The 55,803-nt window shown below is 62.2% G+C and carries 53 protein-coding genes and 3 pseudogenes (1 of these 56 only partly in view); 38 read left to right on the top strand and 18 right to left on the bottom strand.

The window, feature by feature from the left end; all coding sequences use genetic code 11:
* Positions 1-154 carry the 5' portion of a SlyX family protein gene (locus ACX3P0_RS20095; protein ID WP_459091275.1) on the bottom strand. The gene continues 56 nt to the left of window position 1, outside the view, so the window shows 154 of its 210 coding nt (coding positions 1-154); the start codon lies at positions 152-154; the stop codon falls past the left edge of the window.
* Positions 155-342: 188 nt separating this feature from the next.
* Between ACX3P0_RS20095 and ACX3P0_RS20090 the strand changes: the two genes are divergently transcribed.
* Genes ACX3P0_RS20090 through deoA form a run of 6 tightly spaced genes read left to right on the top strand, consistent with a single transcriptional unit; the run spans position 343 to position 6,532 of the window.
* Positions 343-1,875: an ABC transporter ATP-binding protein gene (locus ACX3P0_RS20090; protein WP_459091273.1), complete on the top strand. Its 1,533-nt coding sequence runs from the start codon at positions 343-345 to the stop codon at positions 1,873-1,875.
* Positions 1,872-3,011 carry an ABC transporter permease gene (locus ACX3P0_RS20085; protein ID WP_459091271.1) on the top strand — a complete coding sequence of 380 codons (1,140 nt, stop codon included), beginning with the start codon at positions 1,872-1,874 and terminating at the stop codon, positions 3,009-3,011. The genes ACX3P0_RS20090 and ACX3P0_RS20085 overlap by 4 nt, the downstream gene beginning before the upstream one ends.
* Before the next feature lies 1 nt (position 3,012).
* Entirely contained in the window at positions 3,013-3,984 is a 972-nt protein-coding gene (locus tag ACX3P0_RS20080) for an ABC transporter permease (RefSeq protein ID WP_459091269.1), read from the top strand.
* Positions 3,985-3,986: 2 nt separating this feature from the next.
* The gene (gene cdd / locus ACX3P0_RS20075; RefSeq protein ID WP_459091267.1) at positions 3,987-4,385 is read left to right on the top strand and encodes a cytidine deaminase; all 399 of its coding nucleotides are present in this window, start codon (positions 3,987-3,989) and stop codon (positions 4,383-4,385) included.
* On the top strand, positions 4,382-5,188 hold the full coding sequence (locus ACX3P0_RS20070) for a purine-nucleoside phosphorylase (RefSeq protein ID WP_459091265.1): 807 nt from the start codon (positions 4,382-4,384) through the stop codon (positions 5,186-5,188). The genes cdd and ACX3P0_RS20070 overlap by 4 nt, the downstream gene beginning before the upstream one ends.
* A 27-nt stretch (positions 5,189-5,215) precedes the next feature.
* The gene (gene deoA / locus ACX3P0_RS20065) at positions 5,216-6,532 is read left to right on the top strand and encodes a thymidine phosphorylase (protein WP_459091263.1); all 1,317 of its coding nucleotides are present in this window, start codon (positions 5,216-5,218) and stop codon (positions 6,530-6,532) included.
* 1 nt (position 6,533) lies between these two features.
* Here the strand turns inward: deoA and ACX3P0_RS20060 are convergent, their stop codons facing one another.
* From ACX3P0_RS20060 to ACX3P0_RS20050, 3 genes are all read right to left on the bottom strand, one after another.
* Positions 6,534-7,094: a TIGR02281 family clan AA aspartic protease gene (locus ACX3P0_RS20060; RefSeq protein ID WP_459091261.1), complete on the bottom strand. Its 561-nt coding sequence runs from the start codon at positions 7,092-7,094 to the stop codon at positions 6,534-6,536.
* Between the two features lie 128 nt (positions 7,095-7,222).
* Positions 7,223-7,852 carry a uracil phosphoribosyltransferase gene (upp, locus tag ACX3P0_RS20055; protein ID WP_459081593.1) on the bottom strand — a complete coding sequence of 210 codons (630 nt, stop codon included), beginning with the start codon at positions 7,850-7,852 and terminating at the stop codon, positions 7,223-7,225.
* Positions 7,853-7,950: 98 nt separating this feature from the next.
* The gene (locus ACX3P0_RS20050) at positions 7,951-8,928 is read right to left on the bottom strand and encodes an adenosine deaminase (RefSeq protein WP_459091259.1); all 978 of its coding nucleotides are present in this window, start codon (positions 8,926-8,928) and stop codon (positions 7,951-7,953) included.
* A gap of 112 nt (positions 8,929-9,040) precedes the next feature.
* Here ACX3P0_RS20050 and ubiE point away from each other — a divergent pair, with 112 nt between their 5' ends.
* The 3 genes from ubiE (at position 9,041) to coaBC (ending at position 12,687) form a co-directional block, all read left to right on the top strand.
* Positions 9,041-9,817, top strand: coding sequence for a bifunctional demethylmenaquinone methyltransferase/2-methoxy-6-polyprenyl-1,4-benzoquinol methylase UbiE (ubiE, locus tag ACX3P0_RS20045; protein WP_459091257.1), 777 nt, complete (start codon positions 9,041-9,043; stop codon positions 9,815-9,817).
* Between the two features lie 13 nt (positions 9,818-9,830).
* The gene (gene ubiB / locus ACX3P0_RS20040; RefSeq protein WP_459091255.1) at positions 9,831-11,393 is read left to right on the top strand and encodes a 2-polyprenylphenol 6-hydroxylase; all 1,563 of its coding nucleotides are present in this window, start codon (positions 9,831-9,833) and stop codon (positions 11,391-11,393) included.
* 64 nt (positions 11,394-11,457) lie between these two features.
* Positions 11,458-12,687 carry a bifunctional phosphopantothenoylcysteine decarboxylase/phosphopantothenate--cysteine ligase CoaBC gene (gene coaBC, locus ACX3P0_RS20035; RefSeq protein ID WP_459091253.1) on the top strand — a complete coding sequence of 410 codons (1,230 nt, stop codon included), beginning with the start codon at positions 11,458-11,460 and terminating at the stop codon, positions 12,685-12,687.
* Positions 12,688-12,758: 71 nt separating this feature from the next.
* Here the strand turns inward: coaBC and ACX3P0_RS20030 are convergent, their stop codons facing one another.
* The 4 genes from ACX3P0_RS20030 to ACX3P0_RS20015 form a co-directional block, all read right to left on the bottom strand.
* Entirely contained in the window at positions 12,759-13,229 is a 471-nt protein-coding gene (locus ACX3P0_RS20030) for a DUF992 domain-containing protein (RefSeq protein ID WP_459091251.1), read from the bottom strand.
* A gap of 225 nt (positions 13,230-13,454) precedes the next feature.
* Positions 13,455-14,300, bottom strand: a complete 846-nt coding sequence (locus ACX3P0_RS20025; RefSeq protein WP_459081587.1) for a tetratricopeptide repeat protein — start codon at positions 14,298-14,300, stop codon at positions 13,455-13,457.
* Positions 14,301-14,545: 245 nt separating this feature from the next.
* Complete coding sequence (gene rpsU / locus ACX3P0_RS20020; RefSeq protein WP_459081586.1) at positions 14,546-14,815, bottom strand: 30S ribosomal protein S21; 270 nt, start codon at positions 14,813-14,815, stop codon at positions 14,546-14,548.
* A 153-nt stretch (positions 14,816-14,968) separates the two neighbouring features.
* Positions 14,969-16,477: a helicase HerA domain-containing protein gene (locus ACX3P0_RS20015; protein ID WP_459091249.1), complete on the bottom strand. Its 1,509-nt coding sequence runs from the start codon at positions 16,475-16,477 to the stop codon at positions 14,969-14,971.
* A 217-nt stretch (positions 16,478-16,694) separates the two neighbouring features.
* Between ACX3P0_RS20015 and ACX3P0_RS20010 the strand changes: the two genes are divergently transcribed.
* The 6 genes from ACX3P0_RS20010 to ACX3P0_RS19985 all read left to right on the top strand — a co-directional run bounded on the left by ACX3P0_RS20010 (position 16,695) and on the right by ACX3P0_RS19985 (position 22,533).
* Positions 16,695-17,948, top strand: coding sequence for a sarcosine oxidase subunit beta (locus ACX3P0_RS20010; protein ID WP_459091247.1), 1,254 nt, complete (start codon positions 16,695-16,697; stop codon positions 17,946-17,948).
* 40 nt (positions 17,949-17,988) lie between these two features.
* Entirely contained in the window at positions 17,989-18,318 is a 330-nt protein-coding gene (locus ACX3P0_RS20005) for a hypothetical protein (protein ID WP_459091245.1), read from the top strand.
* Positions 18,319-18,321: 3 nt separating this feature from the next.
* Positions 18,322-18,618 carry a sarcosine oxidase subunit delta gene (locus ACX3P0_RS20000; RefSeq protein WP_459091243.1) on the top strand — a complete coding sequence of 99 codons (297 nt, stop codon included), beginning with the start codon at positions 18,322-18,324 and terminating at the stop codon, positions 18,616-18,618.
* The gene (locus ACX3P0_RS19995) at positions 18,615-21,608 is read left to right on the top strand and encodes a sarcosine oxidase subunit alpha (RefSeq protein WP_459091241.1); all 2,994 of its coding nucleotides are present in this window, start codon (positions 18,615-18,617) and stop codon (positions 21,606-21,608) included. The genes ACX3P0_RS20000 and ACX3P0_RS19995 overlap by 4 nt, the downstream gene beginning before the upstream one ends.
* Positions 21,601-22,269: a sarcosine oxidase subunit gamma gene (locus tag ACX3P0_RS19990; protein ID WP_459091239.1), complete on the top strand. Its 669-nt coding sequence runs from the start codon at positions 21,601-21,603 to the stop codon at positions 22,267-22,269. The genes ACX3P0_RS19995 and ACX3P0_RS19990 overlap by 8 nt, the downstream gene beginning before the upstream one ends.
* A 63-nt stretch (positions 22,270-22,332) precedes the next feature.
* Positions 22,333-22,533 carry a hypothetical protein gene (locus ACX3P0_RS19985; RefSeq protein WP_459091237.1) on the top strand — a complete coding sequence of 67 codons (201 nt, stop codon included), beginning with the start codon at positions 22,333-22,335 and terminating at the stop codon, positions 22,531-22,533.
* Between the two features lie 55 nt (positions 22,534-22,588).
* On the opposite strand, the gene ACX3P0_RS19980 is transcribed toward ACX3P0_RS19985, so the two are convergent.
* A complete protein-coding gene (locus ACX3P0_RS19980) occupies positions 22,589-23,578 on the bottom strand; it encodes an ABC transporter permease (RefSeq protein WP_459091235.1) in 990 nt (329 codons plus the stop codon).
* Positions 23,579-23,599: 21 nt separating this feature from the next.
* Positions 23,600-24,271: pseudogene (locus ACX3P0_RS19975) on the bottom strand (ATP-binding cassette domain-containing protein); the annotation flags it as partial.
* 65 nt (positions 24,272-24,336) lie between these two features.
* Here ACX3P0_RS19975 and ACX3P0_RS19970 point away from each other — a divergent pair.
* Complete coding sequence (locus tag ACX3P0_RS19970) at positions 24,337-24,402, top strand: hypothetical protein (RefSeq protein ID WP_459081618.1); 66 nt, start codon at positions 24,337-24,339, stop codon at positions 24,400-24,402.
* Between the two features lie 202 nt (positions 24,403-24,604).
* On the opposite strand, the pseudogene ACX3P0_RS19965 reads toward ACX3P0_RS19970, so the two are convergent.
* A pseudogene (locus ACX3P0_RS19965) lies at positions 24,605-25,156 on the bottom strand (ATP-binding cassette domain-containing protein); the annotation flags it as partial.
* 138 nt (positions 25,157-25,294) lie between these two features.
* Positions 25,295-26,189: pseudogene (locus ACX3P0_RS19960) on the bottom strand (sugar-binding protein).
* 554 nt (positions 26,190-26,743) lie between these two features.
* Here ACX3P0_RS19960 and ACX3P0_RS19955 point away from each other — a divergent pair.
* The gene (locus ACX3P0_RS19955) at positions 26,744-27,865 is read left to right on the top strand and encodes a LacI family DNA-binding transcriptional regulator (protein ID WP_459091233.1); all 1,122 of its coding nucleotides are present in this window, start codon (positions 26,744-26,746) and stop codon (positions 27,863-27,865) included.
* A 9-nt stretch (positions 27,866-27,874) separates the two neighbouring features.
* Here the strand turns inward: ACX3P0_RS19955 and ACX3P0_RS19950 are convergent, their stop codons facing one another.
* From ACX3P0_RS19950 to ACX3P0_RS19935, 4 genes are all read right to left on the bottom strand, one after another.
* Positions 27,875-28,345 (bottom strand): MaoC family dehydratase, encoded by a 471-nt coding sequence (locus ACX3P0_RS19950; protein ID WP_459081577.1) that lies wholly within the window; start codon positions 28,343-28,345, stop codon positions 27,875-27,877.
* Positions 28,346-28,434: 89 nt separating this feature from the next.
* A complete protein-coding gene (locus tag ACX3P0_RS19945; RefSeq protein ID WP_459091231.1) occupies positions 28,435-31,566 on the bottom strand; it encodes an efflux RND transporter permease subunit in 3,132 nt (1,043 codons plus the stop codon).
* Positions 31,563-32,735, bottom strand: coding sequence for an efflux RND transporter periplasmic adaptor subunit (locus ACX3P0_RS19940; RefSeq protein ID WP_459081574.1), 1,173 nt, complete (start codon positions 32,733-32,735; stop codon positions 31,563-31,565). The genes ACX3P0_RS19945 and ACX3P0_RS19940 overlap by 4 nt, the downstream gene beginning before the upstream one ends.
* A 234-nt stretch (positions 32,736-32,969) precedes the next feature.
* Complete coding sequence (locus tag ACX3P0_RS19935; RefSeq protein ID WP_459081573.1) at positions 32,970-33,797, bottom strand: MurR/RpiR family transcriptional regulator; 828 nt, start codon at positions 33,795-33,797, stop codon at positions 32,970-32,972.
* Between the two features lie 153 nt (positions 33,798-33,950).
* Between ACX3P0_RS19935 and ACX3P0_RS19930 the strand changes: the two genes are divergently transcribed.
* The 15 genes from ACX3P0_RS19930 (at position 33,951) to ACX3P0_RS19860 (ending at position 49,125) form a co-directional block, all read left to right on the top strand.
* Complete coding sequence (locus tag ACX3P0_RS19930) at positions 33,951-34,787, top strand: N-formylglutamate amidohydrolase (RefSeq protein WP_459091229.1); 837 nt, start codon at positions 33,951-33,953, stop codon at positions 34,785-34,787.
* Between the two features lie 2 nt (positions 34,788-34,789).
* A complete protein-coding gene (locus ACX3P0_RS19925) occupies positions 34,790-35,293 on the top strand; it encodes a TRAP transporter small permease subunit (protein WP_459091227.1) in 504 nt (167 codons plus the stop codon).
* Positions 35,290-36,615, top strand: coding sequence for a TRAP transporter large permease (locus tag ACX3P0_RS19920; RefSeq protein ID WP_459091225.1), 1,326 nt, complete (start codon positions 35,290-35,292; stop codon positions 36,613-36,615). Before ACX3P0_RS19925 ends, ACX3P0_RS19920 begins: the two co-directional genes overlap by 4 nt.
* Positions 36,616-36,741: 126 nt before the next feature.
* Positions 36,742-37,806 (top strand): TRAP transporter substrate-binding protein, encoded by a 1,065-nt coding sequence (locus ACX3P0_RS19915; protein WP_459081569.1) that lies wholly within the window; start codon positions 36,742-36,744, stop codon positions 37,804-37,806.
* Between the two features lie 91 nt (positions 37,807-37,897).
* A complete protein-coding gene (locus ACX3P0_RS19910) occupies positions 37,898-39,268 on the top strand; it encodes a glutamine synthetase family protein (RefSeq protein WP_459091223.1) in 1,371 nt (456 codons plus the stop codon).
* A 34-nt stretch (positions 39,269-39,302) separates the two neighbouring features.
* Positions 39,303-40,688 carry an aldehyde dehydrogenase family protein gene (locus ACX3P0_RS19905; RefSeq protein WP_459091221.1) on the top strand — a complete coding sequence of 462 codons (1,386 nt, stop codon included), beginning with the start codon at positions 39,303-39,305 and terminating at the stop codon, positions 40,686-40,688.
* Between the two features lie 17 nt (positions 40,689-40,705).
* The gene (locus ACX3P0_RS19900) at positions 40,706-41,878 is read left to right on the top strand and encodes an iron-containing alcohol dehydrogenase (protein ID WP_459091219.1); all 1,173 of its coding nucleotides are present in this window, start codon (positions 40,706-40,708) and stop codon (positions 41,876-41,878) included.
* A 248-nt stretch (positions 41,879-42,126) separates the two neighbouring features.
* Positions 42,127-43,227, top strand: a complete 1,101-nt coding sequence (locus tag ACX3P0_RS19895) for an ABC transporter substrate-binding protein (RefSeq protein WP_459091217.1) — start codon at positions 42,127-42,129, stop codon at positions 43,225-43,227.
* Between the two features lie 162 nt (positions 43,228-43,389).
* The gene (locus tag ACX3P0_RS19890) at positions 43,390-44,205 is read left to right on the top strand and encodes an ABC transporter permease (protein ID WP_459081616.1); all 816 of its coding nucleotides are present in this window, start codon (positions 43,390-43,392) and stop codon (positions 44,203-44,205) included.
* Positions 44,202-44,993: an ABC transporter permease gene (locus ACX3P0_RS19885; RefSeq protein WP_459091215.1), complete on the top strand. Its 792-nt coding sequence runs from the start codon at positions 44,202-44,204 to the stop codon at positions 44,991-44,993. Before ACX3P0_RS19890 ends, ACX3P0_RS19885 begins: the two co-directional genes overlap by 4 nt.
* Positions 44,994-45,010: 17 nt before the next feature.
* On the top strand, positions 45,011-46,075 hold the full coding sequence (locus ACX3P0_RS19880; protein WP_459091213.1) for an ABC transporter ATP-binding protein: 1,065 nt from the start codon (positions 45,011-45,013) through the stop codon (positions 46,073-46,075).
* A 95-nt stretch (positions 46,076-46,170) separates the two neighbouring features.
* Positions 46,171-47,085, top strand: a complete 915-nt coding sequence (locus ACX3P0_RS19875) for an endonuclease/exonuclease/phosphatase family protein (RefSeq protein ID WP_459091211.1) — start codon at positions 46,171-46,173, stop codon at positions 47,083-47,085.
* A gap of 7 nt (positions 47,086-47,092) precedes the next feature.
* Positions 47,093-47,938: an EamA family transporter gene (locus tag ACX3P0_RS19870; RefSeq protein ID WP_459091209.1), complete on the top strand. Its 846-nt coding sequence runs from the start codon at positions 47,093-47,095 to the stop codon at positions 47,936-47,938.
* 81 nt (positions 47,939-48,019) lie between these two features.
* On the top strand, positions 48,020-48,493 hold the full coding sequence (locus tag ACX3P0_RS19865) for a YciE/YciF ferroxidase family protein (protein ID WP_459081560.1): 474 nt from the start codon (positions 48,020-48,022) through the stop codon (positions 48,491-48,493).
* A gap of 80 nt (positions 48,494-48,573) precedes the next feature.
* A complete protein-coding gene (locus ACX3P0_RS19860) occupies positions 48,574-49,125 on the top strand; it encodes a M10 family metallopeptidase C-terminal domain-containing protein (protein ID WP_459091208.1) in 552 nt (183 codons plus the stop codon).
* A 100-nt stretch (positions 49,126-49,225) separates the two neighbouring features.
* Here ACX3P0_RS19860 and ACX3P0_RS19855 read toward each other — a convergent pair whose 3' ends face one another.
* Positions 49,226-49,855: a class I SAM-dependent methyltransferase gene (locus ACX3P0_RS19855; RefSeq protein ID WP_459091206.1), complete on the bottom strand. Its 630-nt coding sequence runs from the start codon at positions 49,853-49,855 to the stop codon at positions 49,226-49,228.
* Between the two features lie 202 nt (positions 49,856-50,057).
* Between ACX3P0_RS19855 and ACX3P0_RS19850 the strand changes: the two genes are divergently transcribed.
* From ACX3P0_RS19850 to ACX3P0_RS19830, 5 genes are all read left to right on the top strand, one after another.
* Positions 50,058-50,567 (top strand): redoxin family protein, encoded by a 510-nt coding sequence (locus ACX3P0_RS19850; protein ID WP_459091204.1) that lies wholly within the window; start codon positions 50,058-50,060, stop codon positions 50,565-50,567.
* A gap of 40 nt (positions 50,568-50,607) precedes the next feature.
* Positions 50,608-50,742, top strand: a complete 135-nt coding sequence (locus ACX3P0_RS19845) for a hypothetical protein (RefSeq protein ID WP_459091202.1) — start codon at positions 50,608-50,610, stop codon at positions 50,740-50,742.
* Positions 50,743-51,022: 280 nt separating this feature from the next.
* Entirely contained in the window at positions 51,023-51,268 is a 246-nt protein-coding gene (locus ACX3P0_RS19840) for a DUF982 domain-containing protein (protein ID WP_459091200.1), read from the top strand.
* Positions 51,269-51,445: 177 nt separating this feature from the next.
* Positions 51,446-53,557, top strand: a complete 2,112-nt coding sequence (katE, locus tag ACX3P0_RS19835) for a catalase (protein ID WP_459091198.1) — start codon at positions 51,446-51,448, stop codon at positions 53,555-53,557.
* Positions 53,558-54,339: 782 nt separating this feature from the next.
* On the top strand, positions 54,340-54,753 hold the full coding sequence (locus tag ACX3P0_RS19830) for a dihydrofolate reductase (protein WP_459091196.1): 414 nt from the start codon (positions 54,340-54,342) through the stop codon (positions 54,751-54,753).
* A 187-nt stretch (positions 54,754-54,940) separates the two neighbouring features.
* Here ACX3P0_RS19830 and ACX3P0_RS19825 read toward each other — a convergent pair whose 3' ends face one another.
* The gene (locus ACX3P0_RS19825; RefSeq protein ID WP_459091194.1) at positions 54,941-55,267 is read right to left on the bottom strand and encodes a helix-turn-helix domain-containing protein; all 327 of its coding nucleotides are present in this window, start codon (positions 55,265-55,267) and stop codon (positions 54,941-54,943) included.
* Between the two features lie 343 nt (positions 55,268-55,610).
* On the opposite strand from ACX3P0_RS19825, the gene ACX3P0_RS19820 reads away from it, so the two are divergent.
* A partial coding sequence (locus ACX3P0_RS19820; protein WP_459091192.1) for a DUF4214 domain-containing protein occupies positions 55,611-55,803 on the top strand: 193 nt, incomplete at its 3' end.

Here is a 55,803-nt window from a genome sequence, read left to right as displayed (position 1 = left end):
CCAGAAAGCGTTCGGTCAGCGAACCCAGCTTGCGCTGCATGCGCTCGATTACCTTCCATTGCTCGGCGATCTGCCCCGAAAGTTCGTCGATGGTCTTTTCCTGCTCGGCGGTGCGGATTTCCAGCGTCGTCAAACGGTCGGGAGTGTCGGTCATCCGGGAGTTCCTTTGTGCCGCGGGGAGGGCCATTCTACGCCCTTGTGCAGCCATGCGTGAAGGCGGTGACTTTCGCCATGTTCGCATTTGACAAGACCGCCGCTGTTTGTCGAGAGTGGTTGATCGCCTGCTGATTGGCAGGGTGCGGGCACCATGCTAGGCAAGTGCAAACGAGTGGGAACCGCTGCATGGCGCAAGCCGCAATCGAACTGATCGGCATCAACAAGAGCTTCGGTGCGGTTCGGGCGAATCGCGACATCAATCTTGAGGTTGCGCGCGGCACCATCCATGGCATCGTCGGCGAAAACGGTGCCGGCAAATCGACGCTGATGTCGATCCTCTACGGCTTCTACCAGGCCGACAGCGGCGAAATACGGGTCAACGGCGAGCCGACAGCGATCCGGACCTCCAATGACGCCATCGCGGCCGGCATCGGCATGGTTCACCAGCATTTCATGCTGGTCGACAATTTTTCCGTCCTTGAAAACATCATTCTCGGCGCCGAGAGCGACGCGCTGCTGAAAAAGAGCATCGCCAAGGCGCGCTCGGAACTGGACCGGCTGGAGCGGGAATACGGGCTGGAGGTCGATCCGGACGCGATCGTCGAGGAATTGCCGGTCGGGCTGCAGCAACGGGTGGAAATCCTCAAGGCGCTCTATCGCGGTGCCGAAATCCTCATTCTGGACGAGCCGACGGGCGTGCTGACGCCGGCCGAGGCGGACCATCTGTTCCGCATTCTCAGTCAGTTGAAGCAGGAAGGAAAGACCGTGGTGCTGATCACGCACAAGCTGCGTGAAATCATGGCCATTACCGATACGGTGTCGGTGATGCGGCAGGGCACGATGGTGGCGACGCGCCGGACGAAAGACACAACCGTCGAGGAACTGGCCGAACTGATGGTCGGGCGGCGCGTGCTGCTGCGGGTCGAGAAGGACGATGCCAGGGTCGGCGTCGCCAAGCTTGCGGTCAAGAACCTGGTCGTCAAGGATGCGCGCGACGTCACCATGGTCGACGACGTCTCGTTTGACGTGCATGCGGGCGAGATCGTCGGCATCGCCGGCGTTGCCGGTAATGGCCAGTCGGAATTGCTGGAGGCGATTTCGGGCGTGCGCCGCGCGGTATCCGGCACGATCATGCTGGACGGCAAGCCGATAGACCTGACGGGTGCGGCCGACCCCGGCGAATTGCGCGATCGCGGCCTCGCCCATGTTCCGGAGGACCGCCACCATGTCGGCCTGGTGCTGGCCTTCGAGGAAAACGAGAACTCGATCCTCGGCTACCACGACGACCCACGCTATGCGAACGGCCCGTTCCTCGACATCGACGCCATCCGCAATGATGCGCGGGACAAGATCGAGAAATACGATATAAGGCCCTCCGACTGCCGGCTGAAGACGGCCAATTTCTCCGGCGGCAACCAGCAGAAGATCGTGCTGGCGCGCGAGATGGAACAGGATCCGGGCGTGCTGATCGTCGGCCAGCCGACGCGCGGCGTCGATGTCGGCGCCATCGAGTTCATCCACAAGCGGCTGATCGCGATGCGTGACGCCGGCAAGGCGGTGCTGATGGTCTCGGTCGAACTGGATGAGATACGCTCGCTCTCCGACCGCATCCTGGTGATGTTTGACGGGCGCATCGTCGGCGAGCGTGGACCGGACGCCAGCGAGGGCGAACTTGGCCTGCTGATGGCCGGCGTCGAGCAGCAAGAGGCCGCCGAATGAGCGCGCCTTACGGCAAGCTGCCCGCCTGGGCGGATTACGGGCTGATCCCGCTGCTCAACCTGCTTGTCGCCTTCGTCGTCGCCGGTTTCGTCGTGCTGCTGGTCGGGGAAAATCCGTTCCGCGCCGCAGTGATCCTGGTCGAAGGCGCGTTCGGGCGTGGGCAGGGCATAGCGTTCACGCTCTATTATGCAACGACCTTCATCTTCACCGGACTGTCGGTGGCGGTGGCGGTGCATTGCGGCCTGTTCAATATCGGCACCGAGGGCCAGGCCTATATGGGCGGTCTCGGCGTGGCCATTGTCTGCCTCTCCTTCGACAGCGTGCTGCCATGGTGGCTGACCTTTCCGCTGGCCATCCTGGCTTCGGCGGCGATAGGCGCGCTATGGGCGCTGATCCCGGCCTATCTGCAGGCGCGGCGCGGTTCGCACATCGTCATCACCACGATCATGTTCAACTTCATCGCCGCGTCGATCATGGTCTATCTGCTGGTCGGCGTGTTGAAACCAATGGGGTCGCAAGCGCCGCAGACCCGGCTTTTCCTCGAAGGCGGGCAGTTGCCGAAGCTCAATTGGGTGATCGAACTGTTCGGCGCGAAAATCCGCTCGGCGCCCCTCAATATTTCCTTTCTGCTGGCGCTGTTGATGGCGTTCGGGATGTGGGTGCTGATCTGGCGCACGAGGCTGGGCTACGAGATGCGGACCTACGGTTTTTCGCCCAAGGCGGCGCGCTATGCCGGTATTTCGGAAACCCGCATCATCGTCGTCACCATGATGATTTCCGGTGCGCTGGCCGGCATGATGGCGCTTAATCCGACCATGGGCGACCAGCACAATGTGGCCATCGACTTCGTTTCAGGCGCCGGCTTTGTCGGCATCGCGGTGGCCTTGATGGGCCGCTCGCATCCGGTCGGCATCGTGCTGGCGGCCATCCTGTTCGGCATGCTCTATCAGGGTGGGGCGGAGCTTGCCTTCGAAATGCCGGCGATCTCGCGCGACATGATCGTCATCATACAGGGGCTTGTCATCCTGTTTGCCGGCGCGCTGGAGCATATGTTCCGCCCTTCGATCCAGGCGCTGTTCGCCTCGTTCAGCCCGAAGGCGGTGGGCATGGCGGCTGCGAAAGGCGAGGGGGGCTGAGATGGATATCTTCAACGCCATCATCCAGACACTCGATTCGACGGTCCGGCTTTCGGTTCCGCTGCTGTTTGCCTGCCTTGCCGGCCTTTATTCGGAGCGCGCCGGCATTTTCGATATCGGGCTTGAAGGCAAGATGCTGGCAGGGGCCTTCGCAGGTGCTGCCGCGGCCGCGGTGTTTCATTCGGCGCTGATCGGGCTTGGCATGGCGATCCTCGTTTCGGTCGGCTTCGCGATGGTCCATGGCTTTGCCTCGATCACGCATCGGGGCAACCAGATCGTTTCAGGCGTCGCCATCAACTTCATCGCGGCCGGCTCGACGGTCATTCTGGGGCAGGCATGGTTCCATCAGGGCGGGCGGACGCCTGCTCTGGGCGCTGGCGAGCGGTTCTCGCCGATCACGCTACCGGGAGCCGATGCGGTGAAGGAAATGCCGATCATCGGCCCGCTCTATTCGGAACTGCTTTCGGGTCATTCCATCCTGGTCTATCTGGCCTTCGTCATGGTGCCGGTGACGTGGTGGGTGCTTTTTCGTACCCGGTTCGGGTTGCGACTGCGGGCTGTCGGCGAAAATCCGGCTGCGGTCGATACGGCGGGCATTTCCGTTGCCTGGCTACGCTACCGCGCGCTGATCTGCACCGGCGTCCTGACCGGCATTGCCGGTGCCTATCTGTCGATGGCGCAAAATGGCGGCTTCGTGAAGGACATGACCGCCGGCAAGGGCTATATCGCGCTCGCGGCGCTGATCTTTGCCAAGTGGAAGCCGGTCAACGCCATGTTCGCCTGCCTGCTGTTCGGGTTCCTCGACGCATTGTCGATCCGCCTGCAAGGCACGCCGCTGCCGCTCATTGGCAAGGTGCCGGTGCAGTTCATGCAGGCGCTGCCCTATGTGCTGACCGTCGTGCTGCTTGCCGGCTTCATCGGCAAGGCCATCCCGCCGCGCGCCGGCGGCGTGCCCTATGTGAAGGAGCGGTGAGCATGACGAGTTCGCATGACCTTTTCCTTGCCGCCAAAACCGCCATGGCCAAGGCCTATGCGCCCTATTCGAAGTTCCCGGTAGGAGCCGCCCTTCGCACCGACGATGGCCGGGTCTTTGCCGGCGCGAATATCGAGGTCGCGTCCTATCCCGAGGGCTGGTGCGCGGAAACGACGGCGCTCGGCCATTACATCATGGGGGGCGGCGGCAGGATCACGGAAATCGCGGTAACCGCCGAGCGGATGGCGTGCTGCACGCCCTGCGGTGGTTGCCGCCAGCGGTTGGCGGAATTTTGCGAACCATCGACAAAACTCTACCTTTGCGACGAGACCGGCGTGGTCGAAACCGTTACCATGGGCGATATGCTGCCCTACGGCTTTCAGGGCGACATGCTGAAATGAAGCAGGCCATCGATGTATTTGTCGAGCGGCTGGACGGGCTGGCACCCGCCACCGCACTGGTGCTGGGATCGGGCCTCGCCGGGCTGGTCGATCAGGTCGAGGATGCCGTGCGTATCCCCTATGCCGAATTGCCGGGCTTCCCGACAAGCAGCGTCAGTGGCCACGCCGGCGAAGTGGTGGGGGGCCGCTTTGGCGGCCAGCCGGTGCTGATGCTGGCCGGGCGGGCGCATTATTACGAGCATGGCAATGCCGCCGCCATGCGGCCCGTTCTGGAAGTGCTTGCCGGCATCGGCGTGAGCAAGTTGATCCTCACCAACGCGGCGGGTTCGCTCGATCCGCAAATGCTGCCCGGCTCGGTCATGCTGGTCACCGACCATATCAATTTTTCCGGGACCAACCCACTCATCGGCGAGGCGAGCGACCGCCGTTTCGTCGGGCTGACGGAAGCCTATGACGCGGCCATGCGCGAGGCGATCGAGCAGGCAGCGCGTGCTACCGGTACGATTCTGCACAAGGGCGTCTATATGTGGTTTTCCGGGCCGTCCTTCGAAACGCCCGCCGAAATCCGCATGGCGCGCGCGTTCGGGGCGGATGCGGTCGGCATGTCGACCGTGCCGGAAGTGATTATCGCCCGGTTCCTTGGCCTGCGGGTGGCGGCGTGCTCGGTCATCACCAACCTTGCGGCGGGCATGACCGGGGCGGAACTGTCGCATCAGGAAACCAAGGACATGGCCCCGGTCGGCGGCACGCGGCTGGCCACGATCTTGCGACATGTGTTCGCGGAGGGGCTGTTGGATGGGTAGGTCTCGACACGCCGGGGCGGCATAAAAATGCTCCCCCAGGAAATCATCCGCAAAAAGCGCGACGGCCAAAGACTGTCGCAGGACGAGATTGCCACCTTCATCACCGGACTGACCGCCGGCACGGTTTCCGACGGCCAGACGGCCGCCTTTGCGATGGCGGTTTATTTCAACGGCATGAGCCGCGACGAGGCGGTGGCGTTGACGCTGGCCATGCGCGATTCGGGCGCGGTGCTCGACTGGTCGCATCTGCCCGGCCCGGTCACCGACAAGCATTCGACCGGCGGCGTCGGCGATAATGTCTCGCTGATGCTGGCTCCCATTGTGGCAAGCTGCGGCGCTTATGTGCCGATGATTTCCGGGCGTGGGCTTGGCCATACCGGTGGCACGCTGGACAAGATGGACGCGATCCCCGGCTATGTCAGCCAGCCCGACCTAGCTCTTTTTCGCAAGACCGTGCAGGAGACGGGCTGCGCTATCATTGGCCAGACCGCCGATCTCGCGCCGGCGGACCGGCGGCTCTATGCGGTTCGCGACGTGACCGCCACGGTCGAATCGGTGCCGCTGATTACCGCTTCGATCCTGTCGAAGAAGCTGGCCGCCGGGCTGGATTCGCTGGTGCTGGACGTGAAACTCGGCAACGGCGCGTTCATGGAAAAGTCGCGCGATGCGACGGCTCTCGCCACCAGCCTCGTCGAGGTTGCCGTTGGCGCCGGCCTGAAAACCTCGGCGCTGGTGACGGCCATGGACGAGCCGCTGGCATCGGTTGCCGGTAACGCGCTCGAAGTGCTGAACGCGGTTGATTTCCTGACGGGCAGGTTTCGCGGCTCGCGTCTTGAGACGGTGACGCTGGCGCTGGCCGCCGAGATGCTGCATCAGGCCGGCCTTGCCGCGACCAACCAGGACGGCATGCGCCGCGCCGTCGAGGCGCTGGAGGGTGGCCGCGCCGCCGCCACGTTCGGCCGCATGGTCGCTGCCCTTGGCGGTCCCGCCGATTTCGTCGAGAATGCCGAAAGATATTTGCCGAAAGCCCCCGTGGAACTTGCCGTTCGCTCCGGTGCGGATGGCTTTGTCACCGGGATCGCAACGCGCGAAATCGGGCTGGCGGTGGTCGAACTTGGCGGCGGGCGCGGCCGCCCGGAAGACATGATCGACCATTCGGTCGGCATCAGCCGGCTGTTGCCGGTCGGTGCGCAGCTGTCGCGGGGCGACGCGCTGGCGCTGGTTCACGCCCGCACCCAGGCCGATGCGGAGAAAGCGGCCCTGGCCGTGCTTCGCGCCTATTCGGTCGGGCCGGGCAAGCCTGCCGCGAAAAAGTCGGTCATCCGGCGGATCGCGGCGTTCTAATTTACTGCACGAGAAGCAGGTTGCCGTCCTGCGCCTGGAATTTTTCCAGCCGGTTGAGGAAGCTCATGCCGATCAAATTGGTCTTCAAGGCCTTGTCGTCCAGCACGACCGCCTGCACGTCGTTGAGCGAAATCCGGCCGATCTGAAGACTGTCGACAGTGATGAGTGCCGCCTTGATGGTGCCGTTGGCGGTCGAAACCTCGTGGTTGAAGTCGGATGACGCAAGCGACACGCCGATCCTGCGGGCTGTCGAGGTGTTGATCGCAACGAGCGTGGCGCCGGTGTCGACCAGCGCGTCGATCTGGCGGCCGTTCAGCTTGAAGGTGCCCGCGAAATGACCGCGCCCGTCCGACTGGACGACGACCTTGCGGCCAAGCGGCTGCGGTGCTGCCGGGTTGATCGCGGTGGTGACCATTTTCAGATCTGGCGTGGCCGCCCGGTCGCCTTTCAGCGCGGCGGCCAGAAAGCGGTCCAGGACTGGCTTGTTCGACTGGTAGAGGATCGGGATCGATGCCGATACGCCGACGACGAACACGCCAAGGATGAGGAGCTTGCGCAGCATGAAAATTGCCTCTTCGAGAGAGGCAATTTGCGCTGGCAATGGTGTTTTTCGGGTTTAAATCGCGCGTTTTCGGCTGGTTTATGCGCAAAAAGCACTGGTTTTGCGTCAATAAACGGTAAATTTCGGCGCTATTTCGTGCCGTAGAGCCGGTCGCCGGCATCGCCGAGGCCGGGAAGAATGTAGCCTTTTTCGTTCAGCTGACGGTCGATGGAGGCGGTGTATACGGGGACATCGGGGTGCGCTTTGGTAAAGTGCTCGATGCCTTCGGGCGCGGCCAGCAGGCACAGGAAGCGGATGTTGGTCGCGCCGCGTTCCTTCAGCTTTTCCACGGCCGCGATTGCGGAATTGGCCGTCGCCAGCATCGGATCAACGACGATGATCAGCCGGTCGGCGAGGTCGCTCGGCGCCTTGAAGAAATATTCGACCGCCTCCAGCGTTTCATGGTCGCGGTACAGCCCGATATGGGCGACGCGGGCGGCCGGCACCAGGTCGAGCAACCCTTCAAGCAAACCGTTGCCGGCGCGCAGCACCGAGGCAAACACCAGCTTCTTGCCTTCGAGGATCGGCGCGTCCATGGTTTCCATGGGTGTCTCGATCTGCGTCGTCGTCAGTTCGAGGTTGCGGGTTACTTCATAACCGAGCAGCAGCGATATTTCGCGCAACAGCCGCCGGAAACCAGCCGTCGAAGTCTCCTTCTTGCGCATGATGCTGAGCTTGTGCTGCACCAGCGGATGGTCGATGACGGTGACGCCCTTCATGGTCTTCTCCTTGAATTTCCGGCTTTGGAGAAACCCTAGCGGGAATGAGCATGCCAAGGAACGGGCTTGGAGGCACGATCACAGCTTTTGCAGAAGATTCAGCGGATGGGCTTGCCCGCCAGCCGCGCCAGCAGGGCGGTCTTGGTCTTCGTGTCGATGAAAGCCGCTTCGATGGCCGTTCGCGTAATGGCTGCCAGCGCCTTCTCGTTCAGGCCGAAATGCCGGGCGGCATTGTCGTATTCCTGTTTGAGCGATGTGTGGAAAAAAGGCGGGTCGTCGGAATTCAGCGTCACTTTGCAGCCCGCCGCCATCAGCGCGGGAAAAGGATGCTCGGCAAAACCGGCATAGAGACCAAGCGCGATGTTGGAACCGGGGCAGCATTCCAGCACCACGCCTTCGTCGGCGATACGCTGGACCAGGCCGGGATTTTCAATGGCGCGCACCCCGTGGCCGATGCGGGAGGGGCGGATGTGGTCAAGCGCCGCAACCACGCTTTCCCAGCCCAGCAGTTCGCCGGCATGAATGGTGATGCCCAGCCCGGCCTCGCGCGCAATTTCGAAGGCGCGCACATAGTCTTCGATGTCGCCGATCCGTTCGTCGCCGGCGACGCCGAAACCTGTCACCAGTGGGTGTCCGCAACGGGCCGCGAAGCGTGCCGCCTTCTCGATGGATTCCACCCCGATATGGCGCACACCGGTAACGATCATGCGGCTTTCGATGCCGGTTCTGGCCCTGGCGCGGATCATCCCTTCGCCCAGCGCATCCGTATAGGCTTTCGGCGACAGGCCGGCCTTGGTGGCGTGATCGGGCGAGGTGAATATCTCGGAATAGATGGCGCCGTCGCGGGCAAGGCTGGTGAGATAGTGGTCGGCCAGCAGCGCATAGTCTTCTTCGCTACGGAAAAGGCTGGCAGCAAAATCGTAGGCCGCCAGAAAGGAGGTGAAGTCGTGCCAGACAAAGGAACCGTCGCGGATGAAGGCTGTATGATCGCTGCCGTATTTCTGCGCCTGGCGGATGACCAGGTCCGGCGATGCAGCGCCTTCGATGTGACAGTGAAGTTCCGCTTTCAACAGCATTCCGTCTTCCCGTTACGCCAGCGCGATGCGCGGCCGAACACCGCGTCTTAAACAATAGCGCCCCGTATCTCTATCGGCTATGGTCCCGCCGGTTTTAGGTCGGATCAAAAGAATGTCAGTTGAGAGAACCAGAGCGTCGGGCGGCATGGAAACGTCCTACGGTTTCCAGCAGGTGGAGGCGGGCGAAAAGCAGCCGCTGGTCAACGACGTCTTCCACAAGGTCGCCAAGCGCTACGATCTGATGAACGATTTGATGTCGGCCGGCCTGCATCGCATGTGGAAGGGCGCCATGGTTGCCTGGCTCAATCCGCCGAAGCGGCCGGGCTGGCGCGTGCTGGACGTTGCCGGCGGCACCGGCGATATCGCCTTCAAGATCGTGGAGGCCAGCCACCGCAATGCGCACGCGACCGTGCTCGACATCAACGGCTCGATGCTTTCGGTCGGGCGCGACCGCGCCGAGAAAAAGGGCCTTTCGGAAAACACCGATTTCGTCGAAGCGAACGCCGAGGAACTGCCGTTCGAGGACGGCACTTTCGACGCCTATACGATCGCTTTCGGCATCCGCAACGTGCCGCGAATCGATGTGGCGCTTTCCGAGGCGTTTCGCGTGCTGAAGCCCGGCGGCCGGTTCCTGTGCCTCGAATTTTCCGAAGTCGACATGCCAGTGCTCGACAAGGTGTATGAAACGTGGTCGTTCAACGCCATCCCGAAGATCGGCAAGGCGGTGACCGGCGACGGCGAGCCTTATTCCTATCTGGTCGAATCGATCCGAAAATTCCCCAACCAGGCCAATTTCGTCACAATGATTGGCCGCGCCGGCTTCGAGCGCGTCAGTTTCCGAAACTATTCCGGTGGTATCGCGGCCGCCCATTCCGGTTGGAAGCTTTGAGGCAGGTGCGGCGATGAGCAGCCTCAGTGCCGGCCTCCGGCTCGCCAGAGCCGGCTGGGTCCTGGTGCGCGAAGGCGTGGTCGCGGCGTTGCCGGGCGACCAGCTTTCGGGCATGCCGAAGTTTGGCTGGCGGATTGCCCGGCTGTTTACCCGCCGTCGCGCGCTCCGCTACCAGCGCAGCGACCGCTTGGCGAAAGCCGTGGCGCGGCTTGGGCCTTCCTATGTCAAGCTCGGCCAGTTCATGGCGACCCGGCCCGATGTGGTCGGCAACGATATCGCGCTCGATCTCGCCATGCTGCAGGACAAGATGCATACCTTCCCGAAGGGCGAGGCGATCGCGGCGATCGAGGGTTCTCTTGGCCGTCCGGTAGGGGAACTTTATACCGATTTCGGCGACGCGGTCGCCGCAGCCTCCATCGCCCAGGTGCATTCGGCGTCGGTTACGCACGAGGATGGCCAGCAGACCGTGGCGGTGAAGGTGATCCGCCCCGGCGTGCGTCGCCGCTTCGCGCACGACCTTGAAAGCTTCTTCCTCGCCGCGCGCCTGCAGGAAAAATACATCCCGTCCTCGCGCCGCCTGCAGCCTGTCGCCGTGACGCAAACGCTGGCGCAGACGACCAGGATCGAGATGGATTTGCGGCTGGAAGCGGCAGCGCTTTCGGAGCTTGGCGAAAACACCAGGGACGATCCGGGCTTTCGCGTGCCCTCGGTCGATTGGGAGCGCACCGGCCGCGACGTGCTGACCATGGAATGGATAGACGGCATCAAGATGAACGATGTCGCGGGCCTGGCTGCGGCCGGGCACGATCTGAAGGCCATCGCCGCCAATCTCGTCCAGTCGTTCCTGCGCCATACGCTGCGCGACGGCTTTTTCCATGCCGACATGCATCCGGGCAATCTGTTCGTCGACGAGGGCGGCACTATCGTCGCCGTCGATCTCGGCATTGCCGGCCGGCTCGGCAAGAAGGAGCGTCGGTTCCTGGCGGAAATCCTCTACGGCTTTATCACGCGCGATTATTTGCGGGTGGCGGAAGTTCATTTCGAAGCCGGTTATGTGCCGCGCCAGCACAATGTCGCGGCCTTCGCGCAGGCTATTCGCGCCATTGGCGAGCCGATCCATGGCCAACCGGCGGAAACCATCTCCATGGCCAAGCTTTTGACGTTGCTGTTCGAGGTGACGGAACTTTTCGACATGCAGACGCGCCCCGAACTGGTGCTGTTGCAAAAGACCATGGTGGTGGTGGAAGGCGTCGCCCGCACGCTCGATCCCGCTTTCAATATGTGGAAGACGGCCGAACCGGTGGTGGGCGACTGGATACGCGGCAATCTCGGCCCGCGCGGCCTGTTGAGCGATGCGCGCGAGGGCGTCGGCGCGCTGGTTTCGCTGGCGCGCCAGGCACCGGATTTTGCGCAGCGCACCGAACGCCTGTCGCGAGAAATCGACCGGATGGCCGAGAATGGCCTGCGTTTCGACGAGGCGACGGCAAAGGCCATCGGCAAGGCCGAGGCGCGAGCGACGCGCTCGGGCCGCGTGGCGCTATGGATTATCGCGCTGACGCTGCTGTGGCTGGCGTGACGAGGCGTCGTTGTGCGCTTCGTTCGCTTCCTCTAGTCTTCGCTCGCTGACAAAGGGCTTCTGCATGACACTTTCGCAAAAGCGCATTCTGCTCACCATCGGGGGCGGTATCGCGGCCTACAAGGCACTCGACCTTATCCGTCGGCTGCGCGAGCGCGGAGCATCCGTGCGCTGCGTCATGAGTGCGGCGGCGCAGGAGTTCGTCACGCCGCTGTCGGTGGGCGCGCTTTCGGCCGACCATGTTTTTACCGAATTGTTCGACCGGCAGGGCGAGCACGACATCGGCCATATCCGGCTTTCACGCGAGGCCGATCTCGTTGTGGTGGCACCGGCTACGGCTGATCTGATGGCCAAACTGGCCAACGGCCATGCCAACGATCTTGCGTCCACAGTCCTTTTGGCCACGGACAAGCCGGTGTTGATGGCGCCGGCGATGAACCCGCTTATGTGGGCGCACCCGGCGACGCGCCGCAACCGTGCCACGCTGGAAAAGGACGGCGTCAGTTTCGTCGGGCCGATGAGAGGCGAAATGGCGGAAAGCAACGAGGCGGGTGAGGGCCGGATGGCGGAGCCGCTGGCAATCGTGGAAGCCGTGGAAGCTTTGCTGGAGGGCGGGCAAAAGCCGCTTTCGGGCCGAAAAATAATCGTCACGTCCGGCCCGACGCATGAGCCGATCGATCCGGTGCGCTACATCGCCAACCGTTCGTCGGGCAAGCAGGGCCATGCCATTGCTGCGGCCCTGGCGAAACTGGGCGCGAATGTGCATCTTGTTTCCGGCCCGGTTGCGATTGCCGATCCGGCGGGCGTTACGACCGTCCATGTCGAGCGCGCGCAGGAAATGCGCGACGCGGTGGAAAAGCTGCTGCCGGCCGACGCGGCCGTCTTCGTGGCGGCGGTTGCCGATTGGCGCACCGCCGATTCGTCTGGCGAAAAGATCAAGAAGGTCGCGGGAGAGGGGCCGCCGGCCCTGCACATGGTCGAAAATCCCGACATTCTCGCGGGCGTCGGGCATCACCAGTTGCGGCCCGCGCTGGTTGTCGGCTTCGCTGCCGAAACGCGAGACCTTGTGGCAAACGCCGAGGCGAAGCTGAAGAAGAAGGGGGCCGATTTCATCGTCGCCAACGACGTTTCGCATGATAGCGGCATCGGCAATGGCGGCGTGATGGGCGGCGACCGCAACCGGGTGCGCATCGTGAGCGCTACCGGCGTCGAGGAATGGCCTGAAATGGGCAAGGAAGAAGTGGCGGCGCGGCTGGCTAGCCTGATCGCCGAAAAGCTCAAGACTGCCCGTTAAAAAGCGTTCCCGACACACCGTGCGCCCAACCGGATGCACGGTGTTTCGGGATTGCTCAAAGCCGAGAGCCGCTATTTGAAGGAGCGGATCAGCTCCATCGAAGTCACCGCTACGGCGAGGTTCAGGCCGGTCTGGGCCTGTACGCTCAACGGTTGCAAGGTGATCGAGTCGCGAAAGCCGCCGACGAGGAGATTGGCGCCGCCGCCGGTCACAATCGAGGCTTCGGCATTCACGCCGACATAGGTGCCGCCAAGCTTGTCGCCTGGCTCGCCCCTGGTGGCTGCCAGCACGGCCCATTGCAGCGCGCCCTGGTTGGTGGCGCCGAGATCCACGCCGAGCTTGGAGATGACGCCGGTATAGGCTTCCGAGCCGCCGCCATGATGCGGACGGAACGTGCAGGCCACGCCTTTGTTCGACGTGATGACATAGCCGGTGCCGCCATCAATGGTGCAATCTAGGACGCCGAGTTCGACGCCGGCATAGGCCGGAGCCACCATCAGCGTGGCGAGAAGCGCGGTAGCGCAAGCAATTTTTGTTTTCATGGGAAAAACCCTCTTTGTGTTACCAGGATCAATGAACTGGAGCCGGAAGGGTTCCTGAAAAACCATGGCGCAAGCATGGCAGTTGCTGCGTCACATGGCCTTTTCATTGTCGGAGATCGCGACCCGGACGGCGGAGGCGCTTACCCCTGCCGCAAGGGCAAGCCCGCTTTCTTCACGCAGGCAGGTTAAGGCAAGCCGCGTTCCCAGCCTTGATCCGAAAATCCGTCAGCTACGGGCGGTGCGGCTGAGGCCGTCCTTGGCAGGCTGGTAGGTCGGGTTCAGGCGCGCGGCCTCGCGATAGGATTTTGCCGCCTTTGCCTTGTCGCCGCGGCGCTCGTAGATCAGCCCCTGATTGGCCCACGCTTCGGCGTTCTTGCCGTCGAGCTTGATGGCCATGTTGAAATCGGCGAAGGCGTTGTCTTCCTGGTTCAGCGCCAGATAGGAAAGGCCGCGGCCATTATAGGGCTCGGAAGCGTCCGGCGCCAACGAGATCGCGGTCGAGAAATCCTCGATGGCGAACTTGTGCTGGCCCTGGCTCTGATAGATCAGGCCGCGATTGTGATAGGCGCGGGCATCCGTAGTGTCGAGCTGGATCGCCTTCTGGAAGTCGTTGAACGCGTCCTGCGTGCGACCGGCCTTCCGGTAGAGATTGCCGCGCCCGATATAGGCGGCGTCGTAGCTGGCGTTGATCTGGATGGAGCGGTTGTAGTCGTTCAGCGCGCTCGTCTGGTCGCCGAGGAAGCGATAGATCAGGGCGCGGTTCGAATAGGCCTGGTAGAAATTCGGATTGAGCTGGATCGCCGTGTTGAAGTCCTTCAGCGCCGCCTGGTACTGGCCGCCGCGGCCATAGGCCGAGCCGCGCACATTGTAGCCTTCGGGATCGCGCGGATTGCTCTGGATGACGGAGGACAGCGACGAGATGTTTTCGCTCGAGCCTTGCGCCTTGTCGATGGACGCCAGTTCGCCGGCGGGGCCCGTCTGGCAGGCGCTCAGCGCCAGTCCCGAAAGCAACACCGTTGCCAATGCGAAGCCGCGTATGGCGCTTGTGCGCTTTCCGGTGAGTGCGTTCATCTCTTCCTGATCCTTAATGCCGAGGTGCCGTCCAGAGCGCCGTGCGTCCAATTGGACGCACAAAGGACGCTCTAGCACTTTGATTGAGCATCGGAATAATCCGAAAACCGATTCTCACTTTTCGGTTCGATGCCCTAGATACGGGTCCCCCTCCGGGCCTGGTCAAGTAGAAATAAAAAGGTGGCGTCGATTCTGCATCGCGCCACCTCAGGGTATCCGTCGAAAGGGACGAAAGATTGGCGGTATCAGCGCGAAGGACGCGCAGCACCCGCACCGGCAGCACCGGCGGCCACGGGGCGCGGCGTCATCGGCAGCAGGCCCTCGCGCTGGGCGCGCTTGCGAGCCAGCTTGCGAGCGCGGCGCACGGCCTCGGCCTTTTCACGGGCACGCTTCTCGGAGGGCTTTTCGTAAGCCCCACGCATCTTCATTTCGCGGAAAATGCCTTCGCGCTGCATTTTCTTTTTCAGTGCGCGAAGCGCTTGGTCAACGTTATTGTCGCGGACGAGTACCTGCACTTGGAATCCTGTCTTTCGTGTTTGAAATCAACAGGCAAGCGGCCACATCCGCCCGCCTCCGCAGCAGTCTCCACCGCGAATTGCGGCGGCTGATAGCAGAAATGGCATACCCTGTCCACCAAAGAGTGTGAATCCGGGGTGATTTTGCCAGGTCTATTCGGCGGCGTCGCGCGTTGCGGCGGCGTCATCGGGCGCGTTCGGATCGCCCGGTGCTGTCTCGCAGCCAAGGTCGGGAAAGGCCAGCACGCGCTTGCCATGAAAATCGGTGCGCGTGACCAAAAGGTTGCGTTCTTCGAAATAGGCCAGCAGGCGCGCGGCGCGGCGCGGCGAATGGCTGCCGTAGATGCGGGCCAGCACCGCATCCGACGGGCAGGGCGCACCGGCAAGCGCTGCCTGCGCCACCACCAGGAAAACGCCTTGCAGGTCGGCCGGCAGCGATTCGGAAAGGCCAAGCGCAATCGGCCACGATTCGCCGCCGGCCGTCTTCTGGTCGACGCCGGCGCGGGCAACGGCAAACTTGCGGCGGAAGCCGGGCAAATCGAGCGGGCTGCCCAGCACGCGCCGGATGCGGCAGCGTACCAGAAAGTCCTGATAGAGCACGGCGTCGGTGCGGAAGGCCGCATCGGGATCGTCGAGGATTTCGCGCATGACCTTGGCGATGCCGGCTTCGCGCTCCGCCTCGTCGATGATGTCGAAAACCGGTTCGGCAGGCGGTTCAGGTGCGGGAGCCGGCCGGGACAGTTGGGCGATCAGGTCGGCGGTCGGGATCTGCGCCGGGGGTGGCGGTTTACGCACCGGCAGGCGCGCCTCGTCGGGGCCGGGCGTGAAGATCAGGTCGCGCGCGTCTTCCGGCGCGTCGGGCAGCGGCGTCAGTTTTGGGCTCATCGAGCGTGCCGAGGTTTCCACCGTGCCGATGGTGATCGGCAGCGGCCGGCGCGACATGGCAGGTCCGAGCGCCACGAAATGGCCGCGCGCCAGATCACGGAACATTTCCGCCTGCCGCCGGTCCATGCCTAGAAGGTCGGCGGCGCGCGCCATGTCGATATCGAGGAAGGTGCGCCCCATGAGAAAATTGGAAGCTTCGGCGGCGACATTCTTGGCAAGCTTGGCCAAGCGCTGCGTGGCAATGACGCCGGCCAGTCCGCGCTTGCGGCCCCGGCACATCAAATTGGTCATCGCGCCAAGCGATATTTTCCGCGCCTCGTCGGAGACTTCGCCGGCCACAGCCGGGGCGAAAAGCTGCGCTTCGTCGACCACGACCAGGACCGGATACCAGAAATCGCGCTCGGTATCGAACATGCCGCCTAGAAAGGCTGCCGCGGCACGCATCTGCTGCTCGACGTCCAGCCCTTCGAGGTTGAGCACGACGGACACGCGGTGCTGGCGGATACGGCCGGCGATACGGGTCAGTTCCGCCTCGGTGCGCTGTGCATCGACCACGACATGGCCGAATCGGTCGGCCAGCGTGACGAAATCGCCCTCCGGGTCGATCACGCATTGCTGCACCCAGGGCGCGCTCTGCTCCAGCAGGCGACGCAGCAGATGCGACTTTCCCGAACCCGAATTGCCCTGCACCAGCAGGCGGGTCGCCAAAAGTTCCTCAAGATCGAGCATGGCCGGCTTTCCAGCGGAAGCCGTGCCCATGTCTATATCCACCTTCATCGCCGCTCCTTCGTACCTACGATCCCTAGCATTCGATGTGCGCGATGCGAACCATTGCGAGCCAATACCCACAGGCGCCTTGCCGCATGGGCCCGGGCGGCGCAAAACGCCAATCGCCGTCGCAAACAGCGCAAGGGTGACAGCGTGGTTTCGCTAGTGATACACCTCGCGCGTCGGACGCCAATTTAAGCCGACTGCCATCCGCGAGGCCAGAAACGTGAAAAAATATTCGGTATTCGCCATTGCCCGAGAGGCCATGCGCGGCCACAAGGGCTGGGAAGAGCAGTGGCCTTCGCCGGAGCCCAAGAAAGAGTACGACGTCATCATCGTCGGGGCCGGCGGGCATGGGCTTGGCACGGCCTATTACCTGGCCAAGGAACACGGCATCACCAATATCGCGGTGATCGAAAAGGGCTGGCTGGGCGGCGGCAATACCGGCCGCAACACCACCATCATCCGCTCCAACTATCTCTATGACGAATCGGCCGGCATTTACGATCATGCGCTGAAGCTGTGGGACGGGCTTTCGCAGGAGCTGAACTACAACGTCATGTATTCGGCGCGCGGCGTCATGATGCTGGCGCACAATGTCCATGATGTGCAGGTGTTCAAGCGGCACATCCATGCCAACCGCCTGAACGGCATCGATAATGAATGGCTGACGCCGGAGCAGGCCAAGGAATTCTGCCCGCCGCTGAATACTTCGCCCGATGCCCGCTATCCGGTGGTGGGTGCCGCCCTGCAACGGCGCGGCGGCACGGCTCGCCACGACGCGGTTGCCTGGGGCTATGCGCGGGGCGCTTCGGCGCGCGGCGTCGATATCATCCAGAATTGCGAAGTGACCGGCATCAAGCGCGCGCCGGACGGCCGCGTCACCGGCGTCGACACCACGCGCGGCTTCATCGGCGCGAAGAAGGTTGGCGTGGTGGCGTCCGGCCATTCCTCGGTGCTGATGAACATGGCCGGCGTGCGCATGCCGCTGGAAAGCTATCCGCTGCAGGCGCTGGTGTCGGAGCCGGTCAAGCCGGTGGTGCCTTGCGTGGTCATGTCCAACACGGTGCATGCCTATATTTCGCAGTCCGACAAGGGCGAACTGGTGATCGGGGCCGGTACGGACCAGTATATTTCCTACTCCCAGACGGGTGGGCTTCATATTTTGCAGCACACGCTGGACGCGATCTGCGAGATGTTCCCGATGTTCACGCGCATGAAGATGCTGCGCTCCTGGGGCGGCATCGTCGACGTGACGCCGGACCGCTCGCCGATCCTGGCCAAGACGCCGGTTCCGGGCCTCTACGTCAATTGCGGCTGGGGCACCGGCGGTTTCAAGGCGACGCCGGGTTCGGCCAATGTCTTTGCCTACACGATCGCCAAGGACGAGCCGCACCGGATCAACGCGCCGTTCACGCTGGAGCGCTTCCGCACCGGCCGCCTGATCGACGAAGCGGCCGCCGCCGCCGTGGCGCACTGAGCGAAGTCCGGTGACGAAGAGAGCGAACAGACGATTTTTTATGATGGGTGCCGGCGCAGCGCTACTCTCCGTGCTTGCCGCGCAGGTGCATCAGTACACCGGCTCGGAATTCGCCTACCATCTGGTAGGAGTCTTCATGTTCGCCGCATTCTTTCTTCTGGCGGTTCTGGGAATTGCTCCGTGGGCAGGAACACTCGCACTGAAGTATCCCATTCATAACACCGAGGGATTCCGCAAAGACTATTCTGCGGAGCCCGAGAAGGAAATCGGTGCCTATTATTCACGAGGCTGGCGGCGAAGGATGGAACGCGTTGGTCTCAGGAACACGAAAGCGTTTGGCCTTTATATCGAACCAGACGGGAAGAGTTGATTCATGCTGCTGATCCGCTGCCCCTATTGCGAAGAAGAACGTCCGGAACTCGAATTCCGCAACGCCGGCGAGGCGCATGTCGAGCGCTCGGCAAACATGGCCGGGGAAAGCGATGCGGATTTCGAAAAATTCTTCTTCATCCGCTCGAACCCCAAGGGCATCATCTATGAGCGCTGGCGGCATGTGCATGGCTGCGCGCGCTTCTTCAATGCCGTGCGCGATACCATCACCGACAAGTTCGTCATGACCTACAAGGCGGGCGAGAAGAAACCCTCCAAGCTGCCGGGAGCGGGCAAATGAGCGCGTCTTTCCGTATCCCCAATGCCGGCCGGCTGAAGCAGGCCGCGACCGTGCGGTTCAGCTTCGACGACAAGCCTTATACGGGCGTTCAGGGCGACACGCTGGCTTCGGCGCTGCTGGCCAATGGCGTGCATCTGGTCGGTCGGTCGTTCAAATATCACCGTCCGCGCGGTATCCTTTCCGCTGGTGCGGAAGAACCTAACGCGCTGGTGCAGATCGAGCGCGATGCGGCCCGCAAGGCCCCAAACGTGCGCGCCACCGTGCAGGAAATCTATGACGGGCTGAAGGCCGGTTCTCAGAACCGCTGGCCGTCGCTTTCCTTTGACGTCGGTGCGGTCAACGACCTTGCCTCGCCCTTCTTCTCGGCCGGTTTCTACTACAAGACCTTCATGTGGCCGAAGGCGGCCTGGAAATCCTTCTACGAGCCGAAAATCCGCGCGGCCGCTGGCCTCGGTGTCGCCCCCGACAAGGCGGACCCGGATCATTATGCGGCACAATATGGGCATTGCGACGTGCTGGTGCTTGGCGGCGGCGCTGCCGGCATCGCGGCGGCGCTTGCCGCAGCTGAAACCGGCGTGCGCGTTATCCTGGCCGACGAGCAGGCGGAACTGGGCGGTTCACTTCGTTTCGAAAGCGGCGCGAAGATCGACGGGCAGGATGGCTGGACGTGGGCGCAGGCCGCTGTCGCCAGGCTGGAAGCCATGGACAATGTGCAGGTTCTGTCGCGCAGCACGGCGTTTGGCTATTACGCGCAGAATTTCGTCGCCTTGACCGAGCGCGTCAGCGACCATCTGCAAAGCCCCGGCATCGACCTGCCGCGCGAGCGGCTGTGGCAGATCCGGGCCAAGCGCGTCGTGCTGGCCACCGGCTCCATCGAGCGTCACATGGTGTTTGCCGACAACGACCGGCCGGGCGTCATGCTGGCTTCGGCGGCGCGCACCTATCTCAACCATTACGGCGTCGCCGTGGGCAAAAATGTCGGCGTCTATACCGCCAATGACAGCGCCTATGCGGCGGCCATCGACCTGAAAAAGGCCGGCGTGAATATCGCCGCTCTGGTCGATCTGCGCGACAACCCGACCGGGGCGCTGGTCGATGAGGCGCGTGGACTCGGCATCGAGGTTCATACCGGCCGCGCCGTCATCCGCGCCGGCGGCAAGCTGCGCGTCAACTCCATGGTCGTGCAGCCGAAGAATGGCGGCGGCGAGCGCAAGATCGCGGTCGATGCGATCCTGATGTCGGCCGGCTGGACGCCTTCCGTGCATCTGTTCTCGCAGTCGCGCGGCAAGGTCGCCTTCAACGACGAGGTCAAGCGCTTCCTGCCCGGCACCTATGCGCAGGATTGCGTGTCGGTCGGCGCGTGCAACGGCACGGATGGGCTGTCGGGCACCATTGACGAAGCCTATGCGGCGGGCACCAAGGCGGCAAAGGATTCCGGCGCGAAAAGCGTCAAGGGCACCAAGCCCAAGGTCGAGGCCAGTGAAAGCTGGTCGCGCGGCATGCTGGGTACGGCACCCGGTGCCGGACCGGGCACGACGGTCAAGTCGTTCGTCGATTTCCAGAACGACGTGACCGCCAAGGATATCCGCCAGGCGGTGCATGAGGGCATGCGCTCGATCGAGCACGTCAAGCGCTTCACCACCAACGGCATGGCGACCGACCAGGGCAAGACTTCCAACATGCACGGGCTGGCGATTGCCGCCGACGAGTTGGACAAGCCGATCCCGGAAGTGGGCCTGACCACGTTCCGCGCGCCCTATACGCCGGTGACGTTCGGCTCCATCGTCGGGCACGCGCGCGGCGCGCTGTTCGATCCGACGCGGCGCACGGCAACCCATGGCTGGGCCGAAAAGCACGGCGCGGTGTTCGAAGACGTCGGCAACTGGAAGCGCGCCTGGTATTTTCCCAAGGCCGGCGAGGACATGCACGCCGCCGTCGACCGCGAATGCGTGACGGTGCGAAAGACGGCCGGCCTGTTCGACGCCTCGACGCTCGGCAAGATCGAGGTGGTTGGACCGGATGCGGCCGCCTTCATGGAACTGATGTACACCAACCCGTGGCAGAAGCTGGAGACCGGCCGCTGCCGCTATGGCCTGATGCTGCGCGAGGATGGCTTCATTTATGACGACGGCGTGGTCGGCAGGCTGGCGGAGGACCGCTTCCATGTGACGACGACGACCGGCGGTGCCGCGCGCGTCATGAACCAGATGGAGGACTACCTCCAGACAGAGGTTCCGCATCTCAATGTGTGGCTGACGTCGACTTCGGAACAGTGGGCGGTGATTGCCGTGCAGGGGCCGAAGTCTCGCGACATTATTGCGCCGCTGATCGAGGGCATCGATCTTTCCGACGCTGCGATGCCGCATATGTCGGTGCGCGAGGGCACAATTTGCGGCGTGCCGACGCGGCTGTTTCGCATGTCGTTCTCCGGCGAGCGCGGTTTTGAGGTCAACGTGCCGGCCGACTATGGCGAGGCGGTATGGGAAGCGCTGTGGGCCGAAGGGCAAAAGCATGGCGCTTGTGCCTACGGCACCGAGGCGATGCACGTCTTGCGCGCCGAGAAAGGCTACATCATCGTCGGCCAGGATACGGATGGCACCGTCACCGTCGACGACGCCGGGCTCAACTGGGCGATCGGCAAGAAGAAGACCGATTTCGTCGGTATTCGCGGCATGACGCGCCCCGATCTGGTCGCCAAGGGCCGCAAGCAACTGGTGGGCCTGAAGACCAAGGACCCGAAGGTGGTGCTGGAGGAGGGCGCGCAGATCGTTGCCGACCCGAAACAGGCGATCCCGATGACGATGATCGGCCATGTCACGTCGAGCTACTGGTCGGAGAATTGCGGGCGCTCCATCGCGCTCGCGCTGCTGGCCGGCGGGCGCGACCGCATGGGCTCGACGCTCTATGTGCCGATGCCGGACGGCGTGATCGAAGTGGAAGTCACCGGCGTGGTGTTCTTCGACGAGAAGGGGGAACACCTCAATGGCTAAGGCTGTATCTGGGGCTAAAGCAGCAACTGGGGCCAAAGAGGCGTCTGGGGATAAGCCGGAAGCGGCGGCCAAGCCCGCATCCGGGGCAAAGAAGGCTGCTGCAACGGGTGCGCCGGCTTCCGCGCCTTCCGTCGAGCGTCGCCCGGTGCTGGCAGGCAAGACGGTTTCGGCATCGAGCGTTGCGCTGGCGATACTGCCGCCTGCGGAGCGCATTTCTCTGCGCGCGTCCGAAGCTTCGGTTGCCTCGGTATCAAGGGCGCTGGGGCTGACGCTGCCGCAAAAACCGAAAACTTCCGCCTCGAAGGGCGGCCGTACGGCCTTGTGGCTCGGGCCGGACGAATGGCTGGTCATCGATGACGCCGGCGGAGATCTTCTTGCCGATTGCGCCAAGGCCAAGGCGCTGCATTCTTCCGTTGCTATTTCGCATCGCAACGTGGCGATTGCCGTGACCGGGACGGGCGCGGCTGCCACGATCAATTCGGGCTGTCCGCAGGATCTGTCGCTGGAAGCTTTCCCGGTTGGCGCATGCTCGCGCACGGTACTAGGCAAGAGCGAAATCGTGCTCTACCGCACGGCGCCTGACGCTTTCCGCGTGGAATGCTGGCGTTCCTTCTCCGACTATGTCTTTACTCACCTGTCCGAGGCTGCACGCAGCGCCTGAAGTTCTGCCTGGCCCGGAACCTTTGTCGCGAGGAACCGTTTTCCCGCGACAGGAGACATCGCCATGGCCAAGCCGTCGATACCAGCGACTTCAGCAAAGAAGGTGAAAACTTCTGCTGTCCGTTCGCTCGAAAAAGAGCAGAAGGACGAGACTGCCGGCACTCCGGAAGAAGAACTTGAGGAGGGGTTGGAAAGCACGTTTCCCGCCAGTGACCCGATCTCGATCGTCTCGACCTCCATTCCCGGCAAGCCCAAAAGACGGTAGGCCGACGGCAGCGAGTAGCTGCGGGCTTTTAACCCATCAGGTTGAATTCGAAGGGCTACTGCGCCCCGGCCTTGCCCTGCCGGGCGGCTATCGTCATGCCGCGCCGGGCGCGGAACACGTCCCACTGCTGGTCGACCAGCACGCCGAGGAGGATGACGCCGCCCATTACCGCGAAGTTCAGCGACGACGGTATGCCGAGCAGGTTGACGAAGTTCTGCAACTCCTGCAGCAGCACGGTGCCGAGGACCACGCCGACGATGGAACCTTCGCCGCCACGCAACGAAAAGCCGCCCAGCACGGCGGCGGCAATGGCGTAGAGTTCGTAGAAATTGCCGTGGCTGGCTGGTGAGATCGAGCGCGTGTACATGGCGAAATAGACGGCAGAGACGGCGGTCAGCACGCCGCAGATGACATAAGCCGCCATCACCATGCGCTGCGTGCGGATGCCCGAATATTTCGCCGCCTCTTCATTCTTGCCGATGGCGTAGAGATAGCGTCCATACACCGACCGGTGCAGAAGTATCCAGCTTATGACGGCGATGACGATCAGCGCGATGAAGCTGTTTGGAATGCCGTAGAAACGGCCTGCCGTCAGGAATTCGAGGGTCGGGAAGCTTTGGCCGAAGGCGAAGCCGGCGGTGCCGTCGGCGGTATAAAAACGGGCCACGCCGCGATAGATCAACAGGCCGCACAACGTGACCACGAAGGGCTGCAGGTTGAGCCTGGCGATCAGCCAGCCATGCGCCAGGCCGGTGACCCCGCCCAGGACGAGGATGAGCGGCAGCGCCACCGCCCAGTCCATGCCACGCGTGGCGATGAAATCGACGAACAGGACGCCGAGCAGCGCGATCAGCGAGCCTACCGACAATTCGATGCCGCCGGTGATGATAACGAACGCCTGGCCGATGGAGAGGATGCCGAACAGGCCGATCAGGTTCGAGGTGTTGGCAAGGTTGATCGGCAGCAGGAAGCGCGGATTGATCGCCGCGACGACGGCACCCACCACCAGGATGAGGATCAACAGGCCGAGATCTTTCTTGGTCATCGTCTTCTCCTCGCCCTTTTTCTACTTCGGCTGCTTGCCTACCGCCAGAAGCAGCACGTTTTCCTGGCTGAATTTTTCCCGGCCCAGAATGCCGGCAATCGAGCCTTCATGCATCACGGCGATGCGGTCCGAGACGCCGATCACCTCTTCCATGTCGCTTGAAATCATCAGCACGGCGACGCCGGCATCCGCCAGCTTGCGCATCAGAGCGTAGATTTCGGCCTTGGCGCCAATGTCGATGCCGCGCGTCGGCTCGTCGAGGATCATCACCTTGGGGTTCATCGCGAGCCATTTGGCCAGAACGACCTTTTGCTGGTTGCCACCCGAAAGCGTGCCGGTGCGCGTCTTGACCGAAGGAGCCTTGATGCCGAGATTGGCTTTCTGCGTCTCGGCGGTCGCCGTTTCGCTGGCGGCGGACACCAGAAAGCGCGTCGCGTGCGCCCGCAAATGGGGCAGCGATATGTTCTGCGCAATCGGCAGGTCCAGCAGGATGCCGGTCAACTTGCGGTCTTCGGGCACCAGGAAAATGCCTTGCCGGACCGCATCGGCCGCCGAACCCAGCACCAGTTCCTGCCCCTCAAGGCGAATGGTGCCGCCGAGGCTCTTGTCGATACCGAACAGAACACGCGCCAGTTCGGTTCGTCCGGAGCCGACGAGACCGGCCAGGCCGAGGATCTCGCCATGGCGCAGGTCGAGCGTCACTGTCTTGTCGGGATAGGCCGGGGTCCGCACGCCATCCACGCAGACTGCGACTGCGACTGCGCCGGCTTCGCAGGCCGAAGCGTCGACGCGCGCCTTCAGCGCCCGGCCGATCATCAGCTTGACCATGTTTTCATGATCGATGGCGCTTTTCGGGAGTGTCCCGGCGAGCGTGCCGTCCCTCAAGACGACGACCCGGTCGGCCGCGCGCTCGATTTCGTGCAGGCGGTGCGAAATGAAAATGACGCTGATGCCGTCCGCCTTCAGCCCGGCGATGACGGCGAGCAGCTTTTCCGTCTCGGCGATCGGCAGGCTCGATGTCGGCTCGTCAAGGATCACCAGCCGCGCGTCGATGGATAGCGCCTTGGCGATCTCGACCATCTGCTGCTGCGCCAGCGACAGCGTGGAAACCGGCGTATCGGCGGAAAAATTGGCGCCGACATGCTCGAGCAGCGGCGTTACCTGGGCGCGCAGTCTGGCGCGATCCACCAGCCGCAGCGGGCCTCCCAGCAGCGGCTCGCGCCCGAGGAAGATGTTGGCGGCGACATCGAGGTTGTCGAACAGGTTGAGTTCCTGATGAACGAAGGCAATGCCGGCCTGCATGCTGGTGGCAACCGTCAGGCGGTCGTGCGCAACCTGGTCCACAGTGATCACGCCGCTGTCGGGCGCGGTGACGCCACCGAGAATTTTCATCAGCGTGGATTTCCCCGCGCCGTTTTCGCCGACCAGCCCGATCACCTCGCCCGGCCGAACTTGCATCGAAAACCCGTCCAGCGCGATAACGCCGGGATAGGTCTTGCGGATATTTTCGAGGGTCAGGAACGGCGCGGAATCGGATGCGCCGGCTGTATGCGGGATGACATTGTCCGAAAATTCCATCATGCGCGATCGTCTGTTGGCAAGAGCTGCGGCACGGAAAGCATCGCCGGGAGTTTCGGCCGGGCGAACAGGGAAACCACCGGCCCGGAGCCATGGCTCCGGGCCGGTGAAATCAATCTAGCACCGATCGTCGCGGCATCAATTGCCGGCCATTACCTTCAGATTGGCGGCGTAGGCGTCGACATCGGCCTGGCCGATGATCTTAGTCGGCACGATAATGAGCCCGCCCGCCGGGCTGCTGCACCACGGTCGCGGCGATATTGCCTTCCTTGACGCCGCCCAGCGTGATCGGATCGTCGTCGAAGCCGACAACCGTGATCTGGCCAAGCTTGCCGGCATCGCGCAGCGCTTCATAGATACGCGGCGTGTTGTAGGAATAGAAGCCGACCATGCAATTGATCGTGGGATCGGCGACAAGGGTGTCCTCAACGTTCTTCTTGGCGCGGGTCTGGTCGATGTCGTCGCCGCGCACGTCCACCAGCGTGATCTTGGTGCCCTCCAGCCCCTTCTTGAAGCCATCGATGCGCTCCTTGGCGTTATCGGCGCCGAGCAGGCCGACATTGCACATGCACTTGCCGCCATCGGGCATCGCCTTCTTGGCGATCTCGGCGGCCTGCGTGCCGGCATCGATGTTGGACGAGCCGATATAGGCGACCCGGTTCGACTTCGGCGCATCCGAGTCGGTGGTGAAGAGAGCGACTTCGGAGCCGATCTTGTCCAGTCCGTCGGTCTGGGTCTTAGGATCGACCGCCGAAACCATGATCGCCTTGACGCCGGCGGTGACGAGATCGTCCATCAGCCTTTGCTGGATGGCGACGGAGGACTGCTCGGGATATTTGAGTTCGAGCGCGTAGTCGGGCAACTCGGCCTGCGCCTTCTTCATGCCGGCCTCGGCCGCCTTCCAGAAGTCGGATGCGCCGTTGACGACGAAGGCCAGCGTCGGCTTGTCGGCAGCGTGCGCCGCCCCGCCGGTGGAAACGCCGAGCAGCAAAGCCGCGGCGGCCATGGTCGTGTTGCGTAGGACAGATTTCATCATGTTCAACCTCCCTATTTATTCAGCGTGCGGCGCTGATCCGGAGTCTGTCGGCTGTCGGATGCCCTCCTCCAGGACTTTGCCGGTGCATCTGCGCCAGGCATTCCAGCCAAGGACCAAATCTAGAGGCGCGTTTGCCGGACGTAAAGACTATTTATCAGACAAATGAAGACCCGCTCGACTTTCTCCTCCTGCTTGCGATGGCGTGTGCCGTACCACCGGTGCGCCATCGTCGTTGACATTATCGCATCAATTGATATTAGTAAATAGTATTAGTTATGTGGCTGGGGCTCGCTCCCCGAAGGAAGGCGACGAGGGTGTTCCGGATTGTGCGGGAGGCGTCGGTCGGTGCCGGTTAAGTCGATTTTCTGGAGGATAGGTGGCATTTCCGTTCGATCTCGCTCTCTATTGGCCGGCTGTGTGATTGTCGAGGCGAACTTATCCGCCTGTTCGCGTGTATTAGTCGGTCTTCATTTTTATAAATTGACGCGGCATCCGCCCCCTTGCCGTGCAGGCGGACGCCAGCTAGACATGCCCCCGAGGGGATCGGACAAATGACGGAACCGACGGAAATCGAGCGGGCGGCCAAGGGATCGAGTCGCCCCAAACAAGCGTCGCAGGGGACTGGCCGCCGCGTGACCATGACCGACATCGCCAAGGCGGCCGGCTGTTCGCAGGCCACCGTTTCGTTCATTCTCAACAATACGCCCGGCATCAAGCTTTCGCCGCAGACGCGCGAGCGCGTGATCGGCGAGGCGCGCCGGCTCGGCTACCGGCTGCCGTCCTTCGGATCGTCTTATGCGCGTCCTTCGCCCTCGACGGTGCTCGATGGCGTCATCGGCTTCGTGACGGACCAACTGGCGACAAGCCCGGAGGCCGTCGTTGCCATCGAAGGCGTCCGGCAAGCTTCCTGGAACGCCGGCAATGTCGTGCTGGTCGCGCAGACCATGAGCGACGCGGTGATGGAACCGCGCGCCATCGCGGCGCTGACGGCGCAGGGGATTTCGGCGCTGGTCTACATGACGATCTTCACCAGAGAGATCGTCACGCCGCCGCATCTTGCGGACCTCAACATCCCGGTGGTGCTGCTCAACTGCTATACGGCCGATTACGCGTTTCCCGCCGTGGTGCCGAGCGAGATCGCGGGTGGGCAAAGCTCGACCCGGCATCTAATCCAGCACGGCCATCGCCGCATCGCAACGATCACAGGCGAGCCATGGATGCAGGCGGCGCAAGATCGCCTGAAAGGCTATCGCCGAGCGCTGGCGACCGCTGACATTCCCTATGACGGCGACCTCGTGGTCGAGGGCGACTGGTCGGCGAGTGCCGGTTATGCCGCCACCCAGAAACTGCTGGCGCTGGCGGAACCGCCAGCGGCGATCTTTTGCCAGAACGACCGCATGGCCATCGGCTGCTACGAGGCGCTGAAGGAGGCGGGCCTGCATATTCCGCAGGACATGTCCGTCATCGGCTATGACGACGAAGAGATCGCGCGCCATCTGTTTCCGCCGCTGACCACTTCGGTGCTGCCGCATATGGCCATGGGGCAATGGGCGGTCGAGCAGTTCGAGACGCCACCCGCTTCAGGAAACGGGCGTTACCCGATCACCAAGCTGGAATGCTCGCTGGTCGAGCGGGAGTCTGTTGCCGCACCGAAGGTTTCCAGCCAGCTCTGACGCAAACCTTCAGCTCTTCGGCTCGACGAAGGTAAGCGTCAGCCAGCGCGCGGTGAGCGCGGGCGTTTTCTCGCCCTCGATTTCCAGCGTCACGTCGTGCGCCGTCTGGACCCAGCCGGAGGGCCTTACCTTGACGCTGGCCAGGACGAAGCGGGCGCGGATGCGCGAACCGGTCTTGACGGGCGACTTGAAGCGAACCTCGTCGAAGCCGTGGTTGACGCCCATCTTCCCGCCCTCGATCGGCGGCATGGTCTCGAACGTCATTGCCGACAAAAGCGATAGAAGCAGGAAGCCGTGCGCAATGGTGCCGCCATAAGGCGTCTCGCGCGCCGCCCGCTCCGGATCGCAATGGATGAACTGGTGATCGTCGGTTGCGTCGGCAAACTGGTCGATCATGGTCTGCGTCACGGTTCGCCACGGCGAGACGCCGACTTCCTTGCCGGCGCTGGCGACAAGGGTTTCGAGACCGATCGGCTGCATGCGGAAAACTCCGGAATCTTCGGCTAATTTCTTGGCGCACAGATAGGGCTTCGCGCCGGCAATGTCACCAGATCGCTGGAGGATCAAGTCTATTCCGCCGGCTCGACGTCGATATAGGCGGCTTCCGCCAGTTCACGCGTCAGGCGTTCTTCTTCCTTGATGTTGGGCGTGACGAAGCGGCCAAGCAGCAAATAGGCGACCGGGGTGAGAAACAGCGTCGATACCGTCGCGAGGCCGAGGCCGCCGACGATTACCCAGCCGAGCGCGATGCGCGCTTCCGCACCCGCGCCGCTGGCCAGCACCAGTGGCACGCCGCCCAAAACGGTGCAGATCATGGTCATCATCACCGGGCGCAGCCGGATGGTCGAGGCTTCCTCGATCGCCTCGCGCACATTCATGCCCCGATCCCGCATCTGGTTGGCGAACTCGACGATCAGGATGCCGTTCTTGGCCATGACGCCGACCAGCAGCACGAGGCCGATCTGGCTATAGGCATTCAGGCTGGTGCCGCTGAGCAGCAGGGCGAAGATGGCGCAGGCGAGGCCGAGCGGCACCGTCGCCATGATGATGACGGCGCTGACGAAGCTTTCGAACTGGGCGGCAAGCACCAGCAGGATGATAACCAGCGCAAAGCCGAAAATGGTAATCATGGCGCTGTTGGTTTCGCCGAGCGTCGCGGCTTCGGCCAGCGGCAGGATGCGGGCGCCCGGCGGCAGCAGCGGCTGGGCGATCTGTTCGGCGACGCCGAGCGCATCGCCGAGCGCGAAGTTGCCGTGCAGGTTGGAGGTGATCGCCACCGATGGTTGCTGCTGTTCGCGCGTCAGCGACGGTGGCACCGCCTTTTCCGTCAATGTGGCGATGGACGACATCGGCACGTAACGGCCGTCCGCCGTCTTGAGGAACAGGTTTTCAAGATCGGTCGGGTCGTTGACCGGGTTGGTGGTCGATACCAGCTTAACGCTATAGCTGCGGTCGGCGATATAGACGTCGACGACATCATTGCCGTCGAGCATCGTCTGGAACGTGTCGGCCAGCCCGGTAATGTCGATGCCGAGGTCGGAAGCGCGCTGGCGATCGATGGCGACGGCAAGCTGCGGCTGGGTGGGATCGACCGTCAGGCGTGGCGACTGGAAGCGGGGATCCTTCTGCATCGCGTCGATGATCTTGTTGGCGGCCTCGCCCAGTGCCTTGCGGTCATTGCCGACAAGCGCAAACTGCAGACCGTTGCCGGCGCCGCGGATGCCGAGGCTGTTGGGCTGCACCGGGAAGATGCGAATGGCCGGTATCTGCTTGGAGAGGCTGCTGATCTCGGCCATGATTTGCTGCTGGCTGCGCGTCCGCTGGTCCCATGGCGACAGCGTCATCACCATGAAGCCGGTATTGTAGGAGCCGTTGTTGCCGGCGAACTCGAACGTGCTTTCGATCTCGCCGGATTTGCGCATCGGTTGAATCAGCCTTTCGATCTTTTCCATCTGCGCGGTTGTGTAGTCGAGGCTGACGCCCTGCGGCGCACTGATGCGCAACAACACGACAGAGCGGTCCTCGGTCGGCGTCAGTTCCTGGCGGATGGTGCCGAACAAGGAAAAGGCGGTGCCGGCGAACAGAACGGCGACCAGCACCACGATCCATGGCGCGTCCAGGCATGCGTGAAGGCAGCGCCGATAAAGCCGGTTCAGCGCCGCGCCGATGCGCGCACCCGGCCCCTTTCGCTTCTCCTGGTGCAGCGAAGTGCTGGTCAGCAGGCGCGACGCCAGCATCGGGCACAGGGTCAGCGCCACCACGCAGGACAAGAGAACCGCCATGGCAAGGACGAAGCCGAACTCTCTAAACAGGCCGCCGGTCTGGCCGGGCAGAAACGAGATCGGCACGAACACGGCAACCAGCGTCGCCGTGGTGGCGATGACGGCGAAAAACACTTCCTTGGTGCCGAGCACGGCGGCCGCGCGCGGGCCCATGCCCTGGTTGCGCCGGCGCACGATGTTTTCCAGCACGACGATGGCGTCGTCGACAACCAGGCCGGTCGCCAGCACCAGCGCCAGCAAGGTCAGGATGTTGATCGAAAATCCGGCCAGATAGATCGCCGCGATGGTGCCTATCATGGCCACTGGCATCGACAAAGCGGGGATCAGGGTGGCGCGCCAGTCGAGCAGGAACAGATAGATGACGATCAGAACGAAGGTGACGGCAAGGCTGAGCGCCAGTTCCACTTCGTGGACGGCGCCCTCGACGAACACCGCGTCGTCACTGGTGATCTTTATCGACATGCCCTGAGGCAGCGTTTTCTGAAGCTTGGCGACGGCCGCCTTGATGCCTGCGGAGATGTCGAGCGTGTTCGATTCCGCCTGGCGGATAATGCCCATGCCGATGCCGGTCTTGCCATCCGAGCGCAACGTGGTCTGGCCGATATCGGGGCCAAGCGTGACGGTTGCGACGTCGCGGATATGCGTGTTGCCGCCGATGACGATGTTCTCGAATTCCGCCGGCGTGGTCACGTCGGCGGTAGTGCGCACGATGAGGTTCTGGTTGGTCGTGTTGATCGATCCGGCTGGCGAATCGAAGGCGACGGAGGCGAGCGCGGCGCGCAGGTCGGCGACGGTAAAGCCGTGGCTGGCCAGTTTGTTCTGGTCGACATCGATCCGGAAAATCTTGTCGCGGTCGCCATAGACCTGGACGTCGGCGACGCCCGGCACGGCAGCCAGCGTATCCTCGATCTGGTCCTCGACGATGATCGTCATGTCCTGGATGGACATGTTGTCGGCGGTCACGGCCAGCCGCATCACCGCGTCGGCATTGGCATCGGCCTTGACGATGCGGGGCGGGTCGGCCTCGTCCGGCAGGGCATTGGCTACCCGCCCGACCGCGTCGCGCACATCGGAGGCCGCGACATTGAGGTCGACGCCGTCATTGAACTCGATGGTGACGCGGCTGCGTCCAAAGGAAGAGGTGGATGAGATCGACTTGACCCCGGAGACGCGCCCGACCGTGCCCTCGATCGTATCGGTCAGTTCGCGGTCGACGGTTTCGGCCGATGCGCCCGAGAAGCCGGTGGTAACGGAGATGACGGCGCGGTCCACGTCCGGCAATTCGCGAATTTCGACGCCGTAGAATGCGGCAAGGCCCGCGACGGCGATCAGCGTGTTCAGCACGAAGGCCATGACGGGCCTGCGGACGAAAAGGGCGGTGAGGCCCGTTTCGCTGGCGGCGTTTTTCGTCTGCGTCATGAGCCGCTGGCGTCCGCCGCGCGCCGTTCCTCGCCCGCGATGCGGACTTCGCTGCCCTCGCGCACGCTCTGCACGCCTTCGGTCACCACCCTGTCGCCGCTGACGATCGGCGCGTCGATGAGCACCGTTTCGGTGTTACGCTGGATGATGCGAATGGAAACGCGCTTCGTTTTCCCGTTTTCCACCGCCCAGATATAAGCGCCGTCCGTTCCCCACTGGATGGCGAGCGGGCTGACCGCCGGATAGGTGTCGCCGGGGAATTTCATGGTGACGACGAAGGCCATTCCCGCGCGCAAGGAGTCGCCCGGATTTTCTATCAGGGCTTGTACCCACAGCGTGCGGCTTTTTTCGTCGACGTGGTTGTCGACCGCCGAAACGGTGCCCTGGAAAACGTCCTTGGGCATGGCGATCGGCGCCGCCGTCAATGCCGCACCGACCTGTACCGCACCGGCAAACCGCTCCGGCACCCAGAAATCGACAAGGATAGAAGAGCGGTCGTCGATGGTGGCGATCGCCGACTGGCTGGTGACGTAGTTGCCGGCAGCGATCGGCAGGATGCCCACCGTGCCGCCGATAGGGGCTACGATCGAGCGGCGCTCCAACGCAAGCTGCGCGTCGCGCAGCACCAGTCCGGCTGTGCTTAATGTCACTTCCGCATCGGTGACGGCAACCGCCGTCGCGGTATTGGCCGCCTTCAGCGTCTTGACGCGGTCAAGCTTGGATTGCGCGTCCTTGACGCCCACCTTGGCGCGTTGCAGGGCGATAATCTCCGTATCGGAATCGAGCGTGGCGACGATCTGGCCCTTGTCGACATGGGCGCCGGACTGGACGAGGAATTCGGTGAGGCGTCCGGAAGAATAGGGGTTGACCGTCACCGTCGCCTTGGCCCGGCCGGAGCCGATTGCCTGCAACCGGTCATTGACCGTCGCGAGGGTGACCGGTGCCGTCACCACGGGCGTCTGCTGCAAGCCAGGCTGCTCGTTAGCGGCTACGGGGCCTGCTGCCGGGCCAGCCCCATTGCCTGCTTCACCCTTGGCCGTCGAGGCATGCGCCCAGTCGATGCCCCAGCGGTCCAGCACATCCGAAGCGCCCGGAAAGAAACCGATCCAGGCGAAGGCTGCCGCTACCAGCAGGGCGAAAGCGAAAAGTATCTGTTTCCAGGCAGTCATTGGTTCCCCGGTTGGCAAAAGCATTCTTGCATTCACCGGCGCCTTCAGGGAGTGGCACCTCCGGTCCGGACAACACAGTACGCGGTGTTACGCAAACGCGCACCGTTGATATCGGTTCTTTATGACAATTTTCGGCGAAGAAAGCACATTAAATCTAGGTAAGGATTGGTAAATTCAGAAAAATCGGCAATCCGGCCTAGCAGGGGTCGTTGTCGGCTCATTGCGACCGGAGTTTCAGCGCAGCCGTTCCATTTCCTGCAGGCGCCGGGCGGTATCGGCTTCGAGTTGCCTTGTAACGGCAGCGATCAGCGCCTCCGTCACCACGAAAAGCGCCGCCGCCGAGTCCCAGGCCGAAGGCATCGCGGTGCGGCCGGCGATAACATGGCGTGAAAAGCGGGCGATCGGGGAAAGCCACTGGTCGGTGAACAGCATGATCTGCACGCCGCGCCCATGCGCCAGATCGGCAAAGCGGACGAGGCTTTCCTGATAGCGCCTTATGTCGAAGATCAGCAATACGTCGCGCTTGCCCATGTCGATCAGCCGGTCGCGCCAGACGCTTTCCTGGCCCGCGAGATGGAAGACGTTGGGGCGGATGATGGCCAGATGGGCGGCCATGTAGCGCGCCAACGGGTCGGTGAAGCGGCCGCCGATGAGGAACACATGGCCGCGCCGGTCGGACAGCTTGGCGGCGATCTCGCCGAGTTGGTCGTCGGAGATATGCCGGAAGGTCTCGCGCATGTTGTCGAGTGTCGCTTCCAGCAAGGGCGTAACCGCACTGTCCCTCAAGGCATGGGGGTTGATCGTGCGTGATGCCGGCGATTGCAGTTGGGCGGCAAGTTCGTCCTGCAGCGACGATTGGAATTCGGAATAGTTCTGGAAACCCAACCGGGCAACGAAACGCAGGATCGTCGGCGACGACACGCCCGCGACATGGGAGAATTCGGCCACCGTCTTCAGGCCTATCAGGGGATAGTTGGCGATGAGCGTCTGGGCTGCGCGGCGCTCGCCGGCGGGCATGATTCCGATACGGTCGGTGATCAGTTCCGCAATGTTCACGCCCATCGTCTGATCCGCCCTGTTTCCTTGCCCGATGTTTTGGGGCAGTCCGCAAAACACGTTTGACAAAGTACGCCAATGTGTATGAAATCATCCATAGGTGCGCAACAAGATAAAATCAGTATCATAAGATACAGCGCTTGGGGGGATTGCGGTTCGATGGAGACAGTGAGGGGCGCAAGCATTGCCAAGTCGGACACCGTGCAGGTCACGAACCCTGACGGCCGCGGCGCCTACGTCTTCACCTGCGACCACGCCGCCAATTCCGTACCGGCGCGGTTCGGCTCGCTTGGCCTTCCTCCCACGGATTTCAGCCGCCACATTGCATGGGATCCCGGCGCGTTGCCTGTAGCCAAGTTGCTTGCCGAGGCGCTTGACGCGCCGCTGATCCAGACCGGCCTTTCGCGCCTGGTTCTCGACTGCAACCGTCCGCTCGATGCGCCGGACCTGATCCCGCCGGTCAGCGAAACCACGCTGGTGCCCGGCAATGCGGACTTGTCGCCGGCCGAACGCCAGGAGCGCATCGACCTGTGCTGGCGGCCGTTTCACGATGCCGTCGACGCCGTCATCGAGGCGCGTCTGGCGCGCGGGCAGGAAACGCGGCTGGTGTCGGTGCATTCCTTCACGTCGGTGTACAAGGGGGTCGCTCGTCCTTGGCACGTCGGCATAATTCATGATGACGACATGCGCATTGCCACGCCGCTGCTGCGCTCTCTGAACGCGGTCGCCGGTATCGTATCCGGGGACAACGAGCCTTATTCGCCTGCCGACCGGGTCTATTTCACGCTGGAGCGCCACGCGCGTTCGCGCGGTCTTGCCTGCGCCATGATCGAAATCCGCAACGACGAGATTTCGGCTGCGGCGGGGCAGAAGAAATGGGCGGGGCTGCTGGGAAGCATACTGGGCGCGATCACCATCTCCGCCAACGGCAAGGTGTCGATTGATTCCAGCCAATCGGAACTGCCGCACTCAAACCGACAGCCAACGGAAGGGTAACGATGGCCCGGCTTTTTGTCAGATATGTCGACGCTCTCAACTATCGAGTTGGCCGGGTCGCCATGTACCTGTTCTTCGTCATGGGCGCGATCCTGCTGGCCTCCACGGCTTCACGTCTCGTTCTCGGCATTCCCATCAACTGGGCGCTGGAAATGTCGCAGTTCCTGCTCTCGGCCTACTATCTTCTCGGCGGGGCCTACACCCTCCAGCTCGACCAGCATGTGCGCATGGACCTGTTCTATGGCCGGCTGTCGGCGCGACGGCGCGCTTTCACCGACGCCTTCACCATCCTGTTCGTGATTTTCTATCTGGTGGTGCTGCTCAGCGGAGCCCTGTCGAGTACGAACTACGCAATCGTCTACGGTCAAAAGAATTATTCGGCCTGGGGTCCGCCACTGTGGCCGATCAAGGTCGTGATGACGACGGGCGTCTTCCTGATGCTTTTGCAGCTCATCTCGACATTCATCAAAGATGTCGCCATCGCACGCGGAAAGCCGATTGCATGAGCTCGGAACTCATTACCCTTTTTATGTTCGGCACCATGATGGTGCTGCTCTTCACCGGCCAGCGCGTCTTCGGTGTCATCGGTTTTGTCGGCTCCGCCGCGGCGCTGTGGCTGTGGGGGCAGGGCTCGTTCGAAATGCCGTTCAACGCCTCGTTCCAGGTGCTGAACTGGTATCCGCTGATCACCGTGCCGTTCTTCGTCTTCATGGGCTACATGCTGTCGGAATCGGGTATCGCGTCGGGCCTTTACCGCATGTTCCATGTGTGGTTCGGCCCGGTGCGAGGCGGTCTGGCGCTGGGTACCATCGGGTTGATGGTTCTGATTGCAGCGCTCAACGGCCTGTCGGTCGCCGGCATGGCGATCGGAGCGACGATCGCGCTGCCGCAGCTTTTGCGCCACGGCTACGACAAGGTCATGGTGACGGGCGTCATCCAGGCCGGGTCGTCGCTCGGCATCCTGATCCCGCCCAGCGTGGTGCTGGTGCTCTATGCCATGATCGCGCGCCAGCCGGTGCTCGATTTGTGGCTGGCTGGCGTCGGTCCAGGTCTCCTGATGGCTGTCGTCTTTGCGGGCTACGTCTATATCCGGTGCCTGTTGCAGCCAGACATCGGGCCGGCGCTGCCGGCGGAAGAGCGTGCCCAGATCACGCGCTCTGAAAAGTATAGGTTGTTGAGGCAGGGGCTGCTGCCGCTTGCCATCTTCTTCGTCATGATGGGCCTGTTCATGACGGGCACGACGAGCCTCGTTGAAAGTTCCGCCGTGGGAGCGGGACTTGCAACGCTGGCCGCGTGGTGGGGCGGTAATCTCAACCGCAAGGTCTTCGAGGATTCGACGCGCAACACGCTGGCCATCAGTTGCATGTTCATGTGGATCATTCTCGGTGCGCTGTGTTTCAGCGCGGTCTATGACGGTCTGGGCGCGGTCAAGGCGGTCAAGACGCTGATGATCGACACCTGGGATTTCCAGCCCTGGACGATCCTCATCCTGATGCTGGTCTCGTTCATCGTCATGGGCATGTTCCTGGACGATACGGCGATGCTGGTCATCGTAGCGCCGCTCTATATTCCGCTGGTCGTCAGCCTCGGCTTCAATCCGATCTGGTTCGGCATCCTCTACACGATTACCTGCCAGATCGCGTACATAACGCCGCCATTCGGCTACAATCTATTCCTCATGCGGGCCATGGCCCCGCCTGAAATTTCGCTGATGGACATCTATCGGTCGATCGTGCCGTTTTTCTTCCTGATGATACTGTCACTGATCATCATCATGATCTTTCCGCAGATCGCGCTGTGGTTACCGCACGTCATTACAGGCAGGTAGAGGTGGAGGAATATGAATGGACCAAGGAGAAAGGGGAGAAATGGATAACAGACAGAAGTGCCGGGGAGCGGGTGTGCCGCCACCGTTCGAAATTCAAATATCTATCGATGATGGGAGACTTGTTAGATGACCGATAAAACCACGCTGAACAAACGCGACTTCCTGCGCAAATCCATCCTGACCGGCGCCGGTGCCGTAGGCGCCACCGCGCTGGCCACGCCCTATGTGAAGGCGCAGGCGCCGATCAAGTGGCGTCTCCAGACCTATGCCGGCCCGGCGCTGGCGGAACATGTGTGCAAGACGGGCGTCGACGCCTTCAACAAAGCCGCGCATGGCGAGATGGAAATCGAGATGTATACGGCCGACCAGTTGGTGCCGCAGGGCGAGCTGTTTCGCGCAGTCCAGTCCGGTACCATCGACGCGGCGCAGAGTGACGACGATTCGGCGGCGGCTCCGGTGGATGTGAAGGTGTTCGGCGCCTATTTCCCGCTCGCCTCGCGTTATTCGCTGGACGTGCCTGCGCTGTGGCACTGGCATGGGCTGAAGGAAATCTGGGAAGAAGCCTATGCCGAAATCCCCGGCGTCACCTGGCTCAGCACCGGCGCGTGGGATCCATGCAACTTTGGCACCACCAAGCCGATCAAGTCTCTGGAGGACCTGAAAGGGCTGCGCGTCTATACGTTCCCAACCGGCGGTCAGTTCCTGTCGAAATTTGGCGTCGTGCCCGTGTCCTTGCCCTATGAGGACGTGGCGCCTGCGATCCAGACCGGCGAACTGGACGGCGTGTGCTGGTGCGGCATCACCGAAATGCACACCGTCGGCTGGGCGGATGTTCTGAAGTATTATCTGACCAACCCGCTGTCGGGCGCCTGGGCCGGTTCCTACTTCGTCAATACCGACAAGTGGAATGCTCTGCCGGATCACCTCAAGCAGCTTTACATGATGTCCATCGATACCTCGCACTATTATCGCCAGCATTGGTACTGGGCAGGCGAGGCCAGATACCGCAACGAAGGCAAGCTGGAACTTACGACGATTCCGGAAACCGAGTGGAAGCAGGTCGAGACCGAAGCGTCCAAGTTCTGGGACGAGGTCGCCGGCGAGAGCCCGCGTGCCGCAAGGGTCGTCGAGATCATCAAGAAATACAACGAATCGATGGTCAAGGCCGGCGCGCCCTATCGCTACAGCTGATCGGTTCTGAAGTTGAAAACAGCCCGGCCGCTTCGGCGGCCGGGCTCTCCCGTGAAACCTGGAAGTGGCCGTGTAGGCGGCGGAGAGAAGAATGGCCGGAAATCTTTCGTTCGATCAGTTGAAGAAGGCGGTGTCGTCAGGCGAGATCGACACGGTGCTGACGGCTGCCGTGGACATGCAGGGCCGCCTCATCGGCAAGCGCTTCCTGGCGCAGTTCTTCGTCGAGTCCGCGCATGACGAGACACATGGCTGCAACTATTTGCTGGCCGACGACATCGATATGGAGCCGGTGCCCGGCTACAAGGCGGCAAGCTGGTCCAAGGGCTATGGCGACTTCGTCATGAAGCCCGACCTCGCCACCATCCGTCTCGTTCCGTGGCTGGAAAAGACGGCGCTGGTGCTTTGCGACCTTCTCGATCATCGCACCCATGACGATCTTGCGCATTCGCCGCGCGGCATCCTGAAAAAGCAGATCAAGCGCCTGACCGAGCGCGGCTATATGGGCTATTTCGCGTCCGAGCTGGAATTCTACCTGTTCTCCGAAACCTACAATTCGGCCCGCGCCAAGCATTGGCAGCGCCTGGAGACGGCGTCGCCGCATATCGGCGACTATCTGATCGGCATCACCACCAAGGAAGAAGGCTATATGCGCCGCCTGCGCAACGACATGTACGCAGCGGGCATTCCTATCGAGAATTCCAAGGGCGAGTGGGGACCGGGCCAGGAAGAGATCAATGTGCGCTACGCCGAGGCGCTCGAGATGGCGGACCGTCACGTCTTCCTGAAGAACGGCGCCAAGGAAATCGCCGACATCGAGGGCAAGGCCGTGTCCTTCATGGCCAAGTACAATTACGGCCTGGCCGGCAATTCCAGCCATGTCCACAATTCACTGTGGAGCGCCGACGGCAAGACGCCGCTGTTCTTCGACAAGGACGCGCCGTGGACGCTGTCCGAACTTGGCCGGCAATGGTCGGCAGGCCAGCTCAAATATGCCGCTGAATACACGCTGCTGCTGGCCCCCTACATCAACTCCTACAAGCGCTTCCAGTCAGGCACCTTCGCGCCCACCAAGATCATGTGGAGCGAGGACAACCGCACCGCCGGCTTCCGGCTGTGCGGCGAAGGCACCAAGGGCATCCGCATGGAATGCCGTATCGGCGGTGCCGACCTCAATCCGTATCTCGCCTTCGCGGGGCTGATCGCAGCTGGTCTTGCCGGCATCGACGAGAAGCTGGAATTGCAAAAACCCTTCGTCGGCGATGCCTACCAGGCCGCGCGTCTGCCGGAAATTCCGAAGACGCTGCGCGACGCCACCACAGCCATGGCCAAATCGAAAATGCTGAAGGAAGCGCTGGGTGAGGACGTCGTGGAACATTATGTCCATACGGCGCGCTGGGAACAGCTCGAATATGACCGCCGCATCACCGACTGGGAATTGCACCGGGGGTTTGAGCGGTATTGATGAATGTGGCGGCTATAGAAATTCGGAGAAAAAATTGGAAACCGTAAAACTCAAATCTCCCATCGACGGCTCGATCTATGTGGAGCGGCCCATTGCTACGGATCAGGCGGTCAATGCCGCGGTCGAGCGCGCACGCGCCGCGCAAATCGGTTGGGCGCAGACCTCGATCGCCGAGCGCGGCAAATATGTGCTGGCCATGCTGGAGGCGCTGGTCGCCATGACCGACGAGATCGTGCCGGAGATCGCCTGGCAGATGGGCCGTCCGGTGCGCTATGGCGGCGAGTTCGGCGGCGTCAAGGAACGCACCCAGTATATGGTCGAGATCGCCGAGCAGGCGCTGAAGCCGGTGTTGGCGTCGAACCCCAAGGATGGCTTCCGCCGTTATGTGAAGAAGGAGCCGCTCGGCGTGGTCATGGTCATCGCGCCATGGAACTACCCGTATCTGACGGCCGTCAACACCATCGTGCCGGCGCTGATGTCGGGATCGACGGTGATCCTGAAGCATGCGGCGCAGACTCTGCTGGTCGGCGAGCGTTTTGCACAGGCCTTCGAGAAAGCCGGCCTGCCTAAAGGCGTGTTCCAGAATATCGTTCTCAACCATTCCCAGACCGAAAAGCTGCTCGGCTCGGGCAAGATCGACCATGTCAATTTCACCGGTTCTGTCGGTGGCGGCCGCGCTATCGAAAGGGCGGCGGCGGGTACGTTCATGACGCTCGGCCTCGAGCTTGGCGGCAAGGACCCGGCCTATGTGCTGCCGGACGTCAAGCTGGACCACGCCATCGCCAATCTGGTCGACGGCGCGTTCTTCAATTCCGGCCAGTGCTGCTGCGGCATCGAGCGCGTCTATGTGCATGAAAAAGTCTATGACCAGTTCGTCGAGGGCTTCATTGCTGAGACGAAGAACTATGTCGTCGGCAATCCGCTGGAGCAGGCGACCACCATGGGGCCGATGGCGCAGGCGCGCTTTGCCGACCTGATCCGCGAGCAGAAGGCGGAAGCGCTGCGCAAGGGTGCCAGATCGCATATCGACATGAAGGTCGCGAATGACAGCCCCGGTTCGCCCTATCTGGCGCCGGAAGTGCTGACCAATGTCGATCATCAGATGAGCGTCATGCGCGAGGAAAGCTTTGGTCCCATCGTCGGCATCATGAAGGCGCGCAACGACGAGGAAGCCATCGCGCTGATGAACGACAGCCCCTACGGCCTGACCGCCTCGATCTGGACCACCGACACCGACCATGCCGCCGCCATCGGCGACCAGGTCCAGACCGGCACCGTATTCATGAACCGCTGCGACTATGTCGATCCGGCGTTGGTGTGGACGGGCGTCAAGGACACCGGCAAGGGCGCTGCCCTTTCGGCCATCGGCTACGATAATCTGACGCGGCCGAAGTCGTTCCACCTGCGCGAATCCATCTGAATCCTCGAAAGCAAAAAATGACCAACCTCGTTTCCAAATGGAATTTCCCCACCACCGTCCGCTTCGGCGCGGGCCGTGTTTCCGAACTGCCGGACGCACTGGCGGCTACCGGCATCAAGCATCCGCTGTTCGTCACCGATCCGGGGCTGGCCAAGCTGCCGGTCGTCGCGTCGACCCTGAAAATCCTCGACGATGCGAAGGTGCCCTATGGCGTCTTCTCCGACGTCAAGGCGAACCCGGTGGAATCCAACCTCACCGCCGGTATCGCAGTGTTCAAGCAGGGCAAGCATGACGGTGTCATCGCCTTTGGCGGCGGCTCGGCGCTGGACCTCGGCAAGCTGATCGCCTTCCAGGCCGGGCAGACCCGCCCCGTCTGGGATTTCGAGGACGTCGGCGACTGGTGGACCCGCGCCGATGGCGACGCCATCGTGCCGATCATCGCGGTGCCGACGACGGCCGGCACCGGCTCGGAAGTCGGCCGCGCCGGCGTCATCACGCATGAGGCAAGCCATACCAAGAAGGTCATCTTCCATCCGAAGATGCTGCCGGCCATCGTCATCGCCGATCCGGAACTGACCACCGGCATGCCGGGTTTCATCACGGTCGGCACCGGCATGGACGCGCTGGCGCACTGCCTTGAGGCCTATTGCGCGCCGGGCTATCACCCGATGGCCGACGGCATCGGCGTCGAAGGCGTGCGGCTGGTGTTCGAGAACCTGCCGAAGGTCTTCGCCAATGGCAACGATCTCGTTGCGCGCGCCCATATGATGAGCGCGGCCGCCATGGGCGCCACCGCTTTCCAGAAAGGACTTGGCGCGATCCATTCGCTATCGCACCCTATCGGCGCGCTCTATGACACGCATCACGGCATGACCAACGCCGTGTTCATGCCCTATGTGCTGGCCTTCAACCGCAGCGCCATCGAAGAGCGTATCGTCCGTCTCGCCGCCTATTGCGGCATCGATGGCGGCTTCGACGGTTTTGCCAAGGCGATCATCGACCTGCGCAAGCTGCTCAACGTGCCGCACACGCTGCCCGAGTTCATCAAGGGCCTGGATATGGATGCCACCCGCAAGGGCCTGATCGCCGACATGGCGATCGTCGACCCGACCGCCGGCGGCAACCCGATCAAGCTGACGCGCGACGATGCCTTGTCGCTGCTGGAAAGCGCTTTGACGGGAAAGCTCTAGGAAATTCGGGGGCGGGTGCGAGCCCGTCCCCGATCGCTTCCAGAAGGATGCGATCGGATAGGCAGAGGGAGTGGAAAAAAGTCGTTAGCCGGAAAAATGATCGGCGCACCCCGATTGCGGGTGCTTCGTAAAAGTAGTTAACTTTCAGGTCTTTGGGAAATCCACGGCATCCGGTTTCACCGGACTGTCACAGAACGAATATAACGCATCGGGGGCGCCCCACGGCGTCAGTTCAACGGAGAGACCACATGTTCAGGTTTACGGGAAAAGTACTTGCCGTTACGGCTGTCGCCCTCATGGCGACCTCTGCCATCACACAGGCCGAACCTTCGGCCGAACTCATTGCCGCCGCCAAGGCGGAAGGCATGTTCTCCCCCATCGCGCTGCCGCATGACTGGTGCGGATGGGCGGGTATTCTGGCTGGCTTCAAGGCCAAATATCCGGAAATTACCCTCAACGAACTCAACCCCGACGCCGGTTCCGCCGACGAGATCGAGGCGATCAAGGCCAACAAGGACAACAAGGGCCCGCAAGCGCCCGACATGGTCGATGTCGGCCTGTCTTTCGGCCCGTCGGCAACCAAGGAAGGCCTGTTCCTTCCCTACAAGGTCGAGACCTTCGACGGCATCGACGTGAAGGACCCGGACGGCCACTGGTATGGCGGCTATTACGGCGTTCTTTCCTTCGAGGTGAACACCGACATCGTCAAGAACGTGCCGCAGGACTGGGCCGATCTGCTCAAGCCCGAATACGCCAATTCGGTGGCCCTGGCGGGAGACCCCCGCGCGGCTAACCAGGCGATCCTGTCCGTCTATGCGGCCGGTCTCGCCACTTCTGGCGGCGACGCCGCCAAGGCTCCGCAGGCCGGTCTGGACTTCTTCAAGAAGCTCAACGATGCCGGCAATTTCGTGCCTGTCATCGGCAAGGCCGCTTCGCTCGCGCAGGGTACGACGCCGATCGTCATCCGTTGGGACTACAACGCGCTTGCCGACCGCGACACGCTCAAGGGCAATCCGCCGGTGGAGGTCGTCGTGCCGAAATCGGGCGTGCTTGCCGGCGTCTACGCTCAGGCGATCAGCGCCTACGCGCCGCACCCGAACGCCGCCAAGCTGTGGATGGAGTATATCTATTCCGACGAAGGCCAGCTTGGCTTCCTGAAGGGCTATTGCCACCCGGCCCGCTTCAACCAGCTCGTTTCCGAAGGCAAGGTGCCGCAGGACATTCTCGACAAGCTGCCGCCGGCCGATCTCTACAAGCAGGCGATCTTCCCGTCGCTTGAAGAGCAGGACGCCAACAAGAACGCCGTCACCGGTGGGTGGGACAGCGTCGTCGGCGCCAACGTCCAGTAAGCGGACATTCTTCCAACAGGGTGCGCCGCGATCAGGTGGCGCACCCGACCCTTCAGTGAACGGTAACGGATGGCATCTTCGGCAGGCGAAGGAAAAAGCCTAAGCGTGGTCGCACCCGTGCAAAGCGCCAGGCGGCGGGTTTCGTTCGCATGGCTCGGCGTCATGCCGTTCTTGTTGTTCGCCTTGCTGTTCTTGATCCTGCCGACAATGAAGATCGTGGTCGGCAGCTTCCAGACCAACGAGGGCAGCTTCACCCTCTCCAACATCGCCAATCTGTTCCAGCCGTCGATTCTCGCGGCCTACTGGATATCCATCCGCATCAGCCTTGCGTCGGCGCTGCTTGGCTGTTCGTTCGGGTTCCTGATCGCCTGGGCGATGGTGCTGGGCGGTTTGCCCAAATGGCTTCGCTCGCCGCTGTTGACGTTTTCGGGCGTCGCCTCGAATTTCGCCGGCGTTCCGCTGGCCTTCGCCTTCCTCGCGACCTTCGGCCGTCTCGGCCTGGTCACGCTCATCCTGCGCGACTGGTTCGGCATCAACCTTTATGGGCTTGGCTTCAACCTCTTGAGTTTTGGCGGCCTGACGCTGACCTATCTGTTTTTCCAGATACCGCTGACCATCCTGATCATCACGCCGGCGCTCGACGGCATGCGGCGCGAATGGCGCGAAGCTGCCTCGATGCTCGGCGCGTCGGGGTTCCAGTATTGGCGCATGGTGGCCTTTCCGATCCTGTGGCCCAGCCTGCTCGGCACCTTCGCGCTGTTGTTCGCCAATTCCTTCGGCGCTGTCGCCACCGCCTATGCGCTGACCGGAAGCTCGCTCTCCATCGTGCCCATCCTGCTCTTTGCGCAGATACGCGGTGACGTGCTGCAGGATCCGCATCTCGGCTATGCGCTCGCCTTCGGCATGATCGTCATCACCGGGATCGCCAACTTCATCTATATCTGGCTCCGGTCCCGCAGCGAACGGTGGGTCAAATGAAAGCCAACCGGATATGGTCGTGGCTGTTCGTCGGCCTCGGCATTGTCTATTTCGCCCTGCCGCTGATCGGCACGGCCGATTTCTCGCTGAAGTTGCGGCGCGGCGTCTACAGCCTTGATGCCTATTGGGCGGTGCTGGGCGATCCGCGCTTCCAGCAGACATTCGGCTATTCGGTGCTGATGGCACTGGCCACCATCGTTGTCGGCGTGCTGCTGGTGGTGCCGACTGCCTATTGGGTCCGGCTCAAGCTGCCGCGCTGGCGGCCCTTCATGGAATTCATCACGCTTTTGCCACTGGTTATTCCCCCGATCGTCATCGTTTTCGGTTATATCAGGCTCTACAACACCTCGTCCTGGCTACCGCTGACCGGATCGGCCATGGGCACCAACATCCTTTTGATGTTCGGCTATGTCGTTTTGGCGCTGCCTTACATGTACCGCGCCGTCGATACGGGCTTGCGCGCCATCGACGTGACGACGCTGACCGAAGCGGCGCAGATACTCGGCGCCGGCTGGATCACCATCCTCACGCGCATCATCCTGCCCAACGTTGCCGTCGCCGTGCTGTCCGGCGCGTTCCTGACCTTTGCCATCGTCATCGGCGAGTTTGTCATGGCCGCACTTCTCAGCCGCCCGGCCTTCGGCCCCTATATGCAGTTGCTTGGCGCGAACCGTGCCTATGAACCGGCAGCGCTGGCGGTGATCGCTTTTACCATCACCTGGGGCTGCATGGCGCTGATCCAGGTGGTGTCGCGCTTTGCGCCCAAATCGCCCGAACAGCCGCATTGATCCGGAGATCCAATCCAATGGCTGAGCCCTTCCTGTCGATCCAGCATGTGCAGAAATCCTTCGGCGCCACCAAAGTCGTTCAGGACTTCAATCTCGATGTGGAACGTGGCGAATTCGTTTCCTTCCTGGGGCCATCCGGCTGCGGCAAGACGACGGTCCTGCGCATGGTCGCGGGTTTCGAAGCGCCCAGCCAGGGGCGGATCGTCGTCGCCGGCAAGGACATCACGCATTTGCGGCCGAACCAGCGCAATATCGGCATGGTGTTCCAGGCCTATGCGCTGTTCCCAAACCTGACGGTCGCGCAGAACATCGGCTTCGGCCTCAAGGTGGCCGGTGCCTCTAGGGCGGAGATCGACAAGCGCGTGGCTGAGATGCTGGCCTTGATCAGCCTGCCGCAGATGGCCGACCGTTACCCTTATCAACTTTCGGGTGGCCAGCAGCAGCGTATCGCGCTGGCGCGCGCTCTGGCGCCCAAGCCGAAGCTGCTGTTGCTGGACGAACCGCTGTCGGCGCTCGATGCCAAGGTGCGCGTCTCGCTGCGCGAGGAAATCCGCTCGATCCAGAAGTCGCTCGGGATCACCACCATCTTCGTCACGCATGACCAGGAAGAAGCGCTGTCCATCTCGGACCGCATCGCGGTCATGTATGGCGGCAAGGCCGAACAGGTCGGCACGCCTTTCCAGATCTACAACAAGCCCGAGACGAAATTCGTCGCCAATTTCGTCGGCACGCTGAATGTGCTGGAGGGCACCGTCACCGACGCGGCCGCGGGCAAGGTGCGCGTCAACGGCGAGGAATTTGCATTCAAGGGCCGGCTGAACGGATCGAAGGCCGGTGACACGCTTGCGCTGGCCTTGCGGCCAGAAGCGATTTCGCTCGGTCGCCAGCCGGGTCGTGACGCGACCCTGTCCGGCGAGATCGCCGAGGTTCACTTTCTAGGATCGGTCATCCGGGTCCGTGTCGGGGTCGGCGGGAGCATGGTTTCGCTCGATACCTTCAACAGCCCGACGACACCGCCGCCGGCTGTCGGCGAAAAGGCGGAGATCAGCTTTTCCTCCGAGGACATGCTGGTGCTGCATTGATCTGAACGTCTTGGCCCAAGTTCCGCCGGCACGCCGTCCATTGCCAGCCTTTCGATGACAGGCTACTGCCATGGCCGGAACTGAGCCGGGTAACGATGAAGCTTGTCAGCTATAATATCCAGTACGGTTTCGGCGCTGACGGCCGCTACGACCTAGCGCGTGTGGCCAAGATCGTCGCCGACGCCGACATCATCGCGTTGCAGGAAGTCGAGCGGCACTGGCTGCGCAGCAACGAGGACGATCAACCGGAAATCCTGTCGCGGCTTTTGCACGATCATTACTGGGTCTATGGCCCCGCCTTCGACATGGACGCCAGCGAAAGGCGCGATGGGCGGCTTGTCAATCGCCGCCGCCAGTTCGGCACCATGCTGCTTTCGAAAATGCCGATCGTCTGGTCGAGGCTGCATGCGCTGCCGGTGCGACGCACGGTGCGGCCGCTCAACACGCGCAATGCAGCACTTGAATGCATGATCCGCACGCCGGCCGGCCCGGTCCGTTTTTTCTCGCTGCATCTTGCGCACATCGCGGTTGAGGAGCGGCTGGAACAGATCGACTATCTGCTCGGCGAGCATGGACGGGCGAGTGCCGATGGCGGGCCGTGGAGCGGGGTTGACGACGAGCCGTCCCGCAACTGGTCCAACGGCGGGCGCGAGCCCGAGAGCCCTATGGCTGCGGTCTGGATGGGCGATTTCAACTCGGAGCCGGGCAGCACTGAGTACAGGCGCATTGTCGGCGATACGCCTTATCATCGCGGGGCCGCCTATGCCGGCGGGTTTGTCGATGCGGCGGCGGTGGCCGCCACGCCGGCCAGCTTCTACACGCATGTCAAGACGATCGAGGGCGTGGTGCGCGAGCGCAGGCTGGATCATTGCTTCGTCGGGGGCATGCTCGCCGACCGCGTCCGCACGGTCAGCGCCGACATCGGCGAAGTGGCTTCGGACCATTTCCCGCTGCGCGTCGATATCGACCTTGAGACGCCGTTTACGGCCTCCCCGAGCGGGGGGCGATGAACCGCCCATGACCCTTTTCGTTTTTACCGCGGTGCTTGCAGCGGCCCTCATGCATGCAGCCTGGAATGCGTTGATCAAGGTCCGGACCGACCGGTTCGCCTCCATCTCGCTGACCGCGCTCGGCATGACCTGCACCGCGCTGCCGGTGTTGCCCTTCGTTGCGTTTCCATCGGCTGAAATGTGGCCGTGGCTGATCGCCTCGGTCATCATCCATATCGGTTACCGGCTGTTTCTGGTGCGTGCCTATGACGTTGGTGATCTCGCCCAGACCTATCCGCTGGCGCGGGGTGCCGCCCCGCTGGTCACCACCATCGGCGGGGTCGTGCTCGTCGGCGAGTTTCCGGGGGTGCTTGCCGTTGCCGGCATTGCGCTGCTTTCGGCCGGCACGTTCCTGATGTCGCTGCGCGGCGGCACCAGGCTTAGTCGCCTGAACGGAGCGGCGGTCGGCTACGCGCTTGTCACTTCGCTGTTCATCTCGGGCTACACGCTCACCGATGGCATCGGCGCAAGGCTTGGCGAAACGGCTCTCAGCTATGCCGCATGGCTGTTCGTGTGCGACGGCATCTGCGCCATGGCGATCGGCTTCTACTATCGCGGACGCCGGATGCTTTCGACGTTGGCCGCGGAATGGAAGATCGGCGCGTTGACCGGCTTCCTCAGTGCAGCGGCCTACGGCATCGTCATGTGGGCGATGACCAAGGCGCCGATCGCCTCGGTCGCGTCGCTGCGCGAAACGTCGATCCTGTTCGCCATGGCGATCTCGGTATTCCTGCTTGGCGAGCGGATGACCGCATGGCGAAGTGCGGCCGCGCTGAGTATTCTGGCCGGGGTGATCGCGCTGCGGCTCGGCTGAATCGATCACGAACGGTTTCGTGCCGGAACCTTCCGCCTGTCTGGTCATTCCACCCTGCCAATTCCGGCACGGAGAATTCCCATGAAAACGCTGGCCGATATTTTTGAGCACACGCTGCAGGACATCTATTACGCCGAGAACGCGATCACCAAGGCGCTGCCGAAGGTCGCCAAGGCGGCGAAAAATCCACAGCTGAAAAAGGCAGCCGAAGATCACCTTGAGGAAACCAAGGGCCAGATCGCCACGCTGAAGAAGGTGTTTGCCTCGCTCGGCAAAAAGCCGGAAAGCGAAAAATGTGATGCCATCGAGGGGCTGCTCAAGGAAGCGGACGGCTTGATGGAAGAGGCGACCGGCACGGCGCTGGATGCGGGCCTGCTGGCTGCATGCCAGGCTGTCGAGCACTACGAGATCGCCCGCTACGGCTCCTTGCGCGAATGGGCGAAGGAATTGGGCCACGACGAGGCGCATAAGCTGCTGAGCGAGATTCTCGACCAGGAGAAGGCGACCAACAACAAGCTTACCAATCTCGCGGTTACAGCCATCAACAAGGCTTGACGTCAGATATTTGCCGGGTCGTATGCCGACAGGGTGAAGCGGCCCGGCAATCCTATTCATTTGTATCCGGCGAGGCCGCCGTGCGGCTGCATTTGCGCTTGCTGGTTAGCGAATTTTTAAATAGATACTTTTGGCTGGGGATCGAATTTTACTTTTCGATGGCTGGCGCCGATGCCATCATCGTTTTCACTAGTGTTGGTTCCGAACTGACGATCAATGCTGGCGCCGGTGCCGATATCATTGTTCTTGATCCTGTTCTTAATGTTGGCTCGGCAAATCTCGTCTACACCGCGCAGTCTGACTCGACTTATGTGAACTTCGACACGATCGCGGGGTTCATGTCGGGTTCGGATACGATTGATCTGTCGGCGTTCAAACTCACCGGTGAGACGGGCACCGTCGCTGCTGGCAACACATCCGTCACGACGATCGCCCAGCTTGCCGGCGGGGTTGCCGACTTCTTCCGCGTGGGTGGCGAGACGCTCGCCGTTGCCACGTTCCATGACGGCGCTGACACCTACGTGTTGGCGGACCTCGACAATGACGGCAACTTCAACACGGCCAACGATCTCGTTATCGATCTCCTCGGTGCCGTCTTCCCCATTACCGCCGCAGATTTCGTCTTCGCCTGATCTCGCTCTCAGCCGAGCCTCATCCAGCGACCGCTGGCCTCTGCCAGTCCCGAACGAATGCAAAAACCCCGCCCCGGCGAACCGGAGCGGGGTTTGGCGATCACTGTCGTTGAAGTACGCTGAACTGGAAAGCCTGTTTTGAGCCCCATGGCGTCGTGTGGATACGGTGAAGTCCCTCGATCAACTGGAAGGATGGTCCGACAGTCCGGGCGAGTTCTTTCGGGCTGTAGCGGATGACGGGGAGCCCGCTACATTGCAGGGGACCATCCTTGGCGAAGGTGGCGATGATCGCATGGCCGCCCCGTTTTACGGCGGAGTTCAACCGGTCGAGATAGGCTGCGCGATCCTCCGGCGCGATCAGGAAGTGGAAGGCTGCGCGATCATGCCAGAAGTCGTATTCCCTTGCCGGCTTCCATCGGGTGACATCCTCGGCGATCCAGTTCACATGATCGGCAGCGGGACCCAGCCTCGCTTTCGCAACGTCGAGAGCGGCAGACGACAGATCAAGGACGGAAATATCGCGCATGCCCATAGCGGGCAACGCGTCGACCAGGCGGGAAGCGCCGCCGCCGATGTCGACCAGTGACGCGGCGCCAGCCTGTTTGTGCCGGCTAATGAGATCCAGCGATATCGCCGCGCTTGCTTCGAACCAGCTGACATTGTCGTCGCTCCTGGAGGTGTAAACGCCATCCCAGTGGGCGCGGCTGTCGCGGCTGTGACTATCGGGCATCAGGCACCTATGCGCAGTGCGTATCCGGATTGGCGGCGCGGTTTTCGAACTGCACCGGGCTTTGAAGTCGAGGGTGGGTTGTCGCCTCAAAGGATTGTAGGAGCCGTCGATGTAGCGGGCAATGGCTTGCTCGGCATTGCGCTATCCCAGCTTGTCGGCAGACTGCTCGTGGGTCTACCCTTGACCAAGGAGAACATGAATCGTGTCATCAAATGTGGTCCTGCCCGAAATCGAGGCGGCGGAATGGCTCAACACCGAGAAACCTCTTTCCCTGGCCGCGCTGCGCGGGCGCGTGGTGGCGGTCGAGGCGTTTCAGATGCTTTGTCCAGGCTGTGTCAGCCACGGTTTGCCGCAGGCGCAGCGTATTACCCAGGCATTTCGATCCGACGATGTTGCCGTCATCGGCCTCCACTGCGTATTCGAGCACCATGAAGCCATGAAGCCGGTAGCGTTGAAGGCCTTTCTGTACGAATACCGCATCCGGTTCCCCGTAGCCGTGGACGCTCCGGGCCATGCCGCGCTGCCACGCACCATGGCGGCCTGGCAGTTGGAAGGGACGCCGACACTCCTGTTGCTCGACCGCCAAGGCAGGTTGCGTGCCCGGCATTTCGGCCAGGTGTCCGATATGACCATTGGCGCAGAAATCATGGCCCTGGTCAGCGAGAGGGTCGAAGCGGCCTCGGCCACGCTTGTCGGTGAGGAGCATTCGTGATTACCTGCTGACGGGGCACTGTCGATGGCAGGAGGGGCAATTGGGCAAAGTTGAAACCAAAGGACGAGGTTCATCCGGGGAGAAACTGGAAACTCTCTTGAACTATGTCGGCTGGGCTGCAATCGCCGGATTCTTCGTCGGCCTCATCTTCCTCCTGGATATGGCGTTTTTGTAGTCCTCGTCTTTGCGCGCACGGGCGTTGCCGACTGCTGCTTCCTGCCACCTATACTTGGCGGGCGGTAGGGAGCGTGCTGTCTAGTCGCCATTGTTCATCTCTGCTTGCCCGCGCCGCCATTGTACGCCGCTGCTGTTTCAGCCTTTTCCCATGTCGCTATGCTTCATGGTCATGCCTGCCGTCGACTGGTCCTAGAAATTTCACGCACATGTGACCCAACGCGTTGAACCAAAGGCCAAAAATCGCGTTCTAATTGAGGCAATTGTCGCGGGGTTTGGCCATGTACAAAGCTCTGTTTTCCAAGCCGATTACCATCAATGTCGGCATCGTCGGCGAACCTCTTCACCTCATGTCTGCGGATCAGGCCATTGACGTGCTATCCACCGGATGGCGCACGCAAGGCAGCCTGAAACAGAAAGCCGCCATCAGGGCCTGTCGTCTGGCGGTGAGCGGCGAATTCAGTGCGGACATGGCCCGTCATGAGGTCATTCAGGCTGCGCGCGAAGCGAACGTTCTTGTCGAATGAGCTTTCGGCCGCGATCGTCATGCCCCTGTTTCGAGCGACAAGGATGCCCCGTCGAAACTTGGGATCGAACATCCAACTGGCTATTTCGGATCCTTGTCGGCGGACGGAACCGGATGTCAGCGGTCGCATTGAGGTGAAACGTGCAAGCCCGCACGTTCATCCCAAGGGAGAAGCACCATGGCCAAGAACCCGATCCGATCGAGCAGACCCGTCACCATCCATGACCAGAAGCTCGAACGCGGGGAGGGCGGCGAACTCCACCAGGTAGCTGGGGGGAGCGTGCCGGTCATGACCACCGCGCAAGGTGGTGTTGTGTCGGACGACCAGAACACACTGAAGGTCGGCGGGCGCGGGCCTGCCCTGATTGAAGATTTCGCCTTTCGCGAGAAGATTTTTCACTTCGATCACGAACGTATCCCCGAACGCGTCGTCCACGCCCGTGGCTATGGTGCGCATGGTTATTTCGAAACCTATGAATCGCTCGCCAAATATACCCGCGCCGACATTTTTCAGCGCGCGGGCGAAAAGACGCCGGCCTTCATGCGAATTTCGACCGTGGCCGGCAACAAGGGCTCGACCGACCTCGCCCGCGACGTGCGCGGCTTTGCCGTGAAAATCTACACCAAGGAAGGCAATTGGGACCTCGTCGGCAACAACATGCCGGTGTTCTTCATCCAGGATGCCATCAAGTTCCCGGACCTGGTTCATGCCGTCAAGGACGAGCCGGATCGTGGCTTTCCGCAGGCGCAGTCGGCGCATGACAATTTTTGGGACTTCATTTCGCTGACGCCGGAAAGCATGCACATGATCATGTGGATCATGTCCGACCGCGCCATCCCGCGTTCGCTGCGCTTCATGGAAGGGTTCGGCGTGCACACCTTCCGCCTGGTCAACGCCAACGACGAATCCACCTTCGTAAAGTTCCACTGGAAGCCGAAGCTCGGCATGCAGTCCGTCGCCTGGAACGAAGCGGTCAAGATCAGCGGCGCCGACCCGGATTTCCATCGCCGCGACATGTGGGATTCGATCAAGGCCGGCGACTTCCCGGAATGGGAACTGCGGCTGCAACTGTTCGACCAGAAATTCGCCGACAGCTTCGATTTCGACGTGCTCGATCCGACCAAGATTATCCCGGAGGAGACCCTCAAGCCCATCCCCGTCGGGCGGCTGGTGCTCGACCGGATGCCGGACAACTTCTTTGCCGAGACCGAACAAGTCGCCTTCATGACCCAGAACGTGCCCGCCGGCATCGATTTTTCCAACGATCCGCTGCTGCAGGGCCGCAATTTTTCCTATCTGGACACGCAGCTAAAGCGGCTGGGCGGACCGAACTTCACCCATATCCCGATCAATGCGCCGAAATGCCCGTTCCAGAATTTTCAGCAGGACGGCCATATGGCCATGCACAATCCGGCGGGCCGCGCCAACTACCAGCCGAATTCCTGGGGCGACGGCCCTCGGGAATCCCCGCAGAAAGGTTTCAGGTCGTTTGCCGAGGAAGTGGCTGGAACGAAACAGCGCATCCGCCCGGAAAGCTTCGCCGATCATTACAGCCAGGCACGGCTGTTCTACATCAGCCAGACCCCGACGGAACAGGCCCACATCGCCGCCGCTTTGACGTTCGAACTGAGCAAGGTGAAGACGGCGGTGATACGCGAGCGGATGGTTTCGCACCTGCTCAACATTCACGATGAACTGGCAAAAAAGGTCGCTACCGATCTCGGCCTCAAGGCGATGCCGAAGCCGGCCGATGCGGCCGTCCCCACCCGTCAGGACCTGAAGGCGGCCCCCTCGCTCAGCATTCTGGCCAACGCACCCGGGACGTTCGAAGGACGCAAACTCGGCATTGTCGTGACCGACGGCACGGACGCCGCCCTGTTGAAAGGGCTGACCGACGCCGTCAAGAAGGCCAAGGCCAACTTCGAGATCATCGCGCCAAAGGTCGGTGGGGCGAAGCTCAGCGACGGCAGCCATGTCGACGCCGACCAGATGATCGCCGGTGGCCCCTCGGTGCTCTATGACGCGGTGGCGGTGTTGCCGTCGGAAAAGGCCATGGCCGATCTGGTCAAGGAATCGACCGCGCGTGATTTCGTGGCCGATGCGTTCGCGCACTGCAAGTTCATCGGCTATGTCGCCGCGGCCATGCCCTTGTTCGAAAAGGCGGGCATTGCCGGAAGTCTCGATGAGGGGGTCATTGCCCTCAAGGGACCGAAAGACGCCGCCGGCTTCCTGCAAACGCTTGGCAAGCTGCGTCTTTGGGAAAGGGAGCCCAAGGTGAAAATGTCCTGATCGAAATCGGGACGCAGTGGCCGCGCAAAATTGAAAAGCGGAAGCGTCCTGCACGGGTTTTAGGGACTGCGGCTACAGAGCTGCCAGGAAATGAAACGGCCCATCTCCAGGAGAGGCGGTGGGCCGGCTACCTGAAATACGGTGCAATGCCGTTGAGCTACCGTGTCGGCACGTAGGGAACAACAGGTTAAGGCGAACCATATCCGGCGGATCACAGTCGCTGGAATGCTGCGATCAAGCCGGCACCGCCGGACAGCCCGACGCTGTGATGGGCTCGCCAAGCAGCGCAACGACACGGCCAAGTCTTTGAAAGGATGGTGGGCGTGACAGGGATTGAACCTGTGACCCCTGCAATGTCAATGCAGTGTTTTTCCTGATTTTACAGCGAAATATGGCCCAAAAACCCCAGAACAGAGCGAAAACATCCGAACGTATCTGTGCGGTTTCTGTGCGGTAGCCTGGGGGGACAGCGATAGGGGAGGGGGCCTATGCTCCCATCATGTCCGACAACGTCCTACCCCAGACCAAGCACCCGAAGCTGATCGTCGTCGTCAGATTCAGCCGAAATAATCAGCCAGGAAATACCGGCGGTTCCGGCGTAGGGTCGGGATCGGGCCGTGGCGAAGGCCCTGGGCCAAGCGGCACCGGTTTGTCGGGAGCCTCTGGATGCTCCTCAGGTTTCGGAGTTTGCTTTTTGGGATCGGGCATCTATCTCTCCCTTCGTCGACAACAACCGCCCTGCCCATCGATTGTTCCAGGGCCGAAGCCATGGAGGGGAGCCTTTGCAGAAGACCGTCGTAAGAGTGATCTGCGCGATCGGCCAGTCGGGCCAAATGGGCCTCGAAGGGCACTTACCATGGGAAGGAAACCGTGCGCCCGAGTATAAGGCTGATGTTGCCCGGTTCTTCGAAATCACTAAGGGTCATGTGTTGGCCGCAGGACCCAAGACTATTGGTAGCGTTCCAGAATTTGCCCGCCCAGATCGAGAGCTATTTGTCCTGCGCTCCGAGATGGATCCAGAGGAAACGCTGGCGCAATTTTCCGGTCGCGTCGTTTTTATAGGCGGCGGTCCAGCAATCTGGGATGCCTACGCGCGCTTTGTCAGCCACTGGGATATAACCCGTCTGCCTTATGATGGCCAAGCCGACCGCTGGTTCAATCCGAATTGGATAAAGGCGAGCGGTCTGAAAAAATGACGACCCCAGTTGGTGAGGGACACCAAGCATAGAGCCGCGAGGCCAACCCGGGTATAGGGGAGTATGGGCGCCGACAACGCTGTTCGTGTCAGGCGATGTGCCGGATATGGAATGATTCATAGTGCCGCAGGAAAAAAGTCTCGGCGGCCGAGGCTGTTGCTTGTGACGCTCATTTACCCTGTCGGCGTCAGGCGACGGAAATCCGGGGCCGGGACTTCGCCTCTTCTTCAAACAGCATGGCATAGATGACTGGTTCGTAGAATTGCAAAAGCGTCTTCGCGAACACTTTGTCATCCACGCCAAGCACGTGCGCCCAATCACGGTAGCGATTTGGCGGAATACGCCCGCGCCCGTTTTCCAACTGCGAGATGAAGGTGTAATAATCCAGACCGAGCATCCGCGCCATCACGCGCTGTGAAAGCCCAGCCGCATCGCGCAATTCTCTCAGCCAAGCGCCTGCTTCGAGTCGCAATTCCTGCGTCGCGCTCAAGCTCTGATCTTGTAAAGCGGCCATTTCCGCAACCTTCCATATATATGGGGCACTTCGAAAAGTGGCCGGTTATCGCCCTGCCGCTCACCAGAATATAATGCCTTTCACCTTAATGACAAATGCGGGGCGTTGCGTCAATATCATACGTATGCATTTTGCTACACTTTTCGCTTGCAGCTTTGCGAATCTTTGGCTAGAGGTTTTGGGCCGAGGAACGGATATTCCTTAAATGCGGCGGGCCTACTCGTGATACGATTATTTTCGGTCGCGATGGCAGGCAAGATGCGTTGAAGGCTTGGACTACCCGACGCCGGGCGACGGCTCGGCGTGAACGTAAAATAACCATTGGAAAAAAGGATCCTCCACAATGGCAATCACTAGCGCAGCAGCGACTTCGATCGCTTCGCTTTACATCGGCTTTTACGACCGGGCACCCGATCCGGTTGGTCTGGACTACTGGGTTGGACGTCTGGCAGACGGCGTGTCGCTGACAGACATCGCTGAATCCTTCGCCGCTTCGCCCGAGGCTGCACAGACCTATCCCTATATCCTGACGCCCA

The organism is Mesorhizobium sp. A556 (genome assembly GCF_054489545.1).
This window is presented reverse-complemented; position numbering and strand designations above follow the sequence as displayed.

What these genes read in the sequence shown, in the direction of transcription:
- ACX3P0_RS20090 (WP_459091273.1), top strand. Translation starts at nt 343, where the DNA reads ATGGCGCAAGCCGCAATCGAACTGATCGGCATCAACAAGAGCTTCGGT.
- ACX3P0_RS19910 (WP_459091223.1), top strand. Translation starts at nt 37,898, where the DNA reads ATGGCCGGAAATCTTTCGTTCGATCAGTTGAAGAAGGCGGTGTCGTCA.
- ACX3P0_RS19875 (WP_459091211.1), top strand. Translation starts at nt 46,171, where the DNA reads ATGAAGCTTGTCAGCTATAATATCCAGTACGGTTTCGGCGCTGACGGC.
- ACX3P0_RS19980 (WP_459091235.1), bottom strand. Translation starts at nt 23,578, where the DNA reads ATGACCAAGAAAGATCTCGGCCTGTTGATCCTCATCCTGGTGGTGGGT.
- ubiE (WP_459091257.1), top strand. Translation starts at nt 9,041, where the DNA reads ATGTCAGTTGAGAGAACCAGAGCGTCGGGCGGCATGGAAACGTCCTAC.
- ACX3P0_RS19940 (WP_459081574.1), bottom strand. Translation starts at nt 32,735, where the DNA reads ATGACTGCCTGGAAACAGATACTTTTCGCTTTCGCCCTGCTGGTAGCG.
- coaBC (WP_459091253.1), top strand. Translation starts at nt 11,458, where the DNA reads ATGACACTTTCGCAAAAGCGCATTCTGCTCACCATCGGGGGCGGTATC.
- ACX3P0_RS19935 (WP_459081573.1), bottom strand. Translation starts at nt 33,797, where the DNA reads ATGGGCGTGAACATTGCGGAACTGATCACCGACCGTATCGGAATCATG.
- ACX3P0_RS20085 (WP_459091271.1), top strand. Translation starts at nt 1,872, where the DNA reads ATGAGCGCGCCTTACGGCAAGCTGCCCGCCTGGGCGGATTACGGGCTG.
- ACX3P0_RS19900 (WP_459091219.1), top strand. Translation starts at nt 40,706, where the DNA reads ATGACCAACCTCGTTTCCAAATGGAATTTCCCCACCACCGTCCGCTTC.
- cdd (WP_459091267.1), top strand. Translation starts at nt 3,987, where the DNA reads ATGACGAGTTCGCATGACCTTTTCCTTGCCGCCAAAACCGCCATGGCC.
- ACX3P0_RS19955 (WP_459091233.1), top strand. Translation starts at nt 26,744, where the DNA reads ATGACGGAACCGACGGAAATCGAGCGGGCGGCCAAGGGATCGAGTCGC.
- ACX3P0_RS20050 (WP_459091259.1), bottom strand. Translation starts at nt 8,928, where the DNA reads ATGCTGTTGAAAGCGGAACTTCACTGTCACATCGAAGGCGCTGCATCG.
- ubiB (WP_459091255.1), top strand. Translation starts at nt 9,831, where the DNA reads ATGAGCAGCCTCAGTGCCGGCCTCCGGCTCGCCAGAGCCGGCTGGGTC.
- ACX3P0_RS19990 (WP_459091239.1), top strand. Translation starts at nt 21,601, where the DNA reads ATGGCTAAGGCTGTATCTGGGGCTAAAGCAGCAACTGGGGCCAAAGAG.
- deoA (WP_459091263.1), top strand. Translation starts at nt 5,216, where the DNA reads ATGCTCCCCCAGGAAATCATCCGCAAAAAGCGCGACGGCCAAAGACTG.
- ACX3P0_RS19985 (WP_459091237.1), top strand. Translation starts at nt 22,333, where the DNA reads ATGGCCAAGCCGTCGATACCAGCGACTTCAGCAAAGAAGGTGAAAACT.
- ACX3P0_RS20000 (WP_459091243.1), top strand. Translation starts at nt 18,322, where the DNA reads ATGCTGCTGATCCGCTGCCCCTATTGCGAAGAAGAACGTCCGGAACTC.
- ACX3P0_RS20025 (WP_459081587.1), bottom strand. Translation starts at nt 14,300, where the DNA reads ATGAACGCACTCACCGGAAAGCGCACAAGCGCCATACGCGGCTTCGCA.
- ACX3P0_RS19865 (WP_459081560.1), top strand. Translation starts at nt 48,020, where the DNA reads ATGAAAACGCTGGCCGATATTTTTGAGCACACGCTGCAGGACATCTAT.
- ACX3P0_RS19920 (WP_459091225.1), top strand. Translation starts at nt 35,290, where the DNA reads ATGAGCTCGGAACTCATTACCCTTTTTATGTTCGGCACCATGATGGTG.
- ACX3P0_RS20030 (WP_459091251.1), bottom strand. Translation starts at nt 13,229, where the DNA reads ATGAAAACAAAAATTGCTTGCGCTACCGCGCTTCTCGCCACGCTGATG.
- upp (WP_459081593.1), bottom strand. Translation starts at nt 7,852, where the DNA reads ATGAAGGGCGTCACCGTCATCGACCATCCGCTGGTGCAGCACAAGCTC.
- ACX3P0_RS20080 (WP_459091269.1), top strand. Translation starts at nt 3,013, where the DNA reads ATGGATATCTTCAACGCCATCATCCAGACACTCGATTCGACGGTCCGG.
- ACX3P0_RS20005 (WP_459091245.1), top strand. Translation starts at nt 17,989, where the DNA reads ATGATGGGTGCCGGCGCAGCGCTACTCTCCGTGCTTGCCGCGCAGGTG.
- ACX3P0_RS19880 (WP_459091213.1), top strand. Translation starts at nt 45,011, where the DNA reads ATGGCTGAGCCCTTCCTGTCGATCCAGCATGTGCAGAAATCCTTCGGC.
- ACX3P0_RS19840 (WP_459091200.1), top strand. Translation starts at nt 51,023, where the DNA reads ATGTACAAAGCTCTGTTTTCCAAGCCGATTACCATCAATGTCGGCATC.
- ACX3P0_RS20070 (WP_459091265.1), top strand. Translation starts at nt 4,382, where the DNA reads ATGAAGCAGGCCATCGATGTATTTGTCGAGCGGCTGGACGGGCTGGCA.
- ACX3P0_RS19915 (WP_459081569.1), top strand. Translation starts at nt 36,742, where the DNA reads ATGACCGATAAAACCACGCTGAACAAACGCGACTTCCTGCGCAAATCC.
- ACX3P0_RS19945 (WP_459091231.1), bottom strand. Translation starts at nt 31,566, where the DNA reads ATGACGCAGACGAAAAACGCCGCCAGCGAAACGGGCCTCACCGCCCTT.
- ACX3P0_RS19925 (WP_459091227.1), top strand. Translation starts at nt 34,790, where the DNA reads ATGGCCCGGCTTTTTGTCAGATATGTCGACGCTCTCAACTATCGAGTT.
- ACX3P0_RS19885 (WP_459091215.1), top strand. Translation starts at nt 44,202, where the DNA reads ATGAAAGCCAACCGGATATGGTCGTGGCTGTTCGTCGGCCTCGGCATT.
- ACX3P0_RS19825 (WP_459091194.1), bottom strand. Translation starts at nt 55,267, where the DNA reads ATGGCCGCTTTACAAGATCAGAGCTTGAGCGCGACGCAGGAATTGCGA.
- katE (WP_459091198.1), top strand. Translation starts at nt 51,446, where the DNA reads ATGGCCAAGAACCCGATCCGATCGAGCAGACCCGTCACCATCCATGAC.
- ACX3P0_RS20015 (WP_459091249.1), bottom strand. Translation starts at nt 16,477, where the DNA reads ATGAAGGTGGATATAGACATGGGCACGGCTTCCGCTGGAAAGCCGGCC.
- ACX3P0_RS19895 (WP_459091217.1), top strand. Translation starts at nt 42,127, where the DNA reads ATGTTCAGGTTTACGGGAAAAGTACTTGCCGTTACGGCTGTCGCCCTC.
- ACX3P0_RS19995 (WP_459091241.1), top strand. Translation starts at nt 18,615, where the DNA reads ATGAGCGCGTCTTTCCGTATCCCCAATGCCGGCCGGCTGAAGCAGGCC.
- ACX3P0_RS19930 (WP_459091229.1), top strand. Translation starts at nt 33,951, where the DNA reads ATGGAGACAGTGAGGGGCGCAAGCATTGCCAAGTCGGACACCGTGCAG.
- ACX3P0_RS19890 (WP_459081616.1), top strand. Translation starts at nt 43,390, where the DNA reads ATGCCGTTCTTGTTGTTCGCCTTGCTGTTCTTGATCCTGCCGACAATG.
- ACX3P0_RS19870 (WP_459091209.1), top strand. Translation starts at nt 47,093, where the DNA reads ATGACCCTTTTCGTTTTTACCGCGGTGCTTGCAGCGGCCCTCATGCAT.
- ACX3P0_RS19855 (WP_459091206.1), bottom strand. Translation starts at nt 49,855, where the DNA reads ATGCCCGATAGTCACAGCCGCGACAGCCGCGCCCACTGGGATGGCGTT.
- ACX3P0_RS19950 (WP_459081577.1), bottom strand. Translation starts at nt 28,345, where the DNA reads ATGCAGCCGATCGGTCTCGAAACCCTTGTCGCCAGCGCCGGCAAGGAA.
- ACX3P0_RS20060 (WP_459091261.1), bottom strand. Translation starts at nt 7,094, where the DNA reads ATGCTGCGCAAGCTCCTCATCCTTGGCGTGTTCGTCGTCGGCGTATCG.